Below are 57,671 nucleotides of genomic sequence, written 5' to 3'. Positions count from 1 at the left end.
AATAGTTGCTGTTCGCTAATCTCATTTTCACTAAACGGCATTTTCCAATTTAATTGTAAACCTTGTGATTGATAAACTACACTATCTAATACAATTTCTGCACCTGGTGCATATTCTCTTAAAGCTACATCCAAACTTCTGCTTGGGTAGCCTCTTCGCTGGAATTTATTTTGCTTACTACCAACTGAATTCCTATTTTCCTTACTATCTTTACTGTTAGTTACAAGTGCGACCACACCTGTTGGGAAACCATACCCTGGTAAAAAACCACTTCCAGAGAGCTCTGCTAATAAATAATTCTCCTTTAAACGCTTTAGTTGCCCAGATAACTTTCTGAGCGCTGGACCACCAGTACCAGTAGTATCACAACGACTTAGTTGAAAGTCTAATGAATCGTATTCCTTCATCCACTTTTTACAAGAACCGCTCATTTCGTCTTGTACCATTGAAACTAATAGTTTCCAGTCATAAAGTGAAAATACGGTTTCAAATTGCAGTTGGGTGATGCCAGCTTCTAAACGCTTATTAGTAAGTGCTTCAGTTGAACACCAATCTTGGAATTGTTGCACTACTGATTTACCGCCTGCTTCTGGTTCGAGAAAAAATGTCCCAGCATGCATTTTTAAAATGCTCTCATCTCTTTGATAAATTGACATTAAAAAAGTCGAAAGTATTAGTGAGTTGATATGTCTCAACACTAGAGGTTTACTATTTAGTGAAACCAGAGGCACGTTAATTGGGGTTTCGAAAGGCCACTTAGGGTGTGAGAATACACGCTCACCATGAGGAGTAGATTTGCAAAACGTCAATGCCATAGCTGTAGACTCTTGCCTTCGACCAGCACGACCCGCTCGTTGTAGATAGTTAGCTGGACCTGGAGGAACATTATTCATAACAACCATTGAAAGAGAGCCAATATCAACGCCCATCTCCATTGTTGTCGAACAACTTAAAATCTGTAAATTCCCTGACTTGAATGCATTTTCTAATCCAGCTAAACGCTGACTTTCTTGTTGTGCTGAATGCTCTGCCGCACGTATTAAATTAACCCCCTCGATAATGCGGTCATTTAAATCACTCCAGTAACCCTGCTCCCTACCTTGTTGAATAAACTCTTCTGAAGTTAAATCCTCTATTTTTGCACAGTAGTCAAATCGTTCATCTTCATTTGCTAAATAAGGAGATATCCCTTTCAAAGTGGTATCTAAAATACGACTTGTATAAGGGCACAACCATCCACTAGTCATCAACTGCGGTGCAGCTACCTTTTCAAAATTTAAACGATAGCCTCTATCGTTATTATCTTTAATTAAAATATGTTGCTCGAGTAACTTTTTCCAAGCGTCGCCTAGCACATCATTAAATAATAAACAGTTTTCTTTCGGATTTAGCCCTGTTGCTTTTGCCAACATTCGAACAAGTCGATGCATACTTCCTGTAGGCTTTGCCGTTGGCCATTTACGTAGCGCTTTCTTTTCTATTTCATCTCTTGGCGCGTCTTCAGAACTAATTAAACTACGAGGCATAATTCGTGCCCCCATCCAGTTCAAGTAGTACTTGGGTATATCAACAAAAGTATTCTCACGAATCCAAAAATCTATGCATATTTTTAAAAAGTCTTTCCAATCATCTAAGTTATTTAACCCTATGCTTCGCCATGATTGAGGCTCTTCGTTAATAGCATTAATTGCAGGATATGTTAATGCGACAAGCCCCATTGTTTCTAAACTGTTTTGTGTCTTTGGCCTACGAGCAAACTCTCGATATAAAAATAGTCTTGCCAAATTTTTAGGATCTGAAAGCTGAGGTGCTTTGCGCTCATACTCACCCGTTTGTAGTTGATCTTTTTGTTCGTCTGTTAGTTCGTCTTCTATTGCCCCAGAAAGTAACTGTACCTCATCCGTATTTGATAGTTGTTCAACTAAATCAAACCAAGATACTGAAGCTGTATTTTTAAGAGCATCTCGATATTTAGGTACCGCATTCATTATCTCGTTGTCTGTCTTTCCCATACTTTTTAGTGCTTCGATGATCCCTTTTGTATCTTCGTCCAACTCATTTTGTTCACTAATAGTAGCCAAGCGATGATAAACATAACTACGAACAAAGTTACGCTCTGAGTCAAGTTGCATCTTTGCAGAAAAACGAGCTGTACCTTGTCGGCTATCAGTAAAAGTTATCATTCGTTTACCACGGAGATCTTTTACATCGTCACTTTTCCCTGGCGCATGTTCTAACATAGTAGGTACAACAGTCCCCATTAAAAATGGCGCACCAAGTATTGCTCGTTTAAAGTTTGTACCGGTTTGTTTTTCAACTTTCTCACAGCAAGCACAGCGTAAACCATCATGGTCATCATTAGTAATAACGCTGATCGCATGGCTTTCTTCTTCATACGAGTGAGACAGTGCCATAGTTTTGAAGTTTAAGTATCTAATTCCTTTTTCTGATTTTAAAGGTGAAAAAATTTGAGCATGTTTGGTCAACTCTACTTCATCTTCTACCCCTTCTTGCTCTGAATCATCTGGCTGCTGTTCTACTTCATCAGCATAATCGTCAAGTAACTCACCAATCCTTACACTTAATTGCCTCTTGCCTCCCGATACAACTAACTCTTCAGCATTTAAAGAGCTTGTTCCACATCCTGAACAATGGGCTAACTCAAATACTGGTGCACCACAATCACAATGCCGCTTCTCTTCGAGGTAAACTTTGCCAAATTCCCAACCACTTTCTAACAAAGTACCTTCTTTTTTAGAGCAGTTAATATCAATACAACTCCAAATTCCTTTTTGTGCTCTATGAAAGAAGTGCGCTCTGACTGGTAAAAATGCTTGGGGGTCACTAGATTGATTTGAATATGCTTTCGCCATTAAATCAATCAGTAGAAGTGACTTCTTCTTTTGATTAGTCGTTATCTTATTATTCAATGGCCAAAGAACCTTAGCTATATCATCTAAACTCATAGGCATCTTGGTTAATTTTTCTCTTAAACTTTTAGCAACTGGTGAGCTAGATAAATAAGCGAATAACTCATTACTTGATAATGTAGCCGCATAACCAATATCGAGTTTATCATTGGAATCATTCTCTTTTATTGATGGTATTAAGCGATCGCCATTTACTACATGGACTTGTGATGTCTCAATACCTGCTAACTTCGCTAAATAAGCCTTCAGTTGTTTATTTGTTTTTTCTTGATTATTTTTATCACCTATTGTGGCTGAAGTTGCTACAAAGCGAACATTTTTTGGGTTTACTTTAAAGGCGTGCATCACACGGGTTAATAATAAAGAAATTTCTGCGGCTTGAGACCCTACATAAGTATGAGCTTCATCTAACACAATCCATTTGAGCTGACCTTCAGATTGCTGAATTATTGGTTGGTCTTCCTGCCTAACCAGCATGTATTCAAGCATTGTTGCGTTAGTTAATAGTATTGGCGGGGGCGTATCTCTAATAGTTTTTCTATATCTAACCCTTTCAGGCGTGTCTGCTTGTTCTTTTCTTAATATATCTTGTTTGGGAGGTTTATTATCAGTGTCGCCATTATAGAGGCTATATTTTATCTTACCCTCAAAGCCTCTTGTCCAAGCACTTAATCGCTCTCGTTGAGAATTAATCAATGCGTTTAATGGATATAGAAAAAGTGCTTGCACCCCTACTAAATCGTCTTTAGATGCTTCAGCTTGCTTTGCTAAATCATTTAACAATGGGACGAGGAAACATTCTGTTTTACCAGACCCCGTGCCACTAGTCACAACAACTGACTTAACATCATCACCTTTTAAATGCTTCCATGCTTCTAATTGATGCTGATAAGGAGGTCTAGCTTCTGGCCATGAATAATCTTCCTTAATATCATTACAATATCGATGAGACAAATCATCATTATAGTCTTCTTCGTCAACAGGTTTTGGCAAAGGAGGAGTTGTTAAGTTATTAAATAAAGTGGTGGATAATTCTTTATTCTGTACCAAACTCAGCAGAGAAGATTTTGAAGGGTTCCAACCAAACATTGCTTCGAAGATAGGATCAGCTAAAAGACTATTCTCTTCACCAAATCTTGCAGATAACTCTTGGTGAATGTAGTTACGTAGGGATGGATTTCGTAACCTCATTCGGCTTAATATTGCTTGAGAACTCCGCTCACAAATGTCTTCATATAATTTAGTAAATGAAATGTTTTTAGTCATGAGCATTGTCCTTGGAAATTAAAAAACTAGCTTGAAGAGCTAAACTGTAAGAGCTGTGAATCCACTCTCTATCTTCAGAAAGTAATCTTGATATAGCGACTTGTAAGAAGCGAGAAAATGGTTTGTAATTTACAGGAAAATCATCTATTGAGTCTAAATGCCCTGCAGCCCAGTAAGCCGTAAGTACAGGTAATTCAAGCATAAAGAATTGGCTTTTATAAATATGCTCTGAAATGTTCCGATTTATAAGTAAACAATGAAGCTTTTGAGGTAATACTGCTCTCATCAAATTAGGTTTTAATTCGTGTCTAAACTCTTCGTCTTTTCTAGCTGATTGAAGTCTGCAGATAAACTTGCCACTCTGGCGATCAAACAATTCTTTTTTTCCTTTGTGAAATAAATCAAATTGGTTTAACTTCCAATCGTCATTATGGCTATTTATCCACTCACAAGTTTTACCTATTTTCTTGTATCTAAGAATATCTGCAATTGTCGCGAAACCTTCCCCTCTAGAAGAGAGCTTTTCTAAAAAGTCTTCAATATGCATGACCTTTAGTTGCATTATCATTTCTGCATTTAAGCTAAAATTAGATACTTCACGATCGATTCTAGCGATAAGACTATCCATAGCAAAAAGCCAATGTTCTAAAGTTAAACATAACCAGCTAAAAGGAAGTTGGTTTTGTAGCTTCCAAACAGATTCAAACCACTCTTGATCTGACTTTCTAAACAAGAGTAATGCGAAGGATTGAGGGTAATCTAGCATATGTGTAAATATGTTAAATGTATTTGCTCGAACCAAATCCAAAGCATTTACAAATAGCTCTACCTCACTCCAAGCTTTGTAATTTGGATCTTTTACCATTAACTGTAATACATCATGAAACCATCTAACGTTATTACTTTTTACTGCACAAGTTAAGGTTCCATCAAAACTTACATTTTCACCAAAAATTGTCACCACTGTGGGTTGAACTTTATGTTCAGGGTCTGCAAAAACAAGCCAAGGGCCCGTCTGTAAGTCATTGGGAACAACAAAAGCCTTTCTGTTCAGCTCGTCATAGTCAACATCCATGACAACTTCACTTTCAGTAAGTTTCCACATAGGACGCAGCTTTAATTTGACAGATTCTGGATGTTTATGGGCATCAATATTACTAATGAAAAACTTTTCTTTAACTCTTCTTTCATTATTAATAGGTATAGCTAGATGCCTGTCAGGGTAAACTTTGCCTAAATCAGAACGATAATCCAAAAATTTATTTTCTACTCTAAAACTAATGTAATCCCATGTATTGTCTGATTGAGTATATAAGATGTTGGCTAATTTAATTAAAACCTGACAATCGATTAGCATTTCAGAAGATATTTCTTCATTTTCAAAGCGTAAATGCTCGTTTAAAGAAACCTTAACTTCATCACGCTGCTCTCTTTTATTTTCTTTAATCAGAACAGCATTAATTTTAAATCCCCATATCGCTTTTTCGTTATCACAAACTACTTTTAACGAGCACCGATATAAATCATCAATACAAATTCGTTGATATTTAGTTATTGGCCGACCTGTATGTGAAATTAGACAAAGTCCATTTTGCCCTGTGGGGATTTCGAATGATAATGAGCCGGCATATGGCCAACGAAGATCAGCGCTGACAGAAGCAGAAATACTATTAGGTAATTGAATGTTTAGTCTTTGCCCAAAAATAGCCGGTTCAACACTCTTTAGCCAACGTTCCTGAGAGTGACATAAAGCAATACCATCATTTTTAAAATTTATAACGTTAACTTCAAGCCTTCCTGCACCATTTAAATTATGGGTGAAATTAGAGCTTTTAGGAATTACATTAAGATTTGACTGCCAAGCAACATCACCATCCTTAACCCATAAAATATTACCTCGACCAAATACATTATCAGCATGCCAAGCACATACTTTATCACTTTCTTTACTTTTCCAGAAAATTTCCTCTACTGAAATCTCACTCGTACTACCATCTATATTTGAAACAAGTGTTGGTAACCCTTTATACACTTTCTCATCAACAGCTAATGGTTCTAGGGCCCCCACTATCTGACAAGTAACAGTATTAGTGCTAACGCAATCAGTAATAACCTTAAATGAACCGTGTATGGTTGATATTTTGGCAATTCCATATACCTCATAAACAGCCCGCTCCTCGCCAGGTATTTTAGCAATATACTCAACCGTCGATAACAAATTCGCAGGAAGAGGTTCTACTGAAGAAACTATATATACTTTCTCACTCTGGCTTTTTACAGAGCCCTCACCTATGAACATCAAGCCTTTGGAAGCTGGAGCAAAAACCCAAGGCATTACATCTGATAATGCTTCGCCACGGAAATATATGTTTGAAGTTAGCTTTTTATCTTCACTCCATAACTCAAAACTAAGTTCATTCCGTGCTGATCCCCCAAAGTAACTAATAGCCTTACGAGATACTTGCCAACGTTCGGCTCCATCTGCTCTTAAATTAAAAGAAGCTGATAATTTTCTATCAAGCGCAGAACTTAAAGAATACATATCGAAAAAATTAGGGAGATTTACATTTCCTAATTGATCATTGAGATCATCAGGGTTAATTGTTGCGTTCAAATGTACGAGCGCTTCTAAGTACCACCCTTCATGACCTTCTCTTAAAAATCGCGTTATTCTTACAGGATGTTTTTCTCTTTTTACAATACTCGCTGCCCGTCTGAGCAATACTCGCATTAACTCAGTAGCTTCATTATCATTTAAAAGAAACTTTAAACCTTTCTTCCATTTTGGATTTTTAGCTTCTAGTACCAAAACGGGGTCTTTAACTGCATAGAGGTGATATTCATCTCGTAACAAAATAAGATCTTCGACTAATGTTGAAGCTAATTTTGCAAGAGAATCCTGTTGCAAGCTTTTAGGTAATTTTGGCAAAAACTCTTTGGCTAATTCATACGATGATTTACTGAGGTGAAAGCGACTATATTCCTCAATTATGTAAATAAGGTACTGTCTTAAATAAGTTTCGTTTTCTCCAGTTAAGATAGCTCGTGGAAAACCACCTTGACAGAACAAAGTCGCAAAATATTCATCTCTTGTCGTATCAAAAATAATTTGCTGCCAAGATTCTAAACCTCTCTTCACTGTAGCTCGTATTGAAGATTGGTAATAAGGCTTATAATCTTTAATACCCAAGCTATCAAAGAGTGGTTGCCATTTATCTCTACCTCCAGAATAATTCCTTTGTAACCATGTTGTTGAATAAAGAACAAACAATTTATCAAATATAACTGAAACGTTAAAAACGACGCTAGGTGACTTCCCCCCTAACATGCCCTTTAGTTTGAACCTTAGAGAAGTCAGCTCTTCATCAGTTACTTTATACGCCCAAATCGGCTTACCTAATAATCTTCTACGTGGGGCAATACTAAGAAACTCACTCTCCCAGTGTTGTAATGCGTTAATGCCAGTTAACTTTTTAGAAGATATATTCGAAATACTCATAAAAAATTGCCTATTTTTATGAAGCGAAGGTATTGATATACTTTTTCAGTATATAGACTTACGTCAAAATTATTTTGCACAGGGGATTCCCTCATCAATTGATGCATTAGCTGTATCTAGAGCTAGGGGTAATAGAATGATTTGCTCGTTTGAAATTTTTATTATCCGAGCTGAGCTATAAATAGAGGGGTAACGCTGGGGTATCATCACTGCAATTCCTTTTTACTGCTTCCCGACCTTGGGATAGTTATATACTACTATCGTTAATCTACCATTCATTTTACTCAAATCAAGTGGTTAAGTGATTATTTAGACAAATCGCTTATATTAGCGACCAGTTAAGAGCAAAATTTGCTCTTAACTAGTTTTTTGTTTATTACTCTAAAGTAGCTATTTCATCCAACATTGGCATACCACCATGCGAGAGGCCCTGCAATTCCCCACAAATCGACATCATTTGCGATGTTATCCCTGTTATTTGCCCTTCACGCTTTTTCCAGATCCTTTGCATTGCGTTTCTTTCTTTATCAAGTTCGATTTTCATTTGTTCTTGATGATCTACAACAGCTTTTAAACGATGAACAAATTGCGTGCTGCAAATATAATCATATATGGCTTCTACTTGTTCACTTTTGCCCGCACTCACCGTTTTTTGGCGCTGTGACTCTAGCAGCACTATTCTAAGCGCCTCACTAAGCCCTTTTGCTAAAGCAGGTTTAACTAACCAAACTCCATCAACCATTAACATAGGTTCATTCGTATTTGCAGGAAATACGGTTGTTACTAGCACTCCAATATCACCAGCAGCATTTTGTACATCTGTTTTAAGTTTACTGACCCAGGCATTTGACCAATTTTCAGCTCGCTTTGTTTCCCACACTATTTTGCCGCACACAGTACCTGAGCGCATGCAAACTGTTTGAATAACATCTGCGCCTTTAGCACCTTTTTTTACGGGTTCAATAAAATCAAGCGGATATAACTGAGCGAGTGTAGTCTCAAGCTCCAGCTCTAAAACTTCTCCTTGTAGCTGTTGTGAGCCCTGTTCTAGCTTGCGTTTAAGGTCATTATTAGCTTTGGAAGCATCATCAATTTTTTTACGGTACTCTGCTTCTTTTAATTTAAACTCATTTGCAGCATCATCACGGAGTAACTGCTTTTGCTCTTCAACTTTACGGGCTAATTCAAGTTCAAAGTTTTTTTGTTTATCTTCAAGCTCTGTTTTGGCCTTTCTGAGTTTAATTTCTTCATTTCTAAATCGATCTAATTGCTCATCTTTAGATTTTATTGATGCCTCAAGGCTTTGTTTTTCAAGCTTCACCTTTTCAAGCACGCGTTGCTCTGCTTTAACTTTTTCAGACTCAATCTTTGTTTTGAGTGCTTCTTCGCTTTGCTTGCTATCTTCTAGCTGTTCATTTAATTGTGCTAGTTGCTGCTGAAATACTTTTGACGCTGATTTTTCTGCATCTTTTGTGGCCTGGGCCTTAAAGGAAGTTAATTGCTGGTTGAGTAGTTGCTCATACTCGTTCTCATGCTGCTCAATTAAATGCTTAGCTATCGCATCTTTTACATGAAAATCAGTATCACAATGAGGACAGGTTATTAAATCGTTTGCATTAAGAATTATTTTAGAAGTCATGGCTGAGCCTTGTAATAGTTAAACACATAGCTACTATTACAAGGTTGATGCCAAAACATAACTAATTGTTTAATAACTAATTATGTTTGTTACTAAACTAGCAGGTGGAAATTAAATTACTTTTATGTAAATAATTCACTATCAAAATGTACATATAAAAATAAGTTACTTATTGTGTTTGTCATAAATTTGAGTTCTGCTTAGCGTTAAAATTGCTTGGTAAAGAGCAATATTAAACACTTTATACTCATCTTTATTCTCAGGGCCAATCTCACCACTGTAAATTGGAAGGGACTCCCTAAAATCAATCAAGTTAACCTCAATTTTTCTATCAACAATAACTTGAATATATTGGCTTTTATTTACTTTGTTCACACTGTTAAAAAAGTCGACAGAGTCCACATCGCACAACATGCTTAAGTACTTAAATAGGTCAAATGAATGACAACCTTCAATAACCACATCATGGTTTAACAATGCATCAATAAAATTAGGGGTCAATTTGTTGAGTGGCGCAAGTGTGGTCTTATGAGTGGCTAATAAGCAGAAATACACGTTTTTCAAACGTATTAAGTGTTGATATAAATAGGCTGCCATCTTAACTGAGCTTTGAAAAGGCCTATTAAACAAACCTGATATTTTAATTTTTTCTGTTAGCTCAATACCAGTATTTATTTCTAATACAAGTACATACTGGGCATTTTGCTGCCTTACCTTTATTGCCTTAACATAGGGCTTTACAAAGTTAAAATTAAGTTCAATAAACTCTTCGGTTATATCAATTTCTATAAACTTATTGTGGTTACTAACAATCGAAGTAAGATCTAACCTTTTGAAAAAATCACTCTCCGAAACCGCATCAGCGAGTTCATCTTCTAACTCATCAATTTTGTCCTGTTGGACTTCATACTTATCGGCAAGCTGGGTAATGAGTTCCTCTATACCTAGTTCTTTAATTAGTGATTTAGCATATGGTTTACCACGATTATCTATTAAATCAATAAGCCAGGGCTCATCACCTTGTATCAGCACATTAGAAATTATATTTCCAAATTCGCTTATTCTATTTAAGTTTGTATCTATTGGCTTGCTCTTATAATCCCAATACAAAGAGCCTATATAACCACAATCATAACTGTCCACGTCATCTGCATAACCACCCAGAACGATTAATTGCTTAAGTTCATCTATTAAATTTTGTTCAACTAGCAACGAACTAAGTGAAGAGCCATCTGAAAGCAACTCATTAAAATCAACACTTATATATCTAGCAAAATTTTGATACTCAGCCTGAAGCAGGACAGTCAATGGGCACAACGAAGTATTGGATACCGAATACCCACAAAAGCGTCTAACTTCAGGGTTATCTGCGACTGGGGTTCCAATTACAGTTAAATCTATGTCAGGGAATAAAAGCAAGGCATTAAACACATACTCCAATCCATTAGTCATTGCGAGGGTTATTGGATAATTAATTTCATCATATTCACCAACATATTGATGATTAATATCAGCCCCTAACAACAATAGAGTTAAAGCAAGTTCTTCATCACTACTCTCGATTGCGCTCAAAAGTAACTTTTCAATTTCATCGTATTGCTTAGCCAAATAACAGGCTTTTACAAAATCGCCCTCTTCAAGAGCCTTATAATAATCGGCTAAATGGTCTGCATCCTCATCAGCGCAATAGCTAAAACCATCTAATGGTTTTAATATTTTATTTTTATGGCTTTGTAATAAATTATTTTTATGAGCTTCAATTAAATTACATGTTTTATAATTATTCAACAGATCAAAATCTTGAATTATGACTCTTTGAATAGTTTCTTCTATTGGTTGCATCGACTGCTCCACTCACAACGTTAATATTAAATAAAACCGATATTTAAACAGCTCAAATCTATTCTTTTTTCACTCTTAGCTTGTATATCAAAAGGAACAACCCAGAGCTTTAACGCACCACCCTCATAGTTAAAGCTATGCGGAAATGCGATCCTAAACGTATCAGTTTTAGGATAAATAAGAACTAAACGCCCTTTACCATTTAAGTAAGTATGACCATAGCCAAGCATCTGATAAAAATCAGCTTGAGAAAGCCCAAACTTGTCTTTTCGTTTAGAGTTTTGCTCGTTTATTAATTTCCATTTTGTATCAAGCACAATATGATTACTTTTATCGGTATCACTTTTGCGTGAAATATATAAATCCGGTTTTAGTAAAAAGTAAGGTGTATTGCCATAATCAACTAAAGACTTAGTACTCACCTGAGCAGATACCTCACCCAAACCTGTAATATGCTTTTTTAAATACTGAGCAACAAAGCTTTCAAACACCGCTTCCATAGGGAACAACAACGAAAATGCATTACTTTTACCCTGCAAGGTTAACGGAGAGAACCCATCAATAATTAGCTTTGTCCACGCCAGTGGGGCTTCGTAATACTTCATTCCCCTATCTAGCTTAACGCTAGCAAAGTCATTCTTAACATTATTACTTAGTGGTATGTCTGCAAAAGCAAATAACAGCTCTTGCAGTAGTTTTTGGTTATTAGCACTGCGGCTATAGCCTTTCACCTTTACAAGTGCGGTGTGTATTAATCGATTAACCGGCCTATCTTGTAAATACTCTTCGTACTCAACATAAAACTTATGTTTATTAATAAAGTTATGCTTAACTTGCTTACCTACCAAAAGCTTACCTTTTAAAAAGGCAACGTTATTTTCTTTTAGTACATAGTCACTTTTAAGCCCGCGCTTTATTAAAGTATTTACAGAGGCTAAAAACTGGCTAATAAAAACCTCTAGTAAAGATATTTTATTTTCAGCTAAATTAGCTTTATTAGTTTGTAAGTGCCTAAACTGCTTAAGTGATTTAAGCATCATTAGTACTGACGAACGCGAGGCGCTGTCATCACTATTCTCAGCTACTTTAGGTAATACTTCTATTTGGGTTCCATCGGGAGTAAAAATCACACCTGCATAGTTTTTAACTTGTAATACCTCACAACTATCAACTTGCTTTAAGCACATAAATCGACTTTCTGAGTCATCACATAAACATAACTTTCTTAAATAATTGTATGCGTCTCCAGAAATAGGTTTTATCTGGGGCGATGCTGGTATTTTGCCACTTTTATCATCACCATTAACCAAATACCCAAACTCAAAAACAGTAGTTTGCTTTTTTACTTCCGGCATTACTGAGCACTCGAAGCTGTATCTTCACCTGCATCATCACTAATTTTCTCAATGCTTTTAAGCAATGTATCGTCATAAATAGCTTGATAAGCTATTGGGTCATTCCATGCTGAATCTTGAGTATTAAAATCAGCTAAAGTGAAAGTTTTTTTCGTGTCTTCATAGGTTTCTAAACCATGATTTTCACCAAAAATATCGTTATATTTTTCGCTTTTCGACTTCACAAAAATATATTGTTCTAATTCACTTTTTTCTTTTCGATTATCACCTAAAACTAAGCGAATTTTATTCCAGTCTTCAAAAAAGTACTCTTCAAGTAGAGGGATGATTTTATTTTTAAAGGTATTTTTAAGTTCACTAAATGCTTTTTCTTCAGCATTGTCGTCACTATTTAAAGCATCTAAAACAGGAATTAAAAAAGCATGCCCTAATGTATGCTCTCGGTCGTAAAGCACCTCAATACGCTTGTTCATTGTTTTAAGTAGCAGTTCAAGGTCAATACCTTTAACTTCCTTACCTTTAAACAATTCTGGCTGTGGCATCATTTCTATAAAGTCAAAACGGCGTCGCAATGCTGTATCCATCATTGCTAACGACCTATCAGCCGTATTCATAGTACCAATAATGTAAAGATTATCAGGTATTGAAAACACGTCACCTGAGTATGGCAAAACAGTATCTAACTTTTCGTCATTACCAAGTCTTTTTGAAGGCTCAATAAGTGTAATGAGTTCACCAAATATTTTTGAAATATTGCCTCGGTTTATTTCATCGATAATTAAAACAAAATTTTTGCGTTCAATATTATTTGACTCAGTGGCTGAAACTAAACCCTTTAAATACGAAACCAAAGGCCGATAATAAACACCTAGCCCAGATTTGTATTCTCGCTCACCATTAAAAATCGCTCTTAAAGTATTTATACTCAGAGTATGATCTTTACTACCCCCCTGTTTTTCGAAGAATATTCGCTTGTCATTAAAATCGATTACTTTGAATGAAACTTTCGACATAGGAACTTCAACAAACTCACTTTCAGCTAATTCGGCGCAAAATGCTTCCCAACAACTATCAAAGCTATGCTGTGTAGTTGATTCTTGAAAGGTACGATATTTAGTTGCTTCAATTACAATTTGTTTAAATACGCCATCCTCAACATCATACGAAATACTGCCGTTATCGCTAGATGCTTTAAGCCCTTCTACAAATTCTTCATAACCAAAACTCTGATGAAAGGTTAAAAATCTAATTTGACCATCTTGCTTAAGCTCTTCGTAGTATTCTTTATAAGTTGCTCTTAGATCTTGGTCATTTTCTACTTTTTGAGCAAAATAAGGATCTACAGCATCAACTGCTAGCTTAACGGTATTAAATGTTTTCCCTGTCCCAGGTGGGCCATATAAAATGGAGTTTAGAGGGGGTAACTCAATTGACTTATTCATAGATGGAGCTTCTAAATCACTATTTGTAATTGCTTTACTAGGCAAAAATAGGTCAAATTCTTGCTTAACATTGTTAAAAGCAAAATCAATTAGAGCAATTTTTTCTGGGTTGTCAGCTGTTACTTTCCAGATGCGAGGCCTGTATGTGTAAAAGTACCATGTCTTTTTACTAAAGTCAGTGTCCCATTTTACCTTTAAATTAATACCATCGTTTAAATTTTCAGTTACCTCACCAATGGCTTTAATATCCATTACTGAAGCCATTTTACCGTCATTATCAAAAGGCAAGTTATAGGTTTGTGTATATACTGACTTTATAGCAATTTTATCGCCGGCTTTAATTTTTTTTACATTGTCATGGTATTTATTATCATCACCATTCTGCCAAATACCTTCTTCGGTAAAGCGCTCTGTTTGATCATCATTTGCACCGTATGATGCGCCTAAGAACCAATAAATACTTTTTCCGTTTGACATAAACGTCCTTATCTTTTTTGAACTTAGGTTTAGTTCTATACAAATTCTAAAATCGTAACTTAGCTAAATTCTAAAATTTAATTGACTATCCAATTCACATAAGTATTCAACAAAACATTCTTCTATTTTAATTAATTTTGCTATATCAAACTCTTTAGTATTGCCTGTGCCATATAATGCGTCATCCTCATCTTCAGGATCCACTCCATGTTCAGCCTCATCACATAATTGGTCAAAAATTTCCCTTCTGTTAATATATGGAGATTCACTACAATGAGTTGCAACGGTACTAATCAGGTCTGGATGTGCCTCGTCAAACTTATCACGTTCTAAATTATCTGGAAATTCAACTAAAGAGTCATAATAGTCTTCTAATTCACAGGCTAACTGCTCTAACTCATTTGCATCAAAAATAAAGTTTTTAGACCCATTATCATAAGCTATATGTAACTCGTTATGATCTTCAAGCTCAGCTAACAAACTTTGCAAACATGAAACCATAACAGCTTGATCGACTAATGCTTGTGAATAATCAATTCCTATCTTTTCATAATCCGCTTTAATTTCTTGCTCAATTTCTTTTTTATTTATATTTAATTCATTTTCAAGGAAAGACATATTTAGTACCTATAAAATTTTAATTTTATAAAAAATAATCTACTAAAAAGCTAACTAGCAACTTGTGCTAGTTAGCCGAGGTACTGACCGGCGCATACTCTAAAGTTTTCTTCACATTTCCGATTAATATCGCTTTGTTAATTTCAGAATCAAAAAGTTGTTTTAACAAGCCTTTCTGATTGTTTATTAACTGGGCATGCTGAGGAGTTTGACCGCTAATGACTTCACGTGCTTTTGTATTACACCAAGTCTTATAATTAGATAAAATTAGGTTGTAATTTTTTGATGAAGTCTCAAGTATATGATCAGCCATTTTATATTTACCAAAGCGTTCATAAAGTTGGCTTTCTAAGCAAATAGTCTTCGGAAGCAAGTCCATCATCATATTTACAAAATCAAACATCAACTTTGCATGTTGAGCGCTTGCAGAGTCTACATAACCAACTAAGTTATCAATAAGCGATAAAAGTTCATTTCTTTTAACTGCAAGTTGAGCCATGTATTGCACTGCAATCTCATGTGACTCCTCTACAAGTGCCTTATCTAATAACAACACTCTTGCCGACTCAATTAATCCAAAGTATTCGGATAGCTGACTCATAAAATATATAACATTTTGTGAGTGCACATCTTGAGAAACCAAATCAATCTGATCCTGCAACTTGTCAATTTTATTAGCTAGGTATTTTGTTTGTGCAACAATAGCACCTAATAAAAGCCCAGTAGATAGCCCCGTAGCAGCAAGTTGAATCGTTTGAGCAGATTGTATTTGTTTTAAAATAGAACCAAGCCCTTCAGAAGACTCTATTGTTTTTTCTACTAAAGGAAGCCACTGCTCTACTCCTTTATTGCTTACAGCAACACCATCTCTTAGGCGCATAGTCCCTCTATGTAGGCCCTCAATTACTTCCGGTTTCACTTTGGACCAATCAATGATCAAAACTTTTTCATACATTTAAAAAAAATCCTTATTTTCTAATTGCTGGCGCATAGCAGCTACTTGAATAACCGCAGGAAAAGTAACTCTAAATGCAGGGCCTGTAATCGCAGGAACAGTTATTAAACCATTTATAGCCCAACCTATTGGGCCAGCAAAAATGCTAAGAGTTCGCACAAGTGTTGCATTAGCCGCTAACTGCAAACCTTTACCCATTATCATTCTTGCAATAGAATTAGCAATAATTAATGCTATTTTATAGCTTGCAAAACCGCCAAGTTTTATTGCAGAAATTATCGCTGCCATTGCTGCAGGCCCAGCTAATTTAGGATCAACTTTGAGCTCTTTTGTTAACTCCTTTTTCTGCTCATCTGTCATATCGTCCCATGAAGTCTCTATTAATTTGGCAAACATTGCTTTTTCTATTTCAATAGTCGCTGCATCAAAATCGGTTTTTACTTTAATACGTTTACACACATCGACTAAAATTTCACGATACGTAACACCTGTTCGACGAACAAGGTTAACCAAAGTATCACCACCATAATGCTGGAGCTCTGCAGCTATACTTTGCCACGCTTTTCGATAGTCACCTTTTGCATCTATAAATGCTTTATTTCCAGATAATGATTCTGTATTTCGTTTTTTCCCATCTTTATCAAACATCAAATGCTTAACGAGTACTTCAAGCAATTCTGTATCTGCATACTGTAAAAATGCTAAATCTTTATCTTCTCTATATTTATTTGACATCTGTATTCCCTGTTTTAATTTACGATTAATTATATTGATTTATTATGTGCTTATTTATAATAGACATTATATTAATAATACCTATTAAAATTAGCTGCCTTTGGTACTTATTGGTCGTTTTATGACCATCAATGGGTGTTTATTCGCAACCATGTCGGCATAAATGCCGACCTACAAAATAGCGTGTTATTTTTTGCTGGCTTTTGCTGCTTTTTTAGCGGCTTTTTCTAGCTTTTCGGCTTCAAGTCGCGCGGCTTTTATACGCGCTAATAACTTATCGGCGGGTTCGTCGTTTAGGTCTTGTGGTACAAGTTCACCGCGAAACGCTTTAGCTAATATCGATTGCGTTAAGTTATCAACACGTTGTTTAGCATTTGCGAGGTTCTTTTCTAAGGTATCGGCTAAGGCGAAGTATTGTTCGACAAGGCGAACGATTTCGGTTTGTTCTTCGAACACAGGTATAGGAAAGCATATTTTTATCATTCTCTTGAGCCCTAAATCGCGATTGGCTACACCATGAGTATAGGATTGAGCACGTTCAAAACACTTTGGAGAATTTAAAGCCACCTGAATGTATTCTGGTAATATAAGCTCATGATTACTTACTCTTAAAACAGCCACATGCACCCAAACATTAAAGTCTAGTTTTTCTCTATTTACACAAGCAATTCCTGTTGTTCCACCTTTGGTATATAAAATATCACCGAATAAGGGTTTGCATCTTCTGCTTAATTCTTCGTGCAATTCTTTACTTATATATTTAGCCGTCTCAAAAGAAATACCGTCTATTGAGATATTTCTTCCACTAATAAAAGGGACTCCACTTTTTGAATATGTTGGACTAAAATGAGGGCCATCTTTAACAAAACGAGTAATTTGATCTAATGATACAAACTGCCAACTTTTAGGGAAATCCCCAAACCTTAATAAGTCCTCTTCATCGGGTTTATAAGGTTCAGGTAGTTTATCTTTCCATTTATCGTTAGTTGGCAACTTACCTTTAAGTTCGAACTCCTTTAATTTCTCAAGTTCCCAACCATCCTTGTAAGCATTAGATATACAAGATTTGGTAAGTTTCAGTTCATTCTCACTTCGCCATTGTTCGGTGAGTTTGCCGGAGACGGCCGCGGCAAGGACTGATTGGCGGAAGCATTTGATGATATCCGGTAAATTGTTGAGGCGTTGTTGTATAGTGTCGACCTGCGCCAATAAGCTATCAAGCTTTTCAACAATGCGTTTTTGCTCTGGGAATGGAGCTAAGGCGACATCAATACCAACCATACCTTTTTGGGTGATTTGTGGCTGTGCAGACCCAGATATTACACCTTTGAAATCAAACCTTTTCAAAAAGTACCGAAGATAATTAACATCGACTAACGGTGAAAGGTTATCTAAAGCCATTGCATTGCCATTAATATATGCATTCGGCTCAGATAAATGAATGTTACCGCACGTGGCACCGCGACATGTAATCATCAAAGTTGGCTTTTCATGCGTGAAAGTATCGTAAAAACCAATTTTACCATTTGCCCCATATACGACGTAGCCTTCACTTTTTAATTGTGCAGTAGGAATTGTTTTCCACTGTTTTGGTGTGCATAAGTTAAAAATTGAAGTGTTCCGCCACTTATTAGGTCGTCCAACAGAATTAAAGAGAGCCATTATTCAGCACCCTCAATAATCTTTTTCTCTAAACCAAATTCTTCTGCTAATAACGCGACTTGCCCTTCTGCTTGGTCACTTGCCCCAAGATCTATCATTAATTGGTTCATTTCTCGCAGCGCTTCAGTCAGCTCTGTCATCGCTTGTGTCGCTAATACATCAGGCTCTGGCAGATTCGCGGCATCGGTAATTGAATTATCTTTTAGCCATGTGATGTCTAAGCTGTCGTTTTTAGCTTTAATAAACTCACGTGAGAATTTGCGCCAGCGAGCGTTTTCTATTAGCTCCGGGCTATCACTGATTTTTATATCTTCATCATTGATAGGTGTGGTACAGCCTAAAATATTGTAAACGCCTTCTTCTCGTTTTGCTTGGCCGTTAGCATCGTTGCCGTAAACCGCCTCAAAGCTTTCAAGGTATTTATGTGTAAATGGGCTGCGTTTACCAAAGGTTTGCATGTTAGTGCGTAAGTCGTACACCCAGGTGTTGGTTGTGCAATCTTTATCTTGGTGTGGGTTATCAACCGTGCCTTTTTGGAAAAACAACACATTGGTTTTAACACCTGCGGCGTAAAATATACCGGTAGGTAGGCGTAAAATTGTGTGTAGGTTACATTTGTGCATTAAGTCGGTACGTATTTCAGCCCCTCTGCCGCCTTCAAATAATACGTTATCGGGTATTACCACAGCAGCACGACCACCTGGCTCAAGGCTATTGTATATATGCTGCATAAAACACAGTTGTTTGTTTGATGTTGGGTATACAAAGGTACGGGTAATATTAGTGCTGCTTGCAGAGCCAAACGGCGGGTTTGTGAGTATTACGTTGGCTTTTGGCAGGTTTTCGCCATCGTTACCTAAGCTGTTACCAAGGCGTATAGCACCGCCTAGTTCGTCATTGCCTTCAATGTCGTGTAATAAACAATTCATTAATGCAAGTCGGCGAGTTTCGGGTACTAGCTCAAGCCCAACAAAGGCACGCTTCATTTGGAATTCTTGAGTGTCGTCGTCTAGGTCGTCTAAATCGTTGGTTTGGCTTTTTATGTATTTGTCGGCCTCGATTAAAAAGCCTGCGGTGCCCGCTGCGGGATCTTGAATAATTTCGCGAGGCTGCGGCTTTAGTAAACGTACCATTGTTTCTATTAGTGGTCTTGGCGTAAAGTATTGGCCGGCACCCGATTTAGTTTCGTTAGCATTTTTTTGTAATAAGCCTTCGTACATGTCGCCAAAGTCGTCACGAGTTTTAACAACATTCTCGCCATCGCCGCTTTGGTACCAATCTAGGCTATCCATTGTGGTTACAAGCTCTGTCAGCTGCCCTGCATTGGTAATAGTGGTATTTACGTTTTGGAATATAGCACGCACAATAGCGTGGTCGTCGTTACCTAACTGCACGAGCATGTTGCGGTAAAACTGTAATTGGTCGAGCCCTATTTTGCCTTTTAAGTCGTTCCAACGCATACCTTGTGGCAGCAGGTCAGTTTCGGTGCCTGTTTGCTCGGTCATTTTTAAAAACAGCAATGTGGCCAGCTCGTTTACGTAGTTTTGATAAGACACGCCGCCATCGCGCAGGGTGTCACACATTTTCCAAAGTTTGGCTACTAAATCATTGTTGTTCATAGTGTCTCTTCATTTATAGGTTGGCATTAAGGCCAACGCTTCACAGTATTTGGCATTGTAATATAGGAGTTAAGGTAAACCTGCATTAATTAGGCAGGTTGCTCCCACATATAGTTATTAAATTGTTCTAGCACTTGGTTAAGCTCGTTATTAAAAATGGCATCGAGCTTGCGCTTACCACCTCGGCGGCGGTAATTACCGGTTTTAAAAGTGTCGTCGTCAATGGCTACTTGCTCTTTTAAGCTATTGGCTAAGCGCTCTAACCACTGTAGCTGTTCGTTACTCCACGGTTTTTGCTGCTTTATTTTAGCCAGTGCGTTATTTACACGCTCATCAAACGGTAGTAAAGCATCACCCAATGCTGCGCGGCGAATATGCCCTATTAACCGTGCAGCAATATCTTGGTTGGTGGTTTTTTTCCATGCAACCCTAAGTGTTGACTCGTCAAACGATTGCGCATCAAACCACTCTTGCAGCTCTATTAATGCTTTACGGGTTAAGTCTTTAGGTTTGGTGATAACGGTTTGTAGCGCAGCTTGACTGTTTTCGCTTTGCTCTACGAGTTTGTCAAACGCTTCTAAAAAGTCTTCGGCGTTGTCGTAATCGCCATAGCCTTCTTTAAATTCTATTAGCTCGTCTTCTATGTCGGTAAAAATAGGCTCGTGGCGTAGCTCGTTTATTTGCTTTTTGAGGTGCTCTAGGTTTTCGACCAACTTAGGAAGTTGTGTAAAAATTTCGGCGCTTTGCTCTGGCCCTTTAGTTTTTAGGGTTTGTGCAAGGCTTGCAAAATCGCAACCGGCAGCACCTTCCAATACGGTATCTAGGCGTTTTATTGATTGGTCTATTTGGGCTGATTTATCTTGATTAAATACACCATGACCTACAATACGCTGTACTTTAGCCACTAGTTGCTCGTGGCTATGGTGTGCAAACGAGCGACCATCGGCCTCTAATGTTTTATAAGTTTGTGAGTCAGTTATTTCGTTTACTAAGGTGTTTAACTCAACGTTTGGACGAACAACTACTGGGCGCATTGTATCTACCGATTCGAGCGAGTCGTATAAATCGACGGCATCGTAAATGGTAAAGTTAACTTTGCCAACCTCTGGGCATAAACGTGTGGCGCGCCCTTTCATTTGCTCGTACAAAATACGGCTTTTAACTTTACGTAAAAATACGAGGTTACAAATGCTTGGTACGTCTATCCCTGTAGTGAGTAGGTCTACCGTTACTACAATATTAGGTAAACGCTCTTTGTTGTAGCGGGTGATCATACTTTGTATTTTTTTAGGATCTTTGTCGCTTTCGCCGGTTATTTTAATAATGGCGTCGTGCTCAAGATTGGGATAGTGCTTTTTAAAAGCCTCACGCAGCTCTATCACCATGTTATCGGCATGGGTGTTGTTTACACAAAATATGAGTGTTTTTTGTTTACCTGTTGGGTCGAGCTTTGTTGCGAGTGATTCGGCAACTATTTTATTAAAGTTTGATGCAATAATATCGCGGTTAAAGCTGGCTACTTCAAAGTCGCGCTCGTCTTCAAGGGTGTCTTGAATTAGCTCCCCTTGAGATGTTAAGCGTGTTACCTCTGAGCCTTTATCTATATAAATACCATTTTGATTAAGCTTGGTAATAATTTTTATAGGGGGCGCTTGGTCTATTAAGTAGCCATCTATCACTGCTTTACGGTAGCTGTAACGGTACACAGGTAAACCAAAAATGTCGGTTGTGTGTAATGCGGGTGTTGCAGTAAGCCCTATTTTTACTGCATCAAAATGGTCAAGTATTCTGCGGTACGTTGATACGTAGTCAAGCTGGTTTCTAAATTCCATTTCGCCATCGGTTTGTTCTTTATCAAGAATATAACCACGGTGTGCTTCGTCTACTATTATGCAATCGTAGCGTTCTACTGGCATAAATTCATCGCTTTGTAGCGTACGCTTAACTAGCGATTGAATAGTTGATACATGTATTTTAGTTGCGTCTGACGGGAACTTATCGGTCAGGCCTTTTATATTAAATATGGTGTTAAAAGGCACATCGTTTATGCGAGTGTCATCAAACGAGTTTAATGCTTGCTCACCCAGTGAGCGCCTATCAACTAAAAACAAAATACGATTAAATCGACGTGACTGAATTAGCCTGTACATAAGCGCAATAGCGGTACGGGTTTTACCTGTACCGGTTGCCATAGCAAGTAATATATTTTGCTGGCCTTTTTTAATAGCTTGCTCGGTGGCTGTTATAGCCTCTTTTTGAAAATAACGGAGCCCTAAGCCTGTTGGTTCGTTAGTTTCGAGCCATTGCTGCGCGGCATCTATGTTGCCATCTAGCTTAGCTTTTAGTTCGCCTGGTGTATGCCATGCAGGTAATGCTTTAGCTTGGTTACTCACTTTACGTACATCGCGATACCAAATACCGCTTTTATTTAATAACTGGCGGCGGTACTCTCGCCCGTTTGTTGAAAATACAAACGGTATTTTATAGCTGCGTGCGTTTGGCTCTTTGGATTCTTTCCACGTAATTTGGTAGCTGTTTTGAGTTTGTAGCTGCTCTGCTACTTTTTGATGCTCTGCATCGTTTGCAGCTCGCGCTTGGATTTCTGCGTTTAAATGATCAAGATTAAAGTAAATACTGTACCGCTCAGCCTCTGCTAATTTGCCGCATACATCGGTATTTATTTTTTTAGCCTCAACAACCCCTACCGGTTGTAAACCTACAAACAATACATAGTCGGCAAAGCCTGTTTTACCTGTTTCGTCGGTATCAGTTGGCCATTCTGCTATAGCTAGGTTTTTGCCTATTTGGGGGCGCGTACCATTTGCATAATTTAACACGGGCGTGTCGGCAGTCCAGCCTGCATCACGCAATTGCTGATCGATAAGAAAGCGCGTTTCTTTTTCTGATAAATCTAAGCGGCGCGCGGCTGCACGTTGAGTGATCTCTTGTTTGTATGCTTTGCGTTCTGCTTGTGTTTTTTGTGCAAGCTCTGCTTCTTTGGATTGCAGCTGTGCTTCAAGCGCGTTTACTCGGTCTTGTGTTTGTTGCTCGGTTTCTTGCTGCTTGCCTTCTAAAATAGCAATATAGCCACTTAATGCAGTAAGTTGGTTTTTGTTTTGGGCAAGTTCGGTATCGGTTTGCGCGTTACTATTTAATGCTTGTTGTAGCGCTGCTTTTAGCTCTGTTACTTGGTGCTGGTATTCGTTTTCTTGTTGGCCGTCTGGTAGTACAAAGATAGGCGCTGCAAAATCAACGTCTTTTTTAATTAGTCGGTAATACCAAATACTTAAACGAAATGCTAAACGCAGTGCCATTTCGGCATCGTCTAAATCGTTGTGATAGTCGTGAACTGCTTGATTACCTACTTTACGCAGCATATGGAAAATATTGATTATAGAGTCATCAACCCACGATATTTTTGCAAGCTCTCTGATTAGATCAACTTGCGTAGGGGGAAGGTCTAAATCAAGAAGTTTAGCAATGTGCTTGGCTGACGCTTCTCCAAACATGCGCAGTTTTACTAATGTGGTATTAGGATCGTCAGGAAAATTCTTTTCCGCAGCAAACGCTATGCGATAAAGAATATCGTTCACACCTTTTAAGAATTCAAAGTTTGATTTTTTCACTGGCTACTTCTCCTTTTACTCAATAGGTATTGGCAACTTATATACCAACACTATTGTCCTTTTTATTTTTCGTGTTTGATGTTTAAGCGCTTCATCCAATTGCTAAGCGTTTGGTGATCTTTTAAGTTAAGCATTTGGGCCGCGTGGCTTTTAACATTTCCACTTGCTTTTAAAGCAGCTAAAACATAAGCTTTTTTATATTTATCAACTAACTGCGTAATATCTAATTTATCGTCGTATGACAGCGTAACATCTGTAAAGCTTTCATTTTTAGCACGATTAATCATGGCACTTGATAAGTCATTTTCAGTTATTGTTTGTGAGTCAGACCATAAAAATGCACGGTTTAATGTACTCCACAGCTCTCTAATATTACCTTGCCACGGCTGAGATAAAATAAACTTTATTCCCTTTTCGGAAATATTTTTACTTATGTAGTCGGGATGTTTGCTACCTGCTTTATTTATTTGCTCTACAAGTTGATTAACAATAACTGTGGTATCTTCAATGCGCTCTCGTAGTGCTGGCATTTGTATAATACCCACTGCTAAGCGATAAAATAAGTCTTCGCGGAACTTACCTTCTTCTACTAGCTTTGATAAATCTTTATGTGTGGCTGCAATAACTCGAACATCGACATTAGTGGTTTGGGTGTCACCTAAACGGTTGATCTCGCCTTGTTGTAATGCCCTTAAAAGCTTTACTTGAATTTCGGGGGTTAATTCACCAACCTCATCTAAAAATAAAGTACCGCCGTCGGCCTGTTCAAAAAGCCCTGGGTGGTCTTTTTCAGCTCCAGTGAAGGCCCCTTTTTTATGACCAAACAAGGTTGAGTCAACGAGGTTTTCTGCAAATGCTCCGCAGTTAATTACTTTTAATGGCTTATTTGCTCGCAAGCTTCCTTTATGAATGGCTGTGGCCATTAGCTCTTTACCAGTTCCGGTTTCACCAAGAATAAGTGCGGGTACTTCTGAGGCTGCAATTTTTTTAGCTTTGTTGACTACATTTTGCATTTGCACTGATTTTGCAGTGAGTTTTGAAAAAGCCTGTTCAATTTTAGGCTCAGAGGTTGCCGTATTCGCTATGTTTTTAGATGCTGATTTTACATATTCTTGTCCAAAATCAATGGGGATATCAACATAAATCATTTCGTTTTTTGGGGTTGTTTGAACAAACTGCGTATTTGCTTTACCTTTACCTATAAGCACAGATAAAGTGGTCATTGCTGGCGTACCCGATGTAAGGTTTATACAAAGAGAATCAGCTTCTTCACTTAGTTTACTTATCCACTTTTCGGTAACAGTAGCAATTGAGGAGTAATCTATAGGAGATACAATATCAGCATTGTATATTTTTATATCTTCAGCAGGCCTGCCGATAGTAGCCATTCGCTTTTGTACAAAAAGCTCAAATCGGTGCCATTTTTGTTCTTGTTGATTCGAAAGTATAACAATTTTATTAAATGGTTGTGATGACTTGGTCGCTAAAGTAACTATGGCTGCACTTTGATCTAACTCCATATTATCGAGATCTTTGTTACCTAACCAAGTAAGTAGTATGTTCACGATCCTTCGCTCTATTTTATAACTAATATAGTAAGTTATATTACCTTATTGAGATTTTATTACTATTATAATATTGTTAAAAATTAATGTATTAAATAGTATTTTATATCGAAAAGCGAACTAATACATGAAATTACGGAGTTTATATTATGGATAACTCAGAAATGTTTTTTAAAATATTATGCTAGGCACAGCTGAATAAACATTATCAGCCAAATCTAAAACTTATAAAACTGAAATAGACAAGTTCTTAGTAAATAACTCTCTTTTTTCAAAAGCTGACGTCGCCAATCTTCTCGAAATTAAAAGTGCGGACAGACTTGTTGTTGATCAACTGATATTTTTTGTCACTAACATTTATCCTAACGCTGAGGTAGCCTACCCTCGATTTCAACTTAACTTTATTGATAAAAAATTAAGTCAATAAATCTTGAGCTATCAAAGTAGGTAAATCACTCTATGAAAACAGGGATCTCCCTTTTGGTTTAAAAGTTATAATCACACTTTAGAATGTAGTGATATTGAGGCAATGAACAAGCCTGATATTTATCAAGATATTCTATCTGGTGTATAGACTGATATAGCAACGAACTTATTTTGATCCAATTACTTTTTATACGTGATTATCTCCTCTATTTTGCAGTCGAAGTAAGCACATAATGCATCCAAAGTACGCGTCGTTGTTGAGTAATTATTGTTATTAGCCATTTTAGACATAGCTGCTTTATTTACTCCTGCGGCATTTGCAACTTCATCTAACGTAATTTTACGTCCCTCTTTCAATGACTTAGCTGCGATTAATTCCTTTAAGTTATAAACAATCATTTTAATACAACCAATTATTTAAAAAGTTTCTTTACAGGATACTTTTCATGTGATTTAATCACTTTAGTTTCTTGTGAGGATACTCTTATGATTAAAAATGAATTTACTTTGCTTTCTGCTAAAGAACTTTCAAGCTTTATTAAGTTCAGCCCAGATTACATTAACCGTAAGTTGAAAGACAATGTTTTTTTTGAGGGTGAGCATTACATTAGACCTTTTGGATCAAGAAAAATACTTTACCTTTTAGAAAGTGTAATGGAAGAAATGTACAACACCACGTCTAAAGTTGAACGCGAATTTGTCATTCCTCTCGCAAGTGGAGGTGTATGTTATGGCTAGTGTAAGAAGCCGAAACGATAAATTGTTTTTTGATTTTTATTATCAAAATATACGATGTCGTGAGCAGACCTTACTCAAGGATACAAATGCTAATCGTATCAAACTTGAGAAAGTTCTAGAAAATATTGAAATTCAAATTATGCTCGATCGTTTTGTTTACCGAGATATGTTTCCGAATAGTAACCGCTGCAAGGCTTTTAAACTGTTTGATGACCAGATAGAAGCTATAAAAGCCAATGAAACGAATAAAGCTGATGTTATTTTACAGAATGTACCTAACTTCGAGGCATTTGCTTATGAGTGGCTAGAAGAAAGTAAAATTCATTGGAAAATTAGTCATTTTAAAAATGTGTCTATGATCTTTGAGCGTTATTTAATTCCTGAATTTGGCAAGTTTAATCTTGATGAAATAAGTCGTGCTCATATTATTAAATATCGCGCGGGCATATTAGAGCCTAAGCGTAGTAGTAAAAAACAATTAAGTAATGATTGGATCAATCATGTTATGACACCTCTTAGAGGCATACTTAAAGAAGCGTCATTACGTTATGATTTTCAAACTCCTTTTAACAATATAAAACCACTAAAAGTAGTTAAAACCAAGATAGAACCTTTTTCACTCAAGGAAGTTCAGCAATTTCTTAAGTATGTAAGAAGTGATTTTCGTAATTATTATACCGTTCGCTTTTTTACTGCGATACGAACAGCAGAGATTGATGGCCTCAAGTGGGAATACGTTAACTTTGATCGAAATGAAATTACTATTCATGAAACCTTAGTTGATGGCAATGTTGAGACACCTAAAACAGCCACATCATATAGAAATATCCAGCTGTCTAAAGTTGTTGTTGATGCATTAAAAACACAATTCAAAATAACAGGTAAGAACACTTATGTTTTTTGTAATAAAAAAGGTAACCCTCTTGACCATCGAAATATAACTAAAAGGGTATGGTATCCAACGCTAGAAGAGCTCTCTTTAAAGAGGAGACGCCCTTATCAAACGAGGCATACATGCGCAACTTTATGGCTTTCTGCTGGTGAAAATCCTGAATGGATAGCTAAACAAATGGGTCACAGCACGACTAAAATGCTATTTGAAGTTTATAGCCGTTATGTTCCAAACAATACTCGACAAGATGGTAGTGCTTTTGATCGCCTACTTCTAAATGCCAACATTGAAGAAGAGGCTACTTATGAATAACTATATCTATGGTTGGTTAAAAAATTTACATATTAATGGTACTTTGCCAACAGCCAATTGTGAGCTATTGATAAGTAAGCAAGTAATTTACGCTATTACATCTGCTGATATTGCTAGAAAATGCCAAATAGTGTCTGGCTTAGCTCAATTTCAGTTAACTCACGATATAATGGGTAATCATGTTGTTTGTGATATAGAGCCTATACTTTCTCAATGTAACGAACAGCAGTACCTTAATTTAACTTCGATGATAAATAATACAAATGAGCATTTAATAGCACGATTTTTTAAGCTACTTAGCTTCGTCACATGCAGTGAGTTGCAGCCTTTTATTGATTTTATTTTAACTAAACAAAGCACTCTACAAAAATTCATACAAGCACCGGCTAGCCTAAACCACCATCATTCTTATACTCATGGGTTGTTTGAGCACAGTATAGAGGTAGCTGAAATTGCATTTAATAACGCCAAGCACTTAAATCATTCCAGCATTGAATGCCAAGCTGCATTAGTAGCTGGCTTATTTCATGATATTGGTAAAATATTTGTCATGCTACATCAAGCCAACGATCGCTATATACCAGGACCACACGAAGGTTATAACTTTGCTATCTTAGCTGAACCTTTAGCGAAGCTAGGCAGTCGGAATAGGCAATTGCTTGAGTTATTAAGCAGTTTATTAGCTGCCAAGCCATCTGGCTATAAAGCGAGATATGCAATTGAGCATATTGTGCAACAAGCTGACCGATGCTCTTCTGAATCAGCTTTTATACATGCTAAATTTCAAGAGCTTCCTGATTACTACCATTTTTGTAAAGTTGGCGATAAAGTTCTTAAAAGAATGAGTTAAAGTTTTAAAATACCTAAACTTAATTTGAAGCTTTTAAGGGTCTTCGCCGGCCCTATAACTTATAATAAGCAGCAAATGAAGAAAACTCATTAAGCTATGGTGGCGCCTCGACTTTTTATATGTGCCTTTACTACCCTTTACTGTAATTAATAATCCAACTTCCAAAAAGCCATTGCCATTATGTTTACCTAGAAACCTGCCCTCCTCAATTGAGGCGCTTTCGATGTGACTATCGCTTAATCCAAATGAAGAAACTAATTGCTCCCAGTAAGACCTCGCTTGAGTAACATTTTGATTTTGTAAATCTACTTGATGAAAACGAAATTTGAAGTGGCTCGACTTTAATTTAAATTTTATACATAAATTCAAAAAGTTGCGTATTACTTGCTCTTCAGGACAACGAAGAGCGAAATTTTTCCCTGCAGCAGCATATTTTAATATTTGCAGGGCATCAAATGCTTCACTAAGCGTTACATTTTTCTGACTTAATAAAGTATCAAATTTCTGACATAAATAATAAAATGCTTTTTGTGAAGAAACTCTTTTTAAGTCATCTTTAGTATTATCTAAACTTGGGAAGTTAGGAATTAAGGGCAGCTTTTTACCTTTCCTAGGATATTCTCTGCTTACACTCAGAGCATTATCATGTAATTTTTGAACTTGCTCCACAGGGAGTGAGTAACTCGATGCTGTATCGTGTATTGAGTTTAGTTCTAGCGATTTAAGAGCATTTGCATAATCTAACATTCTTATTTGCCCATCAGCTTCAAACTTTTGTTTAAAACCTTTAAACGATGGTGTGATTAAATCACTAACCTTACCCGCATATTGGATCGAATAGTCTTGCTCTTGTTTTTTACTATAAAATTCAATTCTTTCAATTAAACTTTCACCTAGCATAAACTCCTTAAAATTAGCTCTCCCTATACATTCAGATAAAAAATACTTAGATACTGTATATGTCTGATTCATTTGAGCGCAATGCTGTATGTCCTTTAAGTGTAAATAGCTATTTAGTGTCGACACAGTGACTTTATGACCAAGTAAATGAGACAAAAAAAACATTTTTGAGCGAGTATTGTCTTTAACTTTTAATCTTTTGTTAAAGTGAGTAATAAAACTTTGATCAAATAAGTCATTTTCAAATATAGATAAATACTGCCTTCCCGTTAATACCAAGTTTGAATTTAATCTGTACCAAGTCCAATTAGCAAAGCTATGTCTTAGGTGATGAATTCTTAGAGTATGATCCTTAGTATAGTAATGCAGTAATTGCGTTAATAGCTCGTATGCTTTATTTACGCTAACAGAGCAGTTAAATAACAATGAATTTGATGGCTTATTTTCAGTGTTTTTTTGAACGTCATAAAAGCTTCTTAGCTTGGTTAAATGCTCTTTTGGCCATAACGCATCTAGGGGTAGTTCTCTTCTAGCTGAAGGTGTTTTTAAACCCCTTATTTTATTTGGTCTGATTGATAGTAGAACCCAATCATATTCGCCTTCATTTGGCTTTATAGGTGAAACCTGAATATCACCAAAGTACAGCTTAGCGGCTTCATTACGGCGCAAGCCACTATAAAAACAAAAACACATTAATAAATATGCATATAACTCAACCGGACTGTTATTGAGGCTGTCACTTAAATATTCAAGAATTGCGCTTACATGACTAGCTGAAACTAAATTAGCATCAACTTTACTTTGGACAGGAGCTATATCAATATCGTCAATACACAAGTCTTTGACAATTTCAGACTCTATTAAAAACACAGAGAAATAATATAAATACTTTTTACGTTGGGCAGAATTAAAATATTCACTCGTATCATTTAACTTTATTGCCCAATCTGACGCTGATATTACTGCTAGATCAGTTCGAGTAAAAACAGTTAAAAAAGGTTCACTGATACTTTTCACATAATCAATTACTGTGTCTACTTTTAACTTCTTTTTAGTTACCCCTCCCTCTTTCAAAAGGTAATAAAGCCAACCACACAAAATATTGAAATAAACACTATTTTTATCATTTTTCAATTCTTGTTCAACAAATTTAATGCACTGTGCCCTTGAAGCTCTTTGGCCATTCAGTTCCCTCAAGTTTTTATAGGTATACTCTAACTTGGCTTTTATTAATTTAGGCTCAATATAATCAAAGCTGTCACTATCAAATGACAATAGCTTATTAAGCTCATTAAATTTCTTAGGTTGTTTTGCTATTTCGTCTGCAACTAATGCCTTATTACTTATTAACCTTAAAAAAGCTGTTTGAGGTAGCTCGGTACAGGTACTAGACCGTAAATACATCTGATAGTCGATAGGGCTGAGGTTGATTATAGTATCTATTTTTCTAAGTGTTCGTAATTTTAAAAGTGACAAGCTTTGCCAGTTTGTACCACTAGCTTCTGTTAAAAACGTTATTATAAATTCACTTAATCTATTTTTATTTACTCGTATTTTCTCAGACGGCTTAATGAAGTTTTTATGATGTAATAATAAAAGGACAACAGCATCACATAGTACGTATCGTCGTTCCTCTTTTTCGCTTTTCCCAAACCAAAATACTTGACCACCTAAATACATTAAAGCATCCGGGGCATTTATGATTGTAATAAGCTCGTCAAACTGAACACCTGTTGTCATATATAAAAATAAAACCAACCGACCATAACTAGCTTCTTTTGATAAATTAGCAGTTGGTGTTTGTAGCTCTTTACTTAATATTGACTTAATTTGGAGTGCTATCGGTAGTTTTATTAATTCTACTGGTGATAACATAGGTTTATCGCGCTTTAGTACGACGATTTGAGGGACTTTTGAAGATTCAATACCATGATGCTTTAATCCATAATTTAATATAGCATCAATAAGCATGAGCTGAAGGTGTTTAATCGTTAAGTCTTCTTTTAACCGTGACTTTAAAATGTTCATTTCACTAGAAAGAACATTCTCATCGGATTTTTTAAAATACCTAAGCATTAGCATGCATAGCTTTTTATATTCGTTTAAAAAATCATCATCGCTAAATCTAATTCCAAAATCATTCTCTGAGCCGTTTCTATAAGCATTTACAATCTGTTGAAAACATTGATGGAACTTACCTTGCTTCTTCAGTTCATTTAAATAAGATCGGACTTTAGAGTTTGCCACCCTACCCCCTTAAATAACTTATCTAGAATAGGTAATAATTCATTTACAGAATCTATGTAATTTAGTGTCGAATAATCAGCTAAAGGAACCTCACCAGACTGCCAATGGCCCATTTGAAAGTTTATTAGCTCTGAATTGACGTTGTTATAAAGCAAATTACTTTTAAGCCAATGCCTTCCTGCATTTGCAGGTATTTTATGTTCCTTAGGTAACCTGAGAACTAACTCTGTAGGAGAAATACCTTTAGTAACAATTCCTGCTCTTTGTCTTTGAAATATGAATAAAGGTCCATGATTTATACGTGAATTTCTAATTAGCTTAAACCACTGACAAGATTCTTTGTAATCGAGATTTAAGCTTTTAGAGGCGGCATTTAAAAAGTCATCTATTGACTGGCATAACTTGGGCTTTAATACTCTTATTAACCCTCTCAAACAACTAAGGTGCTCTTGATAAGCTGTGATTTGCGCATTTAAAATAGACGGTAAACAAACTAATCTAGAATGCGTAAAATCACTATCATCTTTATCACTTATCCCCATAAGGTTTAGCGTTGGAAAATACAGAGAAAAAGTTGGTAACGGGTTCCAAACAGCCCGATAACCCGTTCCAAACATTAACATCCATGCCGTATAGACTGTAAACGCGTTATGGTATTTTAAGATTGCATCAAGTTGTTTTAAAGAGTTTAACTTAGTGTTTTTAACTTCTAATACCAAAGCTGCTATGAGGCTCTTAACTGTCATATTCTCTGGTGTGAATTTAGAACCAAGCATACGATTACGCTTATCAAAACACACTAATTCAAAAAGTTTTATAGGGAATTTTTCTTTACAATAATCATAGTAATCAGACTCAACTTCTTGCCAAAACTCAAATAGCCTTTCACACCGCGTAACATCATCAATATTGCTATAGCTTCTAGATACTCGAGTAGAATACATTTTTACATCGTAACTAAAGTCTATATAAATAGGGTCTATCACACCTGTTGCATTAATATAATTCCCAATAAAATTACTAATGCTATTGATACTTAGTCTTCCGCTATAAACTCTATCTGATACCTTTTTTAATTTTTTGGCTAAACTGCTTTCAAGTGCTGCAAAATTGTATACGTTAATAAGTAAACCTTCTTTTCTGCCCTTTAAATATTTAATTATTAAATCTGTTAAAAATGTAGGACAAGCAGTAAATACACCATTCGCTGTTTTAATAAGACCAACTTTTTTAATCGTTGGTTTAGCGGTTTGAGTTATAGGGAAATACCACCAGCCTCGACCATTTCCATCTAGAAACAAACCTCGTGTTTTGTCATCTATTTTATTAAATATCTGTAAGTTTTCTATCTCATGTAACGTCTTACCCAATAAAAACATCAGCCATCCCAATATTGCTAGCTCAATATTTTTATCGGAACGGCCATACTTATTTAATGTATCAAATAATAAGCCCAGTTCTGGCGCCTTTAATAATCGCGTATCTTGGTAAGCAATATTATGAGCTCGGTGCACATTGCGAGTTATATCTATTTGTTTTTTCTTCTTAGAGGCGGGACTAAAAATCATTTCAATGCTTTGATGATCGGTTTTATCTCTTTCAGTATTGCTTTCATTGTTATCAATTACAAAAGGCATCTGAACCTCAGAATCTTCAGGGTTAAGTCCCTCTGTATCTGATAAAAAGTTTAAAGATGGTATTAAAACTGACAAATTATCAACAGCCCCAGTAATAGGTAAAGTATTAGGTTTTTTATACCATTTAGCGATGGAGCCTCTGTAACGGCCTCCTCTTTTATACAGCCGAGCTGGTTGCCAGTCATTCTTATAAAAATGAATTAAAGTATTTAAATAACCTCTATCCGTTACATTATTAGTATATATATCATTATTAATAATTGACTCTAACTTACTCGCGATTGACGAAGCTGAATCAAGGTAGTTTGTTAATATTTTATCTTTATCTGGTTCGAAGGCTATATTGGACTTTTTCATTAATAAGCGAAACTTATTACAAACCTCAGCTTCTCTTGTTGATGAGCTTGTAGCTAATTCAGGATCGATGAGTGTATGTATTGTTTTAAAATAATTACCAATAAAATTAGCAAGAAGATTTAATGATTTTGAATCTTGCTTATACTCATATGATTTAATAAGTAATACATAGAATGGTATCTCATTGCACCAACCATTTTTATATGTGCTGCGATTAAAACTCTCTCTTGAGCTTGCATCTAGCTCAACTCCATACTCATTAAAGGCATAATAAATATACTCAGGAAGACATAGCTCACTTTTAGTAAACTCCCATAGCTTCTGTGACGCATCATTCATCCTTTTTAATAATAAAAAAACTTGTGATAAACCACTCAAATCTTCAGGGGCACTTATGCGAGAAGTAAAATCATCAAAGTCAGATTTTATATCCTCGATACTGATTTCCAAGTTTACCCCTTTACAATACAACTCAATATGCTCAAGAAGCTTAACTTTTAGCGTACCCGTCATAATTTAATCACTTTTGTACTAATTTTAAGCCATTTACATAATTCTGTTTTTGTTTTAATAGCTGGAAATAAGGTACGCCATTCTGTTGAATCAATTACTGATTGTTCACCTTTGAATAAGCCAATAAGTAACTCTGATATTAAAGGGCCGGATGCATTAAAGTACTGCTTAAAAAGTAGCCGAACAATATCATTAAGAAAAATTAAACGTCTAAGATCGGGTGTCGGACGATTAGGAAGGATCAAACATGGGACAAGTTGATTTGACTGATCTTGAAGTCGACAAACTTTATGAAATGTAAATAAGCCAGAGACTAGTTTTAACTTTTCATTATCAGTTTTATATCCAATTATCGGGGCTTGATAAGCATCAAGTTTCCAAGTAGTAATTGTATCAAAGCTGTCGTTTGAACTTGGTTTTAAAAACGAAAATAAATTTATATTACTGATTAAATTATCTATGGTTTTTTCAAGGGTAATATTTTCTGCGACAATATACTCAAATGTAGACCTGTCTAATAATTCATCGATCTTTTTTAATTTGCCTTCAACATTCTCATCAATCATATTCAGCACCAGAACAATAAGTAGTCATTTTTGACATTTCCATAATGTGCCTAAATAGTGCCCAGATCAAGCTTTAAATGCTCGTAAAACACTCAAAAACAGATTTGAATGTTAACTAAACTTTATCTAAGTTATTGTAATAATATGTAATTCATTATATTTACTGGAAATGATTATTTATAGAAGTAGTTAAACTAACGTCTTGACATGGTAGGGGTCGGTGGTTCGAATCCACTCAGTCGTACCAACATTTAAGAAAAAGTATAATTGAAGGAAAGAGCACTACCTACTCTTGATCACCCGGTCCAAGAGTCAGTGGTTCGAATCCACTCAGTCGTACCAACATTTAAGAAAAGTATAATTGAAGGAAAGAGCACTACCTACTCTTGATCACCCGGTCCAAGAGTCAGTAGTTCGAATCCACTCAGTCGTACCAACATTAATGAAACGTATAATTGAAGGAAAGAGCACTACCTACTCTTGATCACCCGGTCCAAGGGCCAGTAGTTCGAATCCACTCAGTCGTACCAACATTTAAGTATACAAAAAAAATTGTACGACCGTAGCTCAGCTGGTTAGAGCGCTACCTTGACATGGTAGAGGTCGGTGGTTCGAATCCACTCGGTCGTACCAATTAAACTCTATATTTCAAACAGTTAAAAACCCTATTCAATCTATTCGTTTAATTATTCAACTAAAAATTAAATTCTTAGTTTTTTATTATTTTGTATTCAAAATTTTAAAATAACGAGAGCCAAGCCTCAAAAGATCATCCTAAAAATTCCAGTTTTTATCAATTTGTGCCCAAACTTGTGCCCAAGCGCCCAAACTACTTTTTTAGCTCCTTGACCTAGCACCTAATTCGACCTCGAGCCTTTGCAGATTATCTGTGTAACAATAAAGTTAAGCAGACATCCGCTTGCCGAGTTAAATAACTGCTTAGTCAAAATTTATTTTTAACTATTAAAGAATAACAATCGATGGCTTAAGCACTTTACCTGTTTTAGTATTTATACAACCGTGAAATAAAACACTTTGAATATCGCCACTCATATTTTCACTTTTATTGTGTTTAATATGAGATTGGGTATCAAATTTATCCCCAGCTTTAACTCGCTGCAGTTCAAACATCGGATAAGCAAGCTTAAAGCGGTTAAACAACAATATAAACAGTTGGATAATACGCTCTTGGTCTGAGTTATTTCCTTTAACCACTTCCGCTTTAATATAATCCCACAAGTTAAAAATATATTTTTCTTGAATACCACAAGCAACTAGCCCTTTTACGCTAGGATCGGTAAATATATTATCCGTTGATAATTTGGTTTGAGTAGAAAGAGCATCATAGATTTCTTTAATTCGAAGATCTTCTTCAAAGTTATCGCGGTAGTATGCTATTTTTTTTTCTTGTTCTTCATATTTCGCTTTAATAGAATCATATTCTGTCTTTAAATATTTATAATTGCTAGAAGCCTCCGACAAGCTCTGTTTGTTTTGATTAAGGTTAGAAGTTACTGTAGATAAGTTAGCTTCTAAGCCTGACTTATCTTGGTTTAGTGATAAAATAGCTTCGTTGCTTTTATTTAAAGCGGAGTCTTTCAATCCGAGTAATGACTTAAGTTTTATAATAATTTCTTTCATTTCTTCATTCTCACTTCTTAATTTTATTACCTCAATATCTAAATTATTGCCTTCTTCTTGTAGTTCCTGAGTTAAAGTATTGTCATTGAGAGCTAAGTCTTCAACAACTGTTGTTTCTAAAGTCCTGTTAACTGCCGGTTTCAACATTATTTCACGCACTTTTCCTTGGACTTCACTGTCTTCCAAAAGTAATAAAAAACTCTGTTTTAAAGTTTGATCTCCAATTAATTGCTCATCCATTATTGATTGCCTCTTTTAAAATTCCTTGTCGCCTTTCGGTAATAATTCTGTAAAACATTACTATTGGCAGTATCTACGTCTTCAATACTTGGCTTAACGGTTTTTTTATCAACACTAAGTTGTTCACCTTTAACCGCACTGCTTACTTTAAGCCTTGTTGAAATATCTGGATAAAGAAAAGCTTGAGAACAAGCAGTGTCAATACCATTAATAATCCACTGAAGATCTTGTTCACTAGTAATAAACTTGTCAGCGATTGAAATACTCGTATCAACATTAAAAGAGTTAATATCTGTATCAATAACAAAGGCCAGCTTTTCAGTCGTAGTATATTCAATTTTATTTTTAAATTGTTGCCAGTATAAATTAACCGAAATCCACTCTTCTCCGGCAAAGCGAATAATCTCTAAGTCACCATCTATAATGCGACTCGTTTTAGCCATGTTATTTTTTACTTGAATATAAAAATCAGCCATTTACTTACTTAACCCCATAACCTTGCTTTCAATCTGTTCAATAGATAATTCAGGCTCTAGTTTTTGGTAAGCATCAACTAAGGCATTACTATGCTTCGTTGTTTCATCAAGAGAGAGCTCATCATTAAGGTAAAGCTCGTAGTTATCTAGCTTTAATTCCTTCTCTTTATAGGCCTTTATAGTCCCAATAATTTCATCAGTTTCTAGCTCTTGAGCCGCCACAGTCGCCATGAATTCAGGTGTCACTGTTGCATCTAGTTTTTCATTAATTCCTTTTAAAGTAATAGAGGCACCAATAGAAGAACGTGCCAAAAGATCTTTTTCATCAAGGTTATCAAACGCCTCTTTATCAAAGGGAACGTTATTTCTCAAGTGATCAATATAGTCATTAATTGAATCGAAATCTTCTGGCTTTTTATCACTTAACATAGCCCGCTCGCCTAGCTCTTCCATTGTATCTCCTGGGCTAATAATGCCTAAAGAAATACCCACCGACTTAATGGCGTCAGACACTTTTGCCGCAAGGCTTATTCCTAAGCTGGCAATGCTTGTAGCAGCACTTGCAATGCTACTACCAATACTTGATACTGTGCTACTTATAACGCTACATGCACTGCTCACAGCACTACACAAACCACTCCAAAAACCCATAGTTATTTCCTTAATTAAAATTTAATTTTTTATTAGTACAAAGCGCATTTCTTTGTTCCATATTAAATGCAACTTCAGAGTTTTCGAGCACTGCATATAGGTAAAGCCTTAAACAGTCGCTTCGACTATTTAGCTGTTTTTCATTCTCATCTGTTTCTGCAAGCGTTTTATAACAAGTGGTAAGAATATATTGATGCATAAAACCAATACCATAACCTTTAATATAGTTATGTAACTCAATGTTTGATTTATAATTTTTTACAGTGTTAATCCAAGCAAGCATTGGATTCCCTTGTAATATATCCTGAATAACATCTGCTGAAGGTTTACTTTCTAAAAGCTCTAACCCCTGAATTAAACCTAACTTGTAATTATCCGCATAATATTGAAGCGCTATGTTTCTAATTTCTTCAGGATCAACATCTGTTTCTTGTGTTGTACTAACAAACTCTTTTATTTGAACTTGAAGAGGTTTTGTCGTCCCCGAAGTAGATAAAATAACACGACCAGGTTCAAGATTTGATAAAAAGTCTTTTTGCTCATCAGATAACGCCATAGTGTTTCCAACCGCTTCTTTATCATCTTGAGCAAAAAGTTTATGAATAATTTTTGTATTCGTATTTTTTAAAACTTCTGGTGTTAGTTTATTTGGAATTTGATCAACAATGATCAGAGACTCCCCATACTTACGCACTTCTGCCAACATATCAGAGAATGTTTCAACCCCCTGTTTTTTATTGGAGCTATCCCCTGTCTCAAATTTAGATAGTAAACGGTGTGCTTCTTCAATCAGTGTAATATGTCTAAACTTCTCGCCGCGCTTTCTATATTCTTCGTGATTAGCACGTACGGCTTCATTTAGATTAGCTAAAACAAACCCCATAATTAAAGACTTTTCACTTGGGTTACGGATCTCTTCAAGTTCTAAAATCACATTGCGTTGCGCTAAGTCTTTAAAGTTTATAGACCGCGGTGTATTTAACATTTGGCCTTTAGAGCCTATCAATAACCCTTGCAAGCGTGCTTTTATTGACCCTACATAATCCTGTTTTAACCTATCATCAAAGCCTTGCTCGTTTACAACAACCTCAGTCATATCAATCAATTCAGCAAGCGTAGGAAACGCATACACCCCTGGGGCAAATGGGTTTTCATAATAGCTATTTTTAGAATTAGCAATATTCCAACCTTTAGCCTCGTAGCAACGATAAATAGCAGCTTCTATTAATTGTGGTATTGCAGCTTCCATATCAAAAGCTGATTCTATACTCGCCTTTATCATATCGACTCTAGAGGTAATATTTTCATGGGGGAAAAATTCAAAAGGGTTGAGTCTGAAAGGAGCAACATTATCGTTACCCAAGGTAAAAATTAAAATGCTGTTATCTTTTTTTGTTAGTACTCTGTATTCTGTTTTAGCTGGCTCAATGACTAAAAATGGCATTTGAGCTGAGTGTAATAATCGATGGCAAGTTGTCGTTTTACCACTTCCTGTAACACCTGCTATAAACGTATGTTTGTCTAAGTCACGCTTATCTATACTCACCTCTGTTCTCTGCTTTAAACCACTTTTAACTAGGTTACCCAAAAAGAGTTTGTTTTCATCACTGGCCTGTTGCGTCATATTCAAGCCAAATTCAACTTCTTCTTTTAAAGTTAACCCCACAACTTCTTTCTGAGGTAGACCAGCAACAACACTCAATTCATTAGTAGAGAGCCAATTACATAAATATCGATTAAAAGGGTTTCTAGAAAGCAATAGATTTAATTGATGGATATTGTTATCACTTTTCGCAGCATCAGCACTTGCTGCTTGCAATGCAGGCAATTGGAAGTTTTTTAATGTAGAAATCTCATTTTTGACCGTCAATTTTTTAAGTTGTAAAGGTGACTTGTTCGCCTCTTCACCCGAAAAAATTGATTTTGCCGTATTTCCTAGCTTTAAAACACTAGCCTCAGAGTTAGATAATAAGTAAATATTAGACAGATAAAGCCCTTTATTTTTGCCTATTTGAATCCGTTTTAATAACACTTCATCAATATAACTAACCCAATCTTGCACTGTTTTATCTGAAAACTCACGAGATTCACTAGATGATGTACCTGTTTGCTCCGATGTACTTGTTCCTCGGTTGCTGCCTGTAGCCGTAGACTCTGAGGTGCCTTTCGTTGTACTTTCACTACCATTTATATGGCGACTATGGTCGGTCTCAGAAAAGCCTGATGATGACTGCTTACTACCTTCGGTGTTATTTGTCCCTTTGTTTGTAGTAACCGATTTACCCGTATTAGTTGTTACAGATTTACCGTCATTTTCACTCGTTGTTTTAGTGCTACTAGAACCTTCAGAGGCTCCTTCTGTCTTAGCCTTATTTGTTCCGTCTTGAATGCTTTTTTTAGATAAGGGCAGTAATTTGTCATAAATTTCATGTAATTGCCCTTCAAGTTCGTTTACCTCAGTCAGTGAAAGAGGATCAGCCAAAACAGCTAAGCAAAACTTATCGCCACTCATTATATCAACCAAACGGTCAACACCTTGAAACTGTTCGTTATCTTCATGAACGCTAGGGACGCCTTCAAGTTTAGAGACTTTAGAAAAAGCATCCACATCGCTTTTAACTTGCTTGCGTTCATATTTATCAAGCTTTTTAACTATGCTTCCTCTAAAATTCCCCTCTAAAGAGGGTTTTAAAATACTTTCGCCTATATCGTCAACATCAAGGGATAAATCTCCTTTGTAGCGCTTATCTTTTGCAATACCAAATAAAAACTTAACGCTTTCTCCATCGCCAATGAGTAAATAAAGAAAGAGAATACCTTCAATATTTAACGAATTTAACACATTCTCAAACGCCTCTTTTCGAGGAAGTTCTTCATCAAAAGTTACTTCTTTTATGTGGTAAAGTGAAAATTCATGCTCAGCTAGTAAAAATGGCTTTTCAATAGCAGGTACTTGCACAGCTGCATCTATACTATTTGCTTTTAAAAGTTCAACTAACGATTTTTTTATCCTTGCCATTTTAAAAATCCTTCATTACAGCTTGTTCGGCTTCTTGTTGAGTCATAGATGGTTCAGCATTTTTATAAGCGCTAACCAAGCAATCACTATGTTGTTTAGTTTCATTCAATTGGAGCTGGCCGTCACTGTAAGCTTCTATTTGCTCTAAATTTAAGCCACTGCCTGAATACGCTTTAATAATCTCGAAAACCACTTTCGAACCTAAACCTATCTCTGCTACTTTATTTAAAAATGGTAAAGAAATGTTGGTACTCAATTCCCTGTTCAAGCCTTGCAATAAAATGGCACTCCCTATCGCCTGACAGGCTAAAACATTTGTTGGTTCATCAGTTAGCGTTACTTCTGTCACATCATTTCGTAAGTAATCTATATAATCATTAATTTGATTAAAGTCTTCGGGTGTTTTATCAGCAGAAATAGCTTTAGCGCCTAGCTCATTAACGCTTTCATTCGGTTTAAGAACGCTCGAAGCAATGCTTAACTGCTCAATGACTTGAACAACCTTAGGTAAGTTTTCACCTACTGTTTTTAATACCATAGGTGCGGTTCTAACTAGCATTGGTCCTAGAGTCGAAGCTAATTTACTAACCGCTGTTATTATTGTAGGGATAAGTGTAGGTACTAACATAATCTTCCTTAAATATTATAGTTCTAGGCTTTGAGGTTCATTTAGATAAGAGTTATTTTTAATGTCCTGCTCATCAGCTATCACGTACTCAATCTGAGTAGGTGATATAATTCTTAAGTAAACCATTGCATCGTTATCGGTCATATCAAGCTTAATGGCTTTCTTTTTAATACCACTGTCAGCAATAGATACATTCCCTGTGCTTGATGTTGGTTGTTCTGTGTAAAACAATTCAAATTTTTGATAGCTAGCATCAATAAATTCAAACCATTGATTAAAATTACTTTCACGGTCTATTATTGGTTTAAATTTACCTTTACGGCTTTCGCCTAGGTAATATTTAAAACGAATATCATCATCGCCAACATTACGGTCAATCACCATTATATTGCCGCCTTCTCGCGACTCAATTAAACCAAAAGCAACGCCGGTTTTACCGGTTGGTTTTTCAAGGTCAGTTTTATCAGCGCCTAGTGGCGCAAATAATTTAAAATGGCTATTACCACTAATATTGCCAATCGCTTCATCTTGTAAGTTAATATGCTTTTCAAATAATGCATTAACAAAGCTAGACTGGCTTGAGTTACCCGCTAAAAATATTTTTACATCATCAATATCATTTAACGATTCTTGAATATTGCTAAAAGCCAAACGCAGCGCATTAAAAAAGTTTTCAACGCCTCGTTCAATACGATCCGATAGCAGCTGTGTTAGCTCATCCTCATCAACATCAAGCGCAAAAGCAGAATGTTGAATACCATTAATATCGGTAAGCGTTATACTCAGCTCTCCAGAAGCATCAATCGAAAAGCCTTCGTGCTCTTCCCAAAATGGGCGCAAAGCAATACATAGTTTTTTTGTGTTGTTTCTTGCTTCTTGTGAATAACTTAGTAGCTGTTCACCACCTGCAAATTCATCTTTTTCAGGGTGTTTTTCAAATTGAATTCCCGCTTTTAAAAGTGCTATTTTGTTTTTCTTAAATACTTCAAACGCTAATAATTCTAAAAGGTTTTCACCACCAAGAAATTGATCTCCACCAGCACCAAAGTGCTCTATTACGTAGTCAAAACGGCGCTCTTTTCCACTTTTAGCTTCTCTAAAAATACCAAAATCAAAATCGGTTGTTCCGCCGCCAAAGTCAAAAACGCCATAAAAAATGCGTTCGTCGCCTTCAGGGTCAAAGTCATGAGATTTAAAGGCAGTTAGGGCATAAGCAGCAGGCTCACTCGCCCCTTTTATAACGGTTAATTGCTCAATAGTGTCAGGCCCTAATTCAGCAGGAAGTGACTTTTTAAGTCCTTTTTCAAAACTTTCTATTATTTTATCGCGTACGGGCATTTCGTAAGTCACAGGAAACGACAATATGTAGTCCATAAAAATGCCATTATTTAGGTTATTAATATATAAACCTAAATAATAAGCATAAATTTCTATAGGATTAAAATCGTCATCCGATAGTTCTAAAAATGGCGGTAAATCGATCACCTTACCTTTTTGACCAACTACTTTAAGCTTTCTATTTTTATCACCCGCCCATTGTTTTATTTCATCTAAAAAGGTATTAAATTGGCTCGACTCTGTGCCTTCCATTGCATTTTTTGCCGTATGGGAAATAGTTAAATCTTGCCAACGGGTATACGGTTTATTGGCTTTTGCACCATAAGCACTAATAAATGCGTCAAGGTCTCTAAATTCCATAATTGTTGGGTTTTCATAATGATGGGCTTGTATATCTGTACGTAAATCCCCAGTGCCCACTCGCATAGGATGAATATTCACGTTATCTTTTTGATACACTACAACGGTACTTTTAGTACCAAAATCGATTGCGACCACCCCATCGTTAATACTCGATTTTGGGTCGCGCGCAACCATTGGAATGGGCAAGTTAATACTTTGTTCATTAGTATTTTCAAGCTCATCGGTCCATAAAGACCAATGGCCTAGCTCGGTATCCTCTATCATTTTTAAGTGGTACGGCGCTAGATCGGCGCGAATGTGGTCTTCTAGCAGTAAGCTATCTGTTATTTTTTTAGAAACTAGCTGATTTAATATTTCACTTTGATCATTGTACTTTTCAATCGCAGCTTTGTTTTTGTAATTCAGTGCAACAATTAATGCTTTGTATAATTCATTATCTTTGAGTTTACGCGGGACGAAACCACTGTAGATGGCATTAATAAACACTCCTTTACCGCCATTCTCAGCCACATTTCTCTGAGGTAAATACGGTAAACACATACCGGATCCAATATCTTTCAGTTCATCACTGTCACAATAAAACCCAGAGATTAAATCATTATTTTTGTAAATGTTCCAATTACTAAACGCAACGGTTTTGTATGAGCTAAGTGTGAAAGGTGTATTAGATAAATTAGTTAAACACTTTAAAGTTGATAAGTCTGGCACATCCCATTCATTAAACGCATCTTCCAGCTCTGAGTTTATAATTTCAATAACATCAGCACAAAGATCCCCAGAGCTAAACCAATTATTTTTATTGAAGTTTTTTATCTTATCTTCGCAAAGCATCCAGAAACCTTTTGCATCCTTATCATGGTAAATATCACCTTCAAAGCTTATCCAGCGGGCTGCCTTAAATTCACTCTCAACAATCGAAAAACATGAATTTAAAGCTTTCAACAATGGCTTGTCTTTATCATCGGCTTGACCATTAATAAATGCAGCGATTTCTGCTTGTATCATCTCACCTAGGTTCGCCACCATGTTGTCAAATGACCCATCTAATCCTTTTTGCTGTGCTTCTTTATTCGACAATGTCCATTGAGAAATTATTTTTGTATCCATTGTTTACCCTTAACTAAATTTTTTATTCTGAAAATAACCTATTTAACAGTTACATATTGCAGCAGTTTAAGAAAACTAAACTACTAAATAGATTACTAAAATTTTAATGTGAGTTTATTTTCACAAGCTTGTAAATAAAACTCCTTTTACAACTTTATTATGGCATTAAGCATTAGCCATTTGCCTTTGGCTATACCATTCTACGCTCAACAAACAAAACCCCGACACTAAAATGATAGGTAAATAACGCTGCAGCGATGGGAGCTTCTAAGTTTCTTTTTGATAAAAACTAAGTGATAAAAATAGTTACATTGTCGAACTCAAAGGGTTTACTTATTGTTTCTAGCATATCAACGTCCTTGTTATTCTTGTTTTAAAGTAAGGGCTATAATTTGCTAGCGAAAGCTTTTTGACTTAGAGATTCAAATAAAGGCTCATTCAGAGAATCTATAGCAGAGGTTTTGGTTTTCAAAAAAGTCTCTTTTATTACTGTAAATTGCTCCAATACTTCATCAGTAGGTACAGGTATCTTAATATTGCCAACAATAGTTTTATTTAAGTTGGGCATAGTTGCGCCTTGTGATTCAGACTCCAAGTGGTTTTTAATTGCCTGACTAGATAGTAACTTGTTTAAGTACTCTGAAAAAACGCCTGTTTGTTTTGGCCTAATGAACAAGCTGCCTGTCCCGCACATCCAGCCATCTTCTTTGCCACTGACTATCGCACAACGCCCCATTTCACCCCTGCGGCCCATAACTATATCACCCGTTTTCAGATGATACTCTGATAAAGAAGCATGTTTTTCATCCGAAATGGTTAAGTTTGTTTTTGGAATAATTTCCCCTTTTACAATGTGTGTAGGGTTAATCAGTGGTATACCGTTTTCCATGTAGTCTTCTTTATGAAGTTGCGTACCGAATGGCCCAATTTGAATTCTCGCTATGTCCTTCAAGTTTCTTACTTCCCAGCCCTTCGGATTAGTAACTGGATCTCCGAACATGTCTAGGAATACGCTGCGGAGGAAGTCGTCGGCAAGTTTAATGGCTTGTTGGCGTTTGCGGCGGATGGCATCGGCTTTATCTAAAATCGCGGCTAGGCGCTTTTGCTCGTCCAATGGTGGTAATGGGATTTCAAATTCTTTTAAAAATGAGGCCGATATATTTGGTTGTGCTCCTCCAGAACCTGCTTTAACAAAATCAGATTTGCAATCTTTCATTAAATAATAGAAATACTCCAAATCGATTTTTTCGTTAGGGGTAAAAGCTGCACATGCTTGATTTGTACAAGCTTCGACATTCAAAATAGAACATGCACCGATTGTGGCACCATACATCGCAAGTAATACAGTTCCTTCCGGGTATAATCTAGTTGAAGATCCATCTAGTCCTTCTTGAGTAATAAATTCTGATGCAGATTCAACATATTTATGATGTAAATCGCCTGTTTTTACCCAATGTATAGTTCCACCTTCGTAGTACTCCTTTTTCTTCCGTGAAGGGGTACCACCCGAAGTAATCTTAAAAATGTCACCCAATTTCACCAACGGCCAACTCACAGCATCCCCTCCAGCTCTTTTAAATCGACTAAAATCTCGTTTTCCAATGACACTAACTTGCCTAAGATTTCTTTTGGTGGATCGTAGTGCTCTTCTTCATAAACCACTTCTTTGTAGCGGTTGATGGAAAGATCATATTTATTTGAGGTGATGTCGTCTTTGCTTACCCAAAATGCCTTCTGGGTTTTATCATTGCTATCACTTGTCGCGGTTGCTTTATCACGGGTTTTAAATTCGCTGATTAAGCTTGGTAAGTCGTTGGCTTTTATTGGTGTGCGTTTGTCATCCAAGCTAAAACCATCGGCTTGTACGTCGTAAAACCAGACGTGATCGGTGCTGCCACCTTTGGTAAATATAAGTATGGCGGTAGAAACGCCAGCGTAGGGTTTAAATACACCACTTGGCAGTGAAATTACGGCTTCTAGCTGGTTGTTGTCTACCAGCATTTGGCGCAGTTGTACGTGCGCTTTTGATGAGCCAAAGAGTACGCCGTCGGGCACGATAGTCGCTGACTGCCCACCTACTTTTAGCATGCGCTCAATCAGGGCAACAAACAGCAGTTCGGTTTTTTTAGTTTTTACTTTACGTAATAACTCGGGGCATACGTCTTCTTCGTCTAGGCTGCCTTTAAATGGCGGGTTGGCGAGTATTATGTCAAAGCCTTCTTTTGCCTTTTGCGGGTAATGCTCTTTAAAGTTTTGGCTTAGGGTATCTTGATAATGAATGCCCGGTTGTTTAATGCCGTGCATTACTAAGTTCATGGCGGCTACGCGTAGCATGGTTGCGTCAAAGTCAAAGCCGTTGAACATGTTTGTATCTATGTGGCTGCGCTGCTCTGGGGTTATTAAATCGCCTGAGTAAAGTAAGTTTTCAAGCGGTTTACCGTTATCATCAAGCTGTATATTGCCATTTACGTCAAGCACAGGTTCGCGCTCTATGCCCTCGGCTGATGTGTATTTTTGTAATAGGTATTCGTAACTTACTGACAAGAAGCCACCGGTGCCGGTTGATGGGTCACAAATTTGGCTGGTGGTGCTTGGATCCATCATTTCGACCATGGCGCGTATAATATGGCGCGGAGTTCTAAATTGGCCGTTAATGCCTGCGGTAGTAAGTTTGCTAAGCAAGTATTCGTACAAATCGCCTTTGGTGTCTGAATTTTCAAGCGGTAGGTCGTTTACCATTTCAACCGCTTTTACCAATAAGCTTTGCTTTTGAATCATTAATTGCGCGTCTTTCATAAACTCATTAAATACCGCGCCTTCTGGCGATACGTCGTCTGAAGTTTTTGAAAAAAACGGAAATAGCTCATCTTTAACCAGTTTGTATAACTCTTCGGCCCCTAAATGGCGCAGGTTTTGCCAGCGAATATGTTGCTCGGCGTCGCTAAAGCGGCGGTTAAACGGCTGCTTAGTACGTGCGCTGCGTTTTTCGTCGGCTTGCTCGTTCATGTCGAGCATACGGGCGTACATTAAAAAAGTAATTTGCTCTACTACGGTTAGCGGGTTAGTGATACCGCCTGTCCAAAATTCTTCCCATAGTTTGTCTATTTTACTTTTTAAAGGTCCGGTTATCATAGTTTTCCTAGTGTGAGCTGTTTATTGCGCTCGTTGTATTGGTTAAATTTTATATCATGGTGTCGGATGGTGCTTTGCCTATTCAACATCGTCGGATGGCGCTTTGCCTATTCAACATCATCGGATGGCGCTTTGCCTTATCCAACATAGTCGGATGGCGCTCTGGCTTATCCAACCTACGTTTTGTGCTATTTAATTTTGGCTTAATAAATTTTCGATTAAGCGAATAATGGTGTCTTTTTCTTTAGGGTTTGACTCAGCCACTAATAAAGTAATAGCCGCTAAGCCTGTGTCGTTTATTACGGGTTGATAATTTTCATTTAACAGGCGTTGATTACGATTTAGAAAATCGACAAATAAAAATGCTGCGGTGCGTTTATTGCCATCACTAAATGGGTGGTTTTTAACAACAAAATATAATAAATGCGCCGCTTTACTTTCTATGCTTGGGTAGGCAGGCTCACCAAATACACTTTGATCTAACGCGCCCCAAATTGCATTTAGGCCATTGTTACGCTCTTGTGCAAATAACTTGGTGGCTTCGCCTTTGTTTATAAGGTTTTGCTTAAGCTGTGAAATTGCGATTTTTGCATCATTAAGTGGTGTAAGTGCACCGCCTAATTCCCCTTTTGGTGAATTAAGCAGTCCTTCATCATACTGTTGTAGCCATAAGAAGGTTTGCGTGTAACTGGCAATTATATCTACAAGCCCTGCACCAAACTCACTGTTTTGTGGCAAAACAGCAATACGTTTAACGAGTTGTAATGCGTTATCTAGCTCTGTTGCATTTTGTGCTAATCGCTCTTGGTTTAAAGTGTAGCCTTTTAATAAATGCTGCTTTAATGTTTTAGTCGCCCATTGGCGAAAGCGCGTTGCTTGGGTTGAGTTAACGCGGTAGCCCACGGAAATAATAGCATCAAGATTGTAAAATTTAGTTTTTGATTTTTGTGTTTTCCCAGCTATTGCACCGTGTTCAGTGGTTTGTTCCAAAATGGAACTAACCACTTCTTGCTCCAGTTCACCAGTCTTAAAAATATTAGACAAGTGCTTTGTAATAGCGGGTCGCTTCGTTCCAAATAAATCAGCCATTTGCGCTTGAGACATCCAAAGCGATTCATTTTTAAATTGAATATCAAAAGATAACGAACCATCCGGAGTTTGGTATATAACAACACCTTGATTAGCCATTTACAATCTCACCTCTTTTTCAACAGATTGGTTTTTATCACCCAATTGTACATCAAACTGCTTAATAAATTGCTCTATTACGTCGGCTTGTTGCTGGCTAAATACGCCATCGAGCCCCATGTCGTGTATTTGTGTAAAAGGTGCGTCGTAAAGCTGGGCTATTTCAATAGAGCCGTGGCGAATTAGGTGGTTTTTTAACATACCAATAAAGCGCTGTTGCTTGGCATTAACATGGGTGTGTATTTGCTGCACAAAGGTTGTAAAGCTTTGCTCTATGGCGTTTTTATCCATGCCGACTATGGTACGCAATATTTTGTCTAAGCTAGCGGTTGATTCGGGAAAAAACTCTTTTAATGTATTTAAATCAACACTTGGGTTTTGCGTATGCACTAACGAGCTTAATTGCGCTAAGTCGGCTTCGGTTACTTGTTCGCCATTGCGAATTTTTTGCAGAACGCTGTCGGTTTCAAATAACGGGGTGAGTGTTTTTTCAACCTCTTGTCGGTATATTTGATAATCAATAGAGACTATTTTTGTAAGCCTGTCGGCTTCGTGTATTTGGTTTGCGTCTTCTTTTATATCGAGTATAAAGTCACTTTTTGGCGGTGTTATGTCTTTATTACGCAGGTGTATAATACTGCGTAAATTAATGCGGCTTTGCTCAAGCGCTGCATGGGTTAAATACTGCCAATATTGCTCGGTTTGTATTTCTGCTATTGCAGGTGCTTTGCTACGTACTTCGTTTAAGTGCATTTGTAGCGATTCAACTTTGTTCATTACATTTTGTTTAGCTAAATCAATTTGGCTTTCATCGGTAATTAACAGCGTTTGAATGGTGGTTAGCTCAGAATCAAATTTATACGCTTCACTTTGCCCCATAATGTTACGCCATTGCATAAGCGGCGCTACTTCTTCTAGCAACGTTTGTACATCATCAGGAATAAACTGGTTAAGGCGTTTTAGGTCTTTAAAGGTTTCGACCACTTGCCAGTTGTCGCGCACCGATATTGATTCCATTGGTAGTAAGCAAATATCGTCGTGAATTAATTTTATTGTTTGGTCAAACACATCCATATTGGCTTTTTTGAGGGCGGTTTGTGCAAGGGTTACCCGCGCTTCAAATAGCTTTTGCAGTAACGATTTAGCTTGTTTTACGTCTTCTTCTTCTGGGTTTTCATCAAAGTATTCAAAATTTGCCCAGTGGTCGAATATTAAAAAGTGAGTTTTGTGCTTACCTGGGCCATATAGGTTTTCGCATAAGCGTGTGCCACGGCCAATCATTTGCCAAAATTTTACTTTTGATTTTATGGGTTTGGCAAATACAAGGTTTACACATTCTGGTACGTCTATGCCGGTGTCGAGCATATCGACCGATACGGCTATGCGTACGCTGTTTTCGTCGCTTGATTTAAAGTCGTCTATTAGCTCTTCAGCACGTTCGTACTTTGAGTGAATAACGCGGCAAAAATTAGCACCATGCTGCGGGTAAAGCTCGCTAAACAGCTGCGCCATTAATTCGGCGTGGGCTATGTTACGGGCAAATACTATTGTTTTACCTGGCAGTTGGCCGTCTTTATCGCGCAGGCCTTTTTCCATTAGGTTACGCAGTATGAGCCTGTTGGTGTCTTTATTTTTAATGGCTTCGTCTATTTGTTTTGCATCAAAGTCGAGCTCGTTCGGATCAATGCCTTGCTCTTCTAATTGGGCTATTTGCTCATCAGTTAGGTTGTCTTTTTTAATGCCTTCGCGCAAAAACTGTGTGGTGTAACTTACAATTTTGTAGGGGACTAAGTTGCCTTGTTCTATGGCGTCTTCAAGCGGGTAATTGGCTGTTGGCATTTTGTAATCACAGCTAAATAAATCACAGGTTGAGCGCGATACCATTTCTACCGGCGTGGCGGTTAAGCCCACTTCTAGCGCGTCAAAGTATTTAAAAATATCGCCATAAATATTGTAAATTGAACGGTGCGATTCATCGGCTACTATTAAGTCAAAGTGACCTACGTCGTACTTATTCATTATACGCAGCATGCCTGGATAGGTTGCTATAAATACTCGCGCACTCGCTGCGGTGTTTTTAGCGCTTTTGCCTACAATGTGTACTGGCTCTTTGGTGTGTTCGGTAAAGGCATTACCCGCTTGTTTACGTAGCTCTTTTCGGTCACATAAAAATAGTACGCGCTTAGCCCAACCTGCATCGAGCAGCCGTTTTGCAAGGGCGATAGATACGCGTGTTTTACCTGTGCCGGTTGCTTGCACAATAAGCGCTTTGCGGTGTTTGTCGCTAAAGCGCTCACACACACGGGTTATGGTTTCCATTTGATACAAACGCCCTGCTACTGCGGTATCTATTGGCGTGGTGTTTAGCTCTTTTTTAAGCGTGCGCTGCTTTATTAAGTACTGCAGGGAATCTTTTGAGTAGTAACCGTATAAACCACGGCTGTTATAACCTTGCGCGTCGTCTAGAATTTTTATATCCCAACCGTTCGAGTAAAAAATAACGGGCCGTTGGCCATATTGCTTTTCGAGCGCGTTGGCATAAAGCGTTGCTTGCTGGCGGCCTTTTTCGATATTTTCGCGGGTGCGTTTGGCTTCTATTACAGCAAGTGGCTTTCCGTCGTCATCCCATAATACGTAATCAACATAACCTATGCCTGTTGTTGTAGGTTGGCCTGTTACTTTTATCTCTTTGCCAACGTCTTCTGTTGATTCGTCGTCAAGTGCAACATGCCAGCCTGCATTACGCAGGTCTAAATCGATGATACGTTTACGAGTTTCATCTTCGTTAAAGTTAAAGCTTGAGTTAACAATTTGCTCATTTCGGGTTTTAACCTGAGTAAGCTTTTCTGCATCAATAGTTTGTTTTAGTTTTGCTGTTTGCTGCTGGGCTTGTTTTTGTGCAAGCTCTGCGGCTTCTAGTTCGTCAAGTGCGCGTTTTAAACGGGCTTGATTTTCGGCTAGCTGCTGAGTGAGTTGTTTGTTCTTTTTAGCAAACTGGGCATCGCTTTGATTGCTAGGTTGTGCTTGCTCAGGCGCTTTAAACTCTGGGCATTCTTGTTGCGTGCCATTGGCATAAGCCATAAACAAATAAGAGGCTACAAAGTAGCTTTCTTTTAATATCCAAATAGCTTGTTGTTGATCTACTTTGCCTTCATGCGCGGCTTGGTTGCCGCTTTTACGTATGGCGTGGAGCTTATCGGTTATTAAACGCGGCACGGCACTGGTAAAGTCGTCGGCGGTGAGTTTATCGAAAATGTTAGACGTTGGTAAAACAGGTAAGCTAAGCTCTTTGTATAAGTAGCCTACTACTTTTTCGGCAAAGCAACGCAGCTTAACCAATGAGCTTTGCGGATCGGTAATCGCATAGTCTTCTGCAAAAGCGGCTAACTGGTGTAGCTCTGGCCACTTAGATTGAATATGTTCAAAGTTCATTGACTGCTTCATTCCTGATTACTTCCTTATCAACTAATTTACCATGCGTTATTATTTTTATGCGTTTGCAAGCTTGAGAATATTAAGCTGTTATATTTATTTTTATGTTACTTGTTGCTGCACTTAACCAATAGCTTGTTTCAAAGCTTTGGTTATTAGAGTCAATCGCTACTTTTTTAGCAAGCTCGTTTGGTAACACCTTATTTATTTTATTGTTTATGCGGCTGCGCGTTTGTTGCACAAAGGTTTTTTCCATTACTTTCAAATCATTGTATAAACCATCTCTGAAATCTTCGGGCTCTATGCCAAAGGTGTCGCGGAATATACGTAAATCACTACTATTTTGCTGTAAAAGCGTGAGATATTCTTTGCTGTAACGCAAAGACTCTTCAAAATCACGACCCACAACTAGCTTTTTATGTTCACTTTGGCTGTATTGGTTTAACCATAAATAAAAGGCGGTTTCTTTTGCGGTAAGCTTAATTTCAATACCTGCAAAAGTGAGCGTTTTTGCTTTTGCGTTTACTTCAAGGGTTAAATCTTTTTTATGGGCTGAATTTAAACTTGCTACTGTTTGACTAAACGATGCGCTCTGCATTGAAGCAATTAGAGTTTCGTCTATAGATTGGCGCATTCGTACAAATGGGATTTCGGCAAGGGTTACCTTTGCATTAATACAGTTTACTTGTGTGCCATTTTTGCCATCAATAATATGGTCATAAGGTGTTGGGTAGTAAAAATCTCTGACAAATTCAAATTCGTTATTCACAAATACATGACTGAGCGAATCTTGCTCGCGCCCTAACAATGACATTGCATAACCTAAATAAAACGCCATTGTTTTGCGTCCACCAGCAATAGATGCATGAATGCTAATATCGTTTTTATTAGTAAGTTCAAACACTTTACGCGTAATAAAGTCGGCCATGTAGGTTTGTTCTATTTCAGATTTAGCATCATTAATAGGTTGACCTTTATCGTCTTCTATTAGCCATATATTTTCATCGGGAAGTTTAATATTGGGAAGTTGGTAATCTGCAATCAGTTTAGCTAAATGACCTTGCTTAAATAGCCCATCAGTAAGCATAACCTTTGTGCTTTTTGTTGTAATAACAAAAATCTCTTCAGGAATTTGCTTACCTTGCTGGTGAAGCGCAAAAAGAGTTTCGGTTAATACTTGTGGGCTTGCACCTGTCACAATAAGTAGAATGTGTTTCATCAAGAATCCTTTCGTATGAGATTACTGCATCTTATCCCAAACACGACCTGAGTGAAACTAGAAGTATTTATGTTATTGAGTTAATTAAATTTTTATTGTGTTTTTTAACATCATTTTGTTAACTTTAAATAAGTTGTTACCTATTTAAAGTTAACACTATTTGAGTATAACTATTTTTTGTTTGCTTTTTTAGCCTGTTTTTTAGCTATTTTTTGCTTTTGACGATTAACTTGTTTAAATGTTGTTGTTTGGCTAATAAAGGAGTTATCTCGCATTAGTGCCTTGCCTACAGGAAGCTTTAAAAATTGTTTAGCTTTTTCATGCCCTAGTTGAGCCGACTCTTTTATTAACGCTTTTAACCCAAAGCTGCATTTTACTTTGCCGCAGCTTGCTAGCTCTTCTTTCATCAACATTGCTATTTCAAACTGAATTTGTGCTTTTAGTTTTATATTTTTTTCTAACTTTATTGCGACACAACCAATCTCTATAGCGGTTACTCTGTGCGCAGTGTGTTCTTTTAATATGCTAAATAACCGAGTTTGGTAATACACTGTACCCGGCAAATTTTTATAAGTATTAATAAGCTCGCTAACTACATTTAATTTTGGTGTTTTACCCCAGTAACCAAAGTAATCACAAAATGCTTTTAAATATTGATACCCTGGTGCTTGCGTTGCTTGAGCTGTAATTAACGCCGTACGAGCTCGTTTTTTTGCCAAATCGTTTTCTTTATCTGTTAGCCATAATTCGAGTTTATTTGCAGCATCGATAGTAAATGAGTTAATTTCTTTATACTCAATCCCCTGCTTAACCCAATGATTATAAATACTATCATCTGATCTATAGTGTTTTTTCTGCAAAGCAACAATAGCTTGATGATAACCATGCTTTGCAGACTCCTCACAAAGAATCCACGCTCTTTTAGGCTGACCTATTACACTTAAATAATTAGCATATAAAAAGTATGATTCACCCGTAGTGCATTCTTTTATAGCCTGTTTATAACAATACTCTGCATTTATAATTTTAGACTCTTCTAAAAATTTTTGCTCGTATGCTTGTGCATATAATTGCCACGTACCTGAAGCATTTAATGAATGCGCCCGAGATAACCAATACTCTAAATCTTTTTTATTTAGTGTGTTATACGCTTTTTTATTTGTTTTATTACTCAAAGTAGATACTTGATTTTTTATTGAAAGCAATTGCGAATACGCTTGCTCGGCAATTGCTAAATTTGCTTGGGGGCATCCATTTAAAGCAAGGTTTACATTAGAAACGGTATTTTCTAAAACAGGCTCTTGCCATATAGCCTGCTCTCCTAGCTCATTTGCTAAATTAAAGTAAGAAAACTGAGCTAGTTCAAAAGTAGCCTTTAGTGTTTGCTTTACTTGTGTACGACTACTACTAACAACTGAACGCCAACTCCCTTGCCACTCCTGAGATGCATGAACCCCATGATTAGTGCTTGTTCTTATTAGGCTTAACTCATCAATAATATAAGTTGGAACCGTAGATAAAAGCTTTAACTGATTTATTTTTTGACTAAGATCTGAATTTTTAGCTAACTTTAAATTAAAAAACTGTGCTGTTTGATGGCACCAAACCTCAGCAAACAAGCGAGCTTTGAGTAAAGCGCAACTATGGTCGGTTGAATAATAATATTCCATTTCGTTTGCTAAACGATATAGTTCCGGAAAAGTTGATTTAATAAATTCAAAATTGGTGATCGAAACTGAATGAGTTGTTTGTTGCATTGTTAACATTATTTAAGCCTTGTGTACTTTAAGGCTTTTAATATTAAATTAAAAAATTTATTAAAGAGGATCGCAAGCTTGTGAAGTAGTTTTAACTATTTTGTTTAATACAAGGAAGTATCATTCATAGCATACTTATTTATGTTTGCCGTACTGCTTTAAGAAGACTCAAACCATACCTTACAAATAAAATGACCTTTACCTTTAAAGTTTAATTTGTACTCAACACCGCTATTCTAAAAACCTTTCTATGAAAACTTTAAATGCGATTTTACAGGGTTCTACCTCGGCTAATTCTCGTACTATACTATTTGGGTTATTAGTATAGTATTGAGTAATCAGTGTATTTTGTTTTCATTCTAAGTAATCTTTAAGGAGCAATTGTATGAGTGATAAAAGATGTCCTTTTGACCATACCCCTCTCACCACTAACAGCGGTGCGCCTGTTGTTGATAACCAAAATAGTATGACCGCTGGTAAGCGTGGGCCATTACTTGCTCAAGACGTTTGGCTAAATGAAAAGCTGGCAAATTTTGTACGCGAAGTTATTCCAGAGCGCCGTATGCATGCAAAGGGTTCTGGCGCGTTTGGCACATTTACTGTTACTAACGACATTAGTAAGTATTCTTGTGCAAAAATATTCAGCGAAGTTGGTAAAAAAACCGAAATGTTTGCTCGATTTAGTACGGTTGCTGGTGAACGTGGCGCTGCTGATGCTGAACGTGATATTCGTGGGTTTGCATTAAAGTTTTATACCGAAGAAGGCAATTGGGATATGGTGGGTAATAATACCCCTGTATTCTTTTTACGTGATCCACTTAAATTCCCAGATTTGAATAAAGCGGTAAAGCGCGATCCTCGTACTAATATGCGCTCTGCAACTAACAATTGGGACTTTTGGACTTTATTACCTGAAGCGCTCCATCAAGTAACGGTTGTAATGAGTGATCGTGGTATACCTGCCTCGTATAGACATATGCATGGTTTTGGCTCACACACCTATAGTGTGTGGAATGAAGCCGGTGAGCGCTTTTGGGTGAAATTTCATTTTCGTACACAGCAAGGTATTAAAAACTTAACCGATGCAGAAGCTGCTGAAATAGTTGCTATGGATCGTGAAAGTAATCAAAAAGATTTATTTGAATCGATTGAGCGCGGCGACTTCCCTAAATGGAAAATGTATGTGCAAATTATGCCTGAAGCCGAAGCTGATAACGTGCCGTATCATCCTTTTGATTTAACTAAAGTATGGCCTAAAGGTGATTACCCACTGATTGAAGTAGGTGAGTATGAGTTAAATAAAAACGCTGATAACTACTTTGCTGACGTAGAGCAAGCTGCTTTTGCACCGAGTAATTTAGTACCTGGAATTGGTGTATCACCAGATAAAATGCTACAAGCCCGTTTAATTAACTACGCTGATGCACAGCGCTACCGTGTAGGCGTGAATCATAATCAAGTGCCGGTAAATCAACCTCGCTGCCCTGTTAATAGCAATGCGCGCGATGGACAAGGCCGTGTTGATGGTAACTATGGCGCAAGGCCACACTACGAACCGAATAGCTTTGGCCAGTGGCAAGAGCAGTCACAATATGTTGAACCGCCACTTAAAATTAATGGCGATGCTAAACATTACGACTTCCGTGAAGACGATAGCGACTACTTTAGTCAGCCACGCGCTCTTTTTAACTTAATGAATGATGAGCAAAAAAAAGCGCTATTTAGTAATACTGCGGCACAAATGGGTGATACCTATGACTTTATTAAATATCGTCATATTCGTAACTGTAATCAGTGCCATCCTGCCTATGGTGAAGGTGTTGCTAAAGCCCTTGGGATGACTGTTGCTGATGCAATAAAAGCACGTGAAACAGACCCTGCAAAACATTTACCTGGCTGCTTATAAACTATTAGTTATATCTAAATTTTAATATTACAGCTAGAAACACAGTTTTAATAAGCAAGGATGCTTTGTAATATTTGCTGCCCTTAAAGGGCAAATAATTTTATTGGCTTAATAGTGTAACCCGGTCTATTTGTGAGTTTTATGCTAAAACGCAGTTATTGCTAGCTGGCTTTTCTAACAAAAAGCCAGCTAATTACAGCAGTAATAAATGTGGTTAACCTTAATCTGTGGTTTAATTTATATAACCCATTTAAATAATGCACTTATATATTCTCCCTTATACCAGTTCCACTACATAATTAACCTTCTCTATTCATGACAGCTAATCATAAAAAATTCAAAACCGTTTTTCTGCTCACTTAAGTCTTGATTAAAGCCAGCCGACACATATAAAAAGCCATCATTTGCTACAAGCTGTTTAAGCTTATTTACACTATCAGAAAAGTCATCCATAAAATTAGTCTCGGAGTTTTCAAGCAACTTTTTATGCCCAAATAAAGCCTTTGGTGTGTACTGATTTGATTTAACAAATTCAGTTAACGTATCTTGATTAGAAAAGGTTTTAAAACCATGTTTACACTCGGCTAAAAATGCTAATAAATCCGCAAAGTCAACTTCAACAAATGTTGACTCTTCCATTACCCGAATAAAGGTTAAAATTAAATCATTTGAAAAAGTATCACCAAACTGACTTTTAATTGACTCTGTTATGTCATTTTTAACTTCAAGCGGGAACGCTTTATAACTTTTCATACTAAACTCCTTTTATTTATATTTAACTTAACCTGAATCTCGTTTAAGAAAATTGAACTAAATGCCTGTTCCGAGATCCGATCTTTCGACCAAGAACGATTGGATAAACAAGGAACAGGCATGATTAAATTAGTTGAATTGTTTTGCGATGTC

Annotated in this window: 34 protein-coding genes and 1 tRNA gene (1 of these 35 running past the window's edge); 5 read left to right on the top strand and 30 right to left on the bottom strand. The window is 36.8% G+C overall.

Features of this window, described 5'->3' with window-relative positions:
- From H5058_RS07400 to H5058_RS07335, 14 genes are all read right to left on the bottom strand, one after another.
- Window positions 1-4,196, bottom strand: the 5' portion of a protein-coding gene (locus H5058_RS07400; protein WP_182677519.1) for a DEAD/DEAH box helicase. 2,092 nt of this gene lie to the left of the window's left edge; the window shows 4,196 of its 6,288 coding nt (coding positions 1-4,196); it begins with the start codon at window positions 4,194-4,196; its stop codon lies beyond the left edge, outside the window.
- The gene (locus H5058_RS07395; RefSeq protein WP_182677517.1) at window positions 4,189-7,695 is read right to left on the bottom strand and encodes an STY4851/ECs_5259 family protein; all 3,507 of its coding nucleotides are present in this window, start codon (window positions 7,693-7,695) and stop codon (window positions 4,189-4,191) included. Before H5058_RS07395 ends, H5058_RS07400 begins: the two co-directional genes overlap by 8 nt.
- 376 nt (window positions 7,696-8,071) lie before the next feature.
- The gene (locus H5058_RS07390) at window positions 8,072-9,334 is read right to left on the bottom strand and encodes a DUF2130 domain-containing protein (protein WP_182677515.1); all 1,263 of its coding nucleotides are present in this window, start codon (window positions 9,332-9,334) and stop codon (window positions 8,072-8,074) included.
- A gap of 165 nt (window positions 9,335-9,499) precedes the next feature.
- Window positions 9,500-11,176 (bottom strand): hypothetical protein, encoded by a 1,677-nt coding sequence (locus tag H5058_RS07385; RefSeq protein WP_182677513.1) that lies wholly within the window; start codon window positions 11,174-11,176, stop codon window positions 9,500-9,502.
- A gap of 26 nt (window positions 11,177-11,202) precedes the next feature.
- Window positions 11,203-12,531, bottom strand: coding sequence for an McrC family protein (locus H5058_RS07380; protein ID WP_182677510.1), 1,329 nt, complete (start codon window positions 12,529-12,531; stop codon window positions 11,203-11,205).
- Window positions 12,531-14,450: an McrB family protein gene (locus tag H5058_RS18475; RefSeq protein WP_259398620.1), complete on the bottom strand. Its 1,920-nt coding sequence runs from the start codon at window positions 14,448-14,450 to the stop codon at window positions 12,531-12,533. The genes H5058_RS07380 and H5058_RS18475 overlap by 1 nt, the downstream gene beginning before the upstream one ends.
- 63 nt (window positions 14,451-14,513) lie before the next feature.
- Window positions 14,514-15,068: a hypothetical protein gene (locus tag H5058_RS07370; protein ID WP_182677508.1), complete on the bottom strand. Its 555-nt coding sequence runs from the start codon at window positions 15,066-15,068 to the stop codon at window positions 14,514-14,516.
- 67 nt (window positions 15,069-15,135) lie between these two features.
- Complete coding sequence (locus H5058_RS07365) at window positions 15,136-16,023, bottom strand: hypothetical protein (RefSeq protein ID WP_182677506.1); 888 nt, start codon at window positions 16,021-16,023, stop codon at window positions 15,136-15,138.
- Window positions 16,024-16,758, bottom strand: coding sequence for a DUF3944 domain-containing protein (locus tag H5058_RS07360; RefSeq protein WP_182677504.1), 735 nt, complete (start codon window positions 16,756-16,758; stop codon window positions 16,024-16,026).
- 186 nt (window positions 16,759-16,944) lie between these two features.
- Window positions 16,945-18,420, bottom strand: a complete 1,476-nt coding sequence (locus H5058_RS07355; protein WP_182677502.1) for a restriction endonuclease subunit S — start codon at window positions 18,418-18,420, stop codon at window positions 16,945-16,947.
- The gene (locus H5058_RS07350) at window positions 18,420-20,039 is read right to left on the bottom strand and encodes an N-6 DNA methylase (protein ID WP_182677500.1); all 1,620 of its coding nucleotides are present in this window, start codon (window positions 20,037-20,039) and stop codon (window positions 18,420-18,422) included. The genes H5058_RS07355 and H5058_RS07350 overlap by 1 nt, the downstream gene beginning before the upstream one ends.
- An 89-nt stretch (window positions 20,040-20,128) precedes the next feature.
- Window positions 20,129-23,665 carry a type I restriction-modification system endonuclease gene (gene hsdR / locus H5058_RS07345; protein ID WP_182677498.1) on the bottom strand — a complete coding sequence of 1,179 codons (3,537 nt, stop codon included), beginning with the start codon at window positions 23,663-23,665 and terminating at the stop codon, window positions 20,129-20,131.
- Window positions 23,666-23,727: 62 nt separating this feature from the next.
- Window positions 23,728-25,230 (bottom strand): sigma-54-dependent Fis family transcriptional regulator, encoded by a 1,503-nt coding sequence (locus tag H5058_RS07340; RefSeq protein WP_182677496.1) that lies wholly within the window; start codon window positions 25,228-25,230, stop codon window positions 23,728-23,730.
- 606 nt (window positions 25,231-25,836) lie between these two features.
- A complete protein-coding gene (locus H5058_RS07335) occupies window positions 25,837-26,055 on the bottom strand; it encodes a helix-turn-helix transcriptional regulator (RefSeq protein ID WP_024594199.1) in 219 nt (72 codons plus the stop codon).
- Window positions 26,056-26,142: 87 nt separating this feature from the next.
- Here H5058_RS07335 and H5058_RS07330 point away from each other — a divergent pair, with 87 nt between their 5' ends.
- From H5058_RS07330 to H5058_RS07320, 3 genes are read left to right on the top strand one after another with little or no spacing between them, the layout of a single operon-like run.
- A complete protein-coding gene (locus H5058_RS07330) occupies window positions 26,143-26,394 on the top strand; it encodes a hypothetical protein (protein ID WP_165725236.1) in 252 nt (83 codons plus the stop codon).
- Entirely contained in the window at window positions 26,387-27,598 is a 1,212-nt protein-coding gene (locus H5058_RS07325) for a site-specific integrase (RefSeq protein ID WP_182677494.1), read from the top strand. The genes H5058_RS07330 and H5058_RS07325 overlap by 8 nt, the downstream gene beginning before the upstream one ends.
- The gene (locus H5058_RS07320) at window positions 27,591-28,448 is read left to right on the top strand and encodes an HD domain-containing protein (RefSeq protein WP_165725238.1); all 858 of its coding nucleotides are present in this window, start codon (window positions 27,591-27,593) and stop codon (window positions 28,446-28,448) included. Before H5058_RS07325 ends, H5058_RS07320 begins: the two co-directional genes overlap by 8 nt.
- Before the next feature lie 33 nt (window positions 28,449-28,481).
- On the opposite strand, the gene H5058_RS07315 is transcribed toward H5058_RS07320, so the two are convergent.
- From H5058_RS07315 to H5058_RS07305, 3 genes are read right to left on the bottom strand one after another with little or no spacing between them, the layout of a single operon-like run.
- Complete coding sequence (locus tag H5058_RS07315) at window positions 28,482-31,595, bottom strand: integrase (RefSeq protein ID WP_182677492.1); 3,114 nt, start codon at window positions 31,593-31,595, stop codon at window positions 28,482-28,484.
- Entirely contained in the window at window positions 31,565-34,102 is a 2,538-nt protein-coding gene (locus H5058_RS07310; protein ID WP_182677490.1) for a hypothetical protein, read from the bottom strand. Before H5058_RS07310 ends, H5058_RS07315 begins: the two co-directional genes overlap by 31 nt.
- Complete coding sequence (locus tag H5058_RS07305) at window positions 34,099-34,668, bottom strand: hypothetical protein (RefSeq protein ID WP_182677488.1); 570 nt, start codon at window positions 34,666-34,668, stop codon at window positions 34,099-34,101. Before H5058_RS07305 ends, H5058_RS07310 begins: the two co-directional genes overlap by 4 nt.
- A 556-nt stretch (window positions 34,669-35,224) precedes the next feature.
- Here H5058_RS07305 and H5058_RS07300 point away from each other — a divergent pair.
- Window positions 35,225-35,301 (top strand) — tRNA-Val (locus H5058_RS07300).
- Between the two features lie 330 nt (window positions 35,302-35,631).
- On the opposite strand, the gene H5058_RS07295 is transcribed toward H5058_RS07300, so the two are convergent.
- The 12 genes from H5058_RS07295 to H5058_RS07240 all read right to left on the bottom strand — a co-directional run bounded on the left by H5058_RS07295 (window position 35,632) and on the right by H5058_RS07240 (window position 54,868).
- A complete protein-coding gene (locus tag H5058_RS07295; protein ID WP_182677486.1) occupies window positions 35,632-36,549 on the bottom strand; it encodes a hypothetical protein in 918 nt (305 codons plus the stop codon).
- The gene (locus H5058_RS07290; protein ID WP_182677484.1) at window positions 36,549-37,025 is read right to left on the bottom strand and encodes a hypothetical protein; all 477 of its coding nucleotides are present in this window, start codon (window positions 37,023-37,025) and stop codon (window positions 36,549-36,551) included. Before H5058_RS07290 ends, H5058_RS07295 begins: the two co-directional genes overlap by 1 nt.
- Window positions 37,026-37,676: a hypothetical protein gene (locus H5058_RS07285; protein ID WP_220485805.1), complete on the bottom strand. Its 651-nt coding sequence runs from the start codon at window positions 37,674-37,676 to the stop codon at window positions 37,026-37,028.
- A 10-nt stretch (window positions 37,677-37,686) separates the two neighbouring features.
- Window positions 37,687-40,695 (bottom strand): ATP-binding protein, encoded by a 3,009-nt coding sequence (locus tag H5058_RS07280; protein ID WP_182677482.1) that lies wholly within the window; start codon window positions 40,693-40,695, stop codon window positions 37,687-37,689.
- Window position 40,696: 1 nt separating this feature from the next.
- Complete coding sequence (locus H5058_RS07275) at window positions 40,697-41,323, bottom strand: hypothetical protein (protein WP_182677480.1); 627 nt, start codon at window positions 41,321-41,323, stop codon at window positions 40,697-40,699.
- A gap of 15 nt (window positions 41,324-41,338) precedes the next feature.
- Window positions 41,339-44,131 (bottom strand): molecular chaperone DnaK, encoded by a 2,793-nt coding sequence (locus H5058_RS07270; RefSeq protein WP_182677478.1) that lies wholly within the window; start codon window positions 44,129-44,131, stop codon window positions 41,339-41,341.
- A 385-nt stretch (window positions 44,132-44,516) separates the two neighbouring features.
- Window positions 44,517-45,686 (bottom strand): restriction endonuclease subunit S, encoded by a 1,170-nt coding sequence (locus tag H5058_RS07265; RefSeq protein WP_310735840.1) that lies wholly within the window; start codon window positions 45,684-45,686, stop codon window positions 44,517-44,519.
- On the bottom strand, window positions 45,683-47,263 hold the full coding sequence (locus H5058_RS07260) for a class I SAM-dependent DNA methyltransferase (RefSeq protein WP_182677476.1): 1,581 nt from the start codon (window positions 47,261-47,263) through the stop codon (window positions 45,683-45,685). Before H5058_RS07260 ends, H5058_RS07265 begins: the two co-directional genes overlap by 4 nt.
- Before the next feature lie 192 nt (window positions 47,264-47,455).
- A complete protein-coding gene (gene rhuM / locus H5058_RS07255) occupies window positions 47,456-48,451 on the bottom strand; it encodes a virulence protein RhuM/Fic/DOC family protein (RefSeq protein WP_089368407.1) in 996 nt (331 codons plus the stop codon).
- Window positions 48,452-51,895: a DEAD/DEAH box helicase family protein gene (locus tag H5058_RS07250; protein ID WP_182677473.1), complete on the bottom strand. Its 3,444-nt coding sequence runs from the start codon at window positions 51,893-51,895 to the stop codon at window positions 48,452-48,454.
- A 70-nt stretch (window positions 51,896-51,965) separates the two neighbouring features.
- Window positions 51,966-53,102, bottom strand: coding sequence for a CRISPR-associated ring nuclease Csm6 (csm6, locus tag H5058_RS07245; RefSeq protein WP_182677471.1), 1,137 nt, complete (start codon window positions 53,100-53,102; stop codon window positions 51,966-51,968).
- A gap of 170 nt (window positions 53,103-53,272) precedes the next feature.
- On the bottom strand, window positions 53,273-54,868 hold the full coding sequence (locus H5058_RS07240) for a hypothetical protein (RefSeq protein ID WP_182677469.1): 1,596 nt from the start codon (window positions 54,866-54,868) through the stop codon (window positions 53,273-53,275).
- Between the two features lie 376 nt (window positions 54,869-55,244).
- On the opposite strand from H5058_RS07240, the gene H5058_RS07235 reads away from it, so the two are divergent.
- On the top strand, window positions 55,245-56,765 hold the full coding sequence (locus H5058_RS07235; protein ID WP_182677467.1) for a catalase: 1,521 nt from the start codon (window positions 55,245-55,247) through the stop codon (window positions 56,763-56,765).
- A gap of 309 nt (window positions 56,766-57,074) precedes the next feature.
- Here H5058_RS07235 and H5058_RS07230 read toward each other — a convergent pair whose 3' ends face one another.
- Window positions 57,075-57,518: a hypothetical protein gene (locus tag H5058_RS07230; RefSeq protein WP_089368412.1), complete on the bottom strand. Its 444-nt coding sequence runs from the start codon at window positions 57,516-57,518 to the stop codon at window positions 57,075-57,077.
- Window positions 57,519-57,671 lie beyond the last annotated feature (153 nt).

The organism is Pseudoalteromonas sp. SR45-4 (genome assembly GCF_014163535.1).
Lineage (GTDB): Bacteria > Pseudomonadota > Gammaproteobacteria > Enterobacterales > Alteromonadaceae > Pseudoalteromonas > Pseudoalteromonas nigrifaciens.
Note: the sequence above shows the minus strand (reverse complement) of the source record. Positions and strands in the feature narration are given on the sequence as shown.

Coding starts and splice junctions, on each gene's coding strand:
- H5058_RS07390 (WP_182677515.1), bottom strand. CDS start 9,334: ATGACTTCTAAAATAATTCTTAATGCAAACGATTTAATAACCTGTCCT.
- H5058_RS07280 (WP_182677482.1), bottom strand. CDS start 40,695: ATGGCAAGGATAAAAAAATCGTTAGTTGAACTTTTAAAAGCAAATAGT.
- H5058_RS07325 (WP_182677494.1), top strand. CDS start 26,387: ATGGCTAGTGTAAGAAGCCGAAACGATAAATTGTTTTTTGATTTTTAT.
- H5058_RS07290 (WP_182677484.1), bottom strand. CDS start 37,025: ATGGCTGATTTTTATATTCAAGTAAAAAATAACATGGCTAAAACGAGT.
- H5058_RS07235 (WP_182677467.1), top strand. CDS start 55,245: ATGAGTGATAAAAGATGTCCTTTTGACCATACCCCTCTCACCACTAAC.
- H5058_RS07275 (WP_182677480.1), bottom strand. CDS start 41,323: ATGTTAGTACCTACACTTATCCCTACAATAATAACAGCGGTTAGTAAA.
- H5058_RS07395 (WP_182677517.1), bottom strand. CDS start 7,695: ATGAGTATTTCGAATATATCTTCTAAAAAGTTAACTGGCATTAACGCA.
- H5058_RS07270 (WP_182677478.1), bottom strand. CDS start 44,131: ATGGATACAAAAATAATTTCTCAATGGACATTGTCGAATAAAGAAGCA.
- H5058_RS07310 (WP_182677490.1), bottom strand. CDS start 34,102: ATGACGGGTACGCTAAAAGTTAAGCTTCTTGAGCATATTGAGTTGTAT.
- H5058_RS07240 (WP_182677469.1), bottom strand. CDS start 54,868: ATGTTAACAATGCAACAAACAACTCATTCAGTTTCGATCACCAATTTT.
- csm6 (WP_182677471.1), bottom strand. CDS start 53,102: ATGAAACACATTCTACTTATTGTGACAGGTGCAAGCCCACAAGTATTA.
- H5058_RS07230 (WP_089368412.1), bottom strand. CDS start 57,518: ATGAAAAGTTATAAAGCGTTCCCGCTTGAAGTTAAAAATGACATAACA.
- H5058_RS07365 (WP_182677506.1), bottom strand. CDS start 16,023: ATGTATGAAAAAGTTTTGATCATTGATTGGTCCAAAGTGAAACCGGAA.
- H5058_RS07260 (WP_182677476.1), bottom strand. CDS start 47,263: ATGATAACCGGACCTTTAAAAAGTAAAATAGACAAACTATGGGAAGAA.
- H5058_RS07285 (WP_220485805.1), bottom strand. CDS start 37,676: ATGGGTTTTTGGAGTGGTTTGTGTAGTGCTGTGAGCAGTGCATGTAGC.
- H5058_RS07360 (WP_182677504.1), bottom strand. CDS start 16,758: ATGTCAAATAAATATAGAGAAGATAAAGATTTAGCATTTTTACAGTAT.
- H5058_RS07335 (WP_024594199.1), bottom strand. CDS start 26,055: ATGATTGTTTATAACTTAAAGGAATTAATCGCAGCTAAGTCATTGAAA.
- H5058_RS07295 (WP_182677486.1), bottom strand. CDS start 36,549: ATGGATGAGCAATTAATTGGAGATCAAACTTTAAAACAGAGTTTTTTA.
- H5058_RS07305 (WP_182677488.1), bottom strand. CDS start 34,668: ATGATTGATGAGAATGTTGAAGGCAAATTAAAAAAGATCGATGAATTA.
- H5058_RS07350 (WP_182677500.1), bottom strand. CDS start 20,039: ATGAACAACAATGATTTAGTAGCCAAACTTTGGAAAATGTGTGACACC.
- H5058_RS07250 (WP_182677473.1), bottom strand. CDS start 51,895: ATGAAGCAGTCAATGAACTTTGAACATATTCAATCTAAGTGGCCAGAG.
- H5058_RS07370 (WP_182677508.1), bottom strand. CDS start 15,068: ATGTCTTTCCTTGAAAATGAATTAAATATAAATAAAAAAGAAATTGAG.
- H5058_RS07380 (WP_182677510.1), bottom strand. CDS start 12,531: ATGCCGGAAGTAAAAAAGCAAACTACTGTTTTTGAGTTTGGGTATTTG.
- H5058_RS07355 (WP_182677502.1), bottom strand. CDS start 18,420: ATGGCTCTCTTTAATTCTGTTGGACGACCTAATAAGTGGCGGAACACT.
- H5058_RS07320 (WP_165725238.1), top strand. CDS start 27,591: ATGAATAACTATATCTATGGTTGGTTAAAAAATTTACATATTAATGGT.
- H5058_RS07385 (WP_182677513.1), bottom strand. CDS start 11,176: ATGCAACCAATAGAAGAAACTATTCAAAGAGTCATAATTCAAGATTTT.
- H5058_RS18475 (WP_259398620.1), bottom strand. CDS start 14,450: ATGTCAAACGGAAAAAGTATTTATTGGTTCTTAGGCGCATCATACGGT.
- H5058_RS07330 (WP_165725236.1), top strand. CDS start 26,143: ATGATTAAAAATGAATTTACTTTGCTTTCTGCTAAAGAACTTTCAAGC.
- rhuM (WP_089368407.1), bottom strand. CDS start 48,451: ATGGCTAATCAAGGTGTTGTTATATACCAAACTCCGGATGGTTCGTTA.